This is a genomic window from Nocardia sp. 852002-51101_SCH5132738, assembly GCF_001665695.1.
Classification (GTDB): domain Bacteria; phylum Actinomycetota; class Actinomycetes; order Mycobacteriales; family Mycobacteriaceae; genus Nocardia; species Nocardia nova.
Map to the genome: position 1 here is coordinate 1 of NZ_LZML01000175.1, position 57,201 is coordinate 57,201.

General features: G+C 67.4%; 58 protein-coding genes (1 of these 58 only partly in view). 49 read left to right on the plus strand and 9 right to left on the minus strand.

What is annotated here, in order from left to right:
* Window positions 1-449: 449 nt before the first annotated feature.
* Window positions 450-1,292 carry a helix-turn-helix domain-containing protein gene (locus A5789_RS26120; RefSeq protein ID WP_082940965.1) on the minus strand — a complete coding sequence of 281 codons (843 nt, stop codon included), beginning with the start codon at window positions 1,290-1,292 and terminating at the stop codon, window positions 450-452.
* Between the two features lie 893 nt (window positions 1,293-2,185).
* Here A5789_RS26120 and A5789_RS26125 point away from each other — a divergent pair.
* The 27 genes from A5789_RS26125 to A5789_RS26255 all read left to right on the plus strand — a co-directional run bounded on the left by A5789_RS26125 (window position 2,186) and on the right by A5789_RS26255 (window position 29,084).
* Complete coding sequence (locus A5789_RS26125) at window positions 2,186-2,824, plus strand: hypothetical protein (RefSeq protein WP_082940966.1); 639 nt, start codon at window positions 2,186-2,188, stop codon at window positions 2,822-2,824.
* Entirely contained in the window at window positions 2,821-4,062 is a 1,242-nt protein-coding gene (locus A5789_RS26130; RefSeq protein ID WP_082940967.1) for a cutinase family protein, read from the plus strand. The genes A5789_RS26125 and A5789_RS26130 overlap by 4 nt, the downstream gene beginning before the upstream one ends.
* Window positions 4,059-5,156, plus strand: a complete 1,098-nt coding sequence (locus A5789_RS26135; protein WP_064904244.1) for a lipase family protein — start codon at window positions 4,059-4,061, stop codon at window positions 5,154-5,156. The genes A5789_RS26130 and A5789_RS26135 overlap by 4 nt, the downstream gene beginning before the upstream one ends.
* A 222-nt stretch (window positions 5,157-5,378) precedes the next feature.
* On the plus strand, window positions 5,379-6,692 hold the full coding sequence (locus A5789_RS26140) for a cutinase family protein (RefSeq protein ID WP_193615619.1): 1,314 nt from the start codon (window positions 5,379-5,381) through the stop codon (window positions 6,690-6,692).
* Between the two features lie 321 nt (window positions 6,693-7,013).
* Window positions 7,014-7,499: a hypothetical protein gene (locus A5789_RS26145; RefSeq protein ID WP_064904245.1), complete on the plus strand. Its 486-nt coding sequence runs from the start codon at window positions 7,014-7,016 to the stop codon at window positions 7,497-7,499.
* Between the two features lie 92 nt (window positions 7,500-7,591).
* Window positions 7,592-8,152 (plus strand): hypothetical protein, encoded by a 561-nt coding sequence (locus A5789_RS26150; RefSeq protein WP_064904283.1) that lies wholly within the window; start codon window positions 7,592-7,594, stop codon window positions 8,150-8,152.
* The gene (locus A5789_RS26155; RefSeq protein WP_064904247.1) at window positions 8,149-8,433 is read left to right on the plus strand and encodes a hypothetical protein; all 285 of its coding nucleotides are present in this window, start codon (window positions 8,149-8,151) and stop codon (window positions 8,431-8,433) included. Before A5789_RS26150 ends, A5789_RS26155 begins: the two co-directional genes overlap by 4 nt.
* A 112-nt stretch (window positions 8,434-8,545) precedes the next feature.
* Window positions 8,546-9,481: an alpha/beta fold hydrolase gene (locus A5789_RS26160; RefSeq protein WP_082940970.1), complete on the plus strand. Its 936-nt coding sequence runs from the start codon at window positions 8,546-8,548 to the stop codon at window positions 9,479-9,481.
* Window positions 9,478-9,711, plus strand: a complete 234-nt coding sequence (locus A5789_RS26165) for a hypothetical protein (protein ID WP_064927383.1) — start codon at window positions 9,478-9,480, stop codon at window positions 9,709-9,711. The genes A5789_RS26160 and A5789_RS26165 overlap by 4 nt, the downstream gene beginning before the upstream one ends.
* A gap of 24 nt (window positions 9,712-9,735) precedes the next feature.
* Window positions 9,736-10,386: a hypothetical protein gene (locus A5789_RS26170; protein WP_082940971.1), complete on the plus strand. Its 651-nt coding sequence runs from the start codon at window positions 9,736-9,738 to the stop codon at window positions 10,384-10,386.
* Window positions 10,383-11,183, plus strand: a complete 801-nt coding sequence (locus A5789_RS36935) for a hypothetical protein (RefSeq protein ID WP_155525936.1) — start codon at window positions 10,383-10,385, stop codon at window positions 11,181-11,183. Before A5789_RS26170 ends, A5789_RS36935 begins: the two co-directional genes overlap by 4 nt.
* Window positions 11,180-12,595: a hypothetical protein gene (locus A5789_RS26180; protein WP_155525937.1), complete on the plus strand. Its 1,416-nt coding sequence runs from the start codon at window positions 11,180-11,182 to the stop codon at window positions 12,593-12,595. Before A5789_RS36935 ends, A5789_RS26180 begins: the two co-directional genes overlap by 4 nt.
* A complete protein-coding gene (locus tag A5789_RS26185; protein WP_064904254.1) occupies window positions 12,592-14,070 on the plus strand; it encodes an SCO6880 family protein in 1,479 nt (492 codons plus the stop codon). Before A5789_RS26180 ends, A5789_RS26185 begins: the two co-directional genes overlap by 4 nt.
* Window positions 14,071-14,291: 221 nt before the next feature.
* The gene (locus A5789_RS26190; RefSeq protein WP_369817536.1) at window positions 14,292-15,833 is read left to right on the plus strand and encodes a hypothetical protein; all 1,542 of its coding nucleotides are present in this window, start codon (window positions 14,292-14,294) and stop codon (window positions 15,831-15,833) included.
* Entirely contained in the window at window positions 15,833-16,966 is a 1,134-nt protein-coding gene (locus A5789_RS26195) for a C40 family peptidase (RefSeq protein ID WP_228793174.1), read from the plus strand. The genes A5789_RS26190 and A5789_RS26195 overlap by 1 nt, the downstream gene beginning before the upstream one ends.
* Entirely contained in the window at window positions 16,963-17,514 is a 552-nt protein-coding gene (locus A5789_RS36940) for a hypothetical protein (protein ID WP_155525939.1), read from the plus strand. The genes A5789_RS26195 and A5789_RS36940 overlap by 4 nt, the downstream gene beginning before the upstream one ends.
* Entirely contained in the window at window positions 17,511-18,065 is a 555-nt protein-coding gene (locus tag A5789_RS26205; RefSeq protein WP_064904260.1) for a hypothetical protein, read from the plus strand. Before A5789_RS36940 ends, A5789_RS26205 begins: the two co-directional genes overlap by 4 nt.
* Entirely contained in the window at window positions 18,062-19,114 is a 1,053-nt protein-coding gene (locus tag A5789_RS26210; RefSeq protein ID WP_064904262.1) for a hypothetical protein, read from the plus strand. The genes A5789_RS26205 and A5789_RS26210 overlap by 4 nt, the downstream gene beginning before the upstream one ends.
* A gap of 59 nt (window positions 19,115-19,173) precedes the next feature.
* On the plus strand, window positions 19,174-20,052 hold the full coding sequence (locus A5789_RS26215; protein WP_155525940.1) for a hypothetical protein: 879 nt from the start codon (window positions 19,174-19,176) through the stop codon (window positions 20,050-20,052).
* On the plus strand, window positions 20,049-20,990 hold the full coding sequence (locus tag A5789_RS26220) for a hypothetical protein (RefSeq protein WP_064904265.1): 942 nt from the start codon (window positions 20,049-20,051) through the stop codon (window positions 20,988-20,990). The genes A5789_RS26215 and A5789_RS26220 overlap by 4 nt, the downstream gene beginning before the upstream one ends.
* Before the next feature lie 72 nt (window positions 20,991-21,062).
* Window positions 21,063-22,016 carry a hypothetical protein gene (locus A5789_RS26225; protein ID WP_064904267.1) on the plus strand — a complete coding sequence of 318 codons (954 nt, stop codon included), beginning with the start codon at window positions 21,063-21,065 and terminating at the stop codon, window positions 22,014-22,016.
* Window positions 22,017-22,079: 63 nt separating this feature from the next.
* Window positions 22,080-22,994 (plus strand): hypothetical protein, encoded by a 915-nt coding sequence (locus tag A5789_RS26230; protein WP_064904269.1) that lies wholly within the window; start codon window positions 22,080-22,082, stop codon window positions 22,992-22,994.
* 67 nt (window positions 22,995-23,061) lie between these two features.
* Window positions 23,062-24,015, plus strand: coding sequence for a hypothetical protein (locus A5789_RS26235; protein WP_155525941.1), 954 nt, complete (start codon window positions 23,062-23,064; stop codon window positions 24,013-24,015).
* Window positions 24,016-24,360: 345 nt separating this feature from the next.
* Entirely contained in the window at window positions 24,361-25,032 is a 672-nt protein-coding gene (locus A5789_RS26240) for a hypothetical protein (protein WP_155525942.1), read from the plus strand.
* Window positions 25,029-26,315 (plus strand): hypothetical protein, encoded by a 1,287-nt coding sequence (locus A5789_RS26245; protein ID WP_064904276.1) that lies wholly within the window; start codon window positions 25,029-25,031, stop codon window positions 26,313-26,315. The genes A5789_RS26240 and A5789_RS26245 overlap by 4 nt, the downstream gene beginning before the upstream one ends.
* Window positions 26,316-26,382: 67 nt before the next feature.
* Window positions 26,383-28,233 carry a type IV secretory system conjugative DNA transfer family protein gene (locus tag A5789_RS26250; RefSeq protein WP_064923609.1) on the plus strand — a complete coding sequence of 617 codons (1,851 nt, stop codon included), beginning with the start codon at window positions 26,383-26,385 and terminating at the stop codon, window positions 28,231-28,233.
* Entirely contained in the window at window positions 28,230-29,084 is an 855-nt protein-coding gene (locus A5789_RS26255; protein ID WP_064902544.1) for a DUF4913 domain-containing protein, read from the plus strand. Before A5789_RS26250 ends, A5789_RS26255 begins: the two co-directional genes overlap by 4 nt.
* 172 nt (window positions 29,085-29,256) lie before the next feature.
* Here the strand turns inward: A5789_RS26255 and A5789_RS26260 are convergent, their stop codons facing one another.
* The 3 genes from A5789_RS26260 to A5789_RS26270 form a co-directional block, all read right to left on the minus strand.
* Window positions 29,257-29,664 carry a hypothetical protein gene (locus tag A5789_RS26260; protein ID WP_064902545.1) on the minus strand — a complete coding sequence of 136 codons (408 nt, stop codon included), beginning with the start codon at window positions 29,662-29,664 and terminating at the stop codon, window positions 29,257-29,259.
* 63 nt (window positions 29,665-29,727) lie between these two features.
* On the minus strand, window positions 29,728-30,555 hold the full coding sequence (locus A5789_RS26265) for an SAM-dependent methyltransferase (RefSeq protein WP_064902546.1): 828 nt from the start codon (window positions 30,553-30,555) through the stop codon (window positions 29,728-29,730).
* Window positions 30,556-30,577: 22 nt separating this feature from the next.
* Complete coding sequence (locus A5789_RS26270; RefSeq protein WP_231956661.1) at window positions 30,578-31,411, minus strand: helix-turn-helix transcriptional regulator; 834 nt, start codon at window positions 31,409-31,411, stop codon at window positions 30,578-30,580.
* A 177-nt stretch (window positions 31,412-31,588) separates the two neighbouring features.
* Here A5789_RS26270 and A5789_RS26275 point away from each other — a divergent pair, with 177 nt between their 5' ends.
* Window positions 31,589-32,686, plus strand: coding sequence for a helix-turn-helix transcriptional regulator (locus A5789_RS26275; protein WP_155525943.1), 1,098 nt, complete (start codon window positions 31,589-31,591; stop codon window positions 32,684-32,686).
* On the opposite strand, the gene A5789_RS35990 is transcribed toward A5789_RS26275, so the two are convergent.
* The gene (locus tag A5789_RS35990; protein WP_231953326.1) at window positions 32,618-33,151 is read right to left on the minus strand and encodes an NUDIX hydrolase; all 534 of its coding nucleotides are present in this window, start codon (window positions 33,149-33,151) and stop codon (window positions 32,618-32,620) included. The genes A5789_RS26275 and A5789_RS35990 overlap by 69 nt on opposite strands.
* 180 nt (window positions 33,152-33,331) lie before the next feature.
* On the opposite strand from A5789_RS35990, the gene A5789_RS37470 reads away from it, so the two are divergent.
* Together A5789_RS37470 and A5789_RS26280 are read left to right on the plus strand one after the other, a co-directional pair.
* Entirely contained in the window at window positions 33,332-33,601 is a 270-nt protein-coding gene (locus tag A5789_RS37470; RefSeq protein ID WP_193615621.1) for a hypothetical protein, read from the plus strand.
* Between the two features lie 144 nt (window positions 33,602-33,745).
* Window positions 33,746-34,084: a hypothetical protein gene (locus A5789_RS26280; protein WP_064902549.1), complete on the plus strand. Its 339-nt coding sequence runs from the start codon at window positions 33,746-33,748 to the stop codon at window positions 34,082-34,084.
* 71 nt (window positions 34,085-34,155) lie between these two features.
* On the opposite strand, the gene A5789_RS26285 is transcribed toward A5789_RS26280, so the two are convergent.
* Window positions 34,156-35,073, minus strand: coding sequence for an SUMF1/EgtB/PvdO family nonheme iron enzyme (locus tag A5789_RS26285; protein WP_197516741.1), 918 nt, complete (start codon window positions 35,071-35,073; stop codon window positions 34,156-34,158).
* A 66-nt stretch (window positions 35,074-35,139) separates the two neighbouring features.
* Window positions 35,140-35,925, minus strand: coding sequence for an aminotransferase class IV family protein (locus A5789_RS26290; protein ID WP_193615622.1), 786 nt, complete (start codon window positions 35,923-35,925; stop codon window positions 35,140-35,142).
* A gap of 161 nt (window positions 35,926-36,086) precedes the next feature.
* On the opposite strand from A5789_RS26290, the gene A5789_RS26295 reads away from it, so the two are divergent.
* The 9 genes from A5789_RS26295 to A5789_RS26340 all read left to right on the plus strand — a co-directional run bounded on the left by A5789_RS26295 (window position 36,087) and on the right by A5789_RS26340 (window position 45,223).
* Window positions 36,087-36,515, plus strand: a complete 429-nt coding sequence (locus A5789_RS26295; protein ID WP_064902551.1) for a hypothetical protein — start codon at window positions 36,087-36,089, stop codon at window positions 36,513-36,515.
* 120 nt (window positions 36,516-36,635) lie between these two features.
* On the plus strand, window positions 36,636-37,154 hold the full coding sequence (locus A5789_RS26300; RefSeq protein ID WP_155525944.1) for a hypothetical protein: 519 nt from the start codon (window positions 36,636-36,638) through the stop codon (window positions 37,152-37,154).
* 339 nt (window positions 37,155-37,493) lie between these two features.
* The gene (locus A5789_RS26305; protein WP_082940973.1) at window positions 37,494-38,552 is read left to right on the plus strand and encodes a cytochrome P450; all 1,059 of its coding nucleotides are present in this window, start codon (window positions 37,494-37,496) and stop codon (window positions 38,550-38,552) included.
* A gap of 9 nt (window positions 38,553-38,561) precedes the next feature.
* The gene (locus A5789_RS26310) at window positions 38,562-39,854 is read left to right on the plus strand and encodes a cytochrome P450 (RefSeq protein WP_227463186.1); all 1,293 of its coding nucleotides are present in this window, start codon (window positions 38,562-38,564) and stop codon (window positions 39,852-39,854) included.
* Window positions 39,851-40,231, plus strand: coding sequence for a hypothetical protein (locus tag A5789_RS26315; RefSeq protein ID WP_064902553.1), 381 nt, complete (start codon window positions 39,851-39,853; stop codon window positions 40,229-40,231). Before A5789_RS26310 ends, A5789_RS26315 begins: the two co-directional genes overlap by 4 nt.
* A gap of 158 nt (window positions 40,232-40,389) precedes the next feature.
* The gene (locus A5789_RS26320) at window positions 40,390-42,273 is read left to right on the plus strand and encodes a hypothetical protein (RefSeq protein WP_064902554.1); all 1,884 of its coding nucleotides are present in this window, start codon (window positions 40,390-40,392) and stop codon (window positions 42,271-42,273) included.
* 17 nt (window positions 42,274-42,290) lie between these two features.
* The gene (locus A5789_RS26325; RefSeq protein WP_155525945.1) at window positions 42,291-43,439 is read left to right on the plus strand and encodes an NAD(P)-dependent oxidoreductase; all 1,149 of its coding nucleotides are present in this window, start codon (window positions 42,291-42,293) and stop codon (window positions 43,437-43,439) included.
* Window positions 43,440-43,845: 406 nt separating this feature from the next.
* On the plus strand, window positions 43,846-44,535 hold the full coding sequence (locus tag A5789_RS26335; RefSeq protein WP_064902557.1) for a TetR/AcrR family transcriptional regulator: 690 nt from the start codon (window positions 43,846-43,848) through the stop codon (window positions 44,533-44,535).
* Window positions 44,536-44,653: 118 nt separating this feature from the next.
* Complete coding sequence (locus tag A5789_RS26340) at window positions 44,654-45,223, plus strand: hypothetical protein (protein WP_155525948.1); 570 nt, start codon at window positions 44,654-44,656, stop codon at window positions 45,221-45,223.
* Window positions 45,224-45,301: 78 nt separating this feature from the next.
* Here A5789_RS26340 and A5789_RS26345 read toward each other — a convergent pair whose 3' ends face one another.
* Together A5789_RS26345 and A5789_RS26350 are read right to left on the minus strand one after the other, a co-directional pair.
* Window positions 45,302-45,877: an HD domain-containing protein gene (locus A5789_RS26345; protein ID WP_064902559.1), complete on the minus strand. Its 576-nt coding sequence runs from the start codon at window positions 45,875-45,877 to the stop codon at window positions 45,302-45,304.
* Between the two features lie 15 nt (window positions 45,878-45,892).
* Window positions 45,893-47,002, minus strand: coding sequence for a helix-turn-helix domain-containing protein (locus A5789_RS26350; protein WP_064902560.1), 1,110 nt, complete (start codon window positions 47,000-47,002; stop codon window positions 45,893-45,895).
* 257 nt (window positions 47,003-47,259) lie between these two features.
* Between A5789_RS26350 and A5789_RS26355 the strand changes: the two genes are divergently transcribed.
* The 10 genes in view from A5789_RS26355 to A5789_RS26400 are tightly spaced (at most 23 nt apart) and all read left to right on the plus strand, a layout consistent with a single transcriptional unit that may run on beyond the window.
* Window positions 47,260-48,504: an ATP-grasp domain-containing protein gene (locus A5789_RS26355; RefSeq protein WP_155525949.1), complete on the plus strand. Its 1,245-nt coding sequence runs from the start codon at window positions 47,260-47,262 to the stop codon at window positions 48,502-48,504.
* A complete protein-coding gene (locus tag A5789_RS26360; RefSeq protein ID WP_064902562.1) occupies window positions 48,501-49,142 on the plus strand; it encodes an HAD family hydrolase in 642 nt (213 codons plus the stop codon). The genes A5789_RS26355 and A5789_RS26360 overlap by 4 nt, the downstream gene beginning before the upstream one ends.
* The gene (locus A5789_RS26365; protein WP_064902563.1) at window positions 49,127-49,684 is read left to right on the plus strand and encodes an AAA family ATPase; all 558 of its coding nucleotides are present in this window, start codon (window positions 49,127-49,129) and stop codon (window positions 49,682-49,684) included. The genes A5789_RS26360 and A5789_RS26365 overlap by 16 nt, the downstream gene beginning before the upstream one ends.
* Window positions 49,681-50,517: a TauD/TfdA family dioxygenase gene (locus A5789_RS26370; RefSeq protein WP_064902564.1), complete on the plus strand. Its 837-nt coding sequence runs from the start codon at window positions 49,681-49,683 to the stop codon at window positions 50,515-50,517. Before A5789_RS26365 ends, A5789_RS26370 begins: the two co-directional genes overlap by 4 nt.
* Window positions 50,517-51,746, plus strand: coding sequence for a thymidine phosphorylase (locus A5789_RS26375; protein WP_064902565.1), 1,230 nt, complete (start codon window positions 50,517-50,519; stop codon window positions 51,744-51,746). The genes A5789_RS26370 and A5789_RS26375 overlap by 1 nt, the downstream gene beginning before the upstream one ends.
* 10 nt (window positions 51,747-51,756) lie before the next feature.
* Window positions 51,757-53,046, plus strand: coding sequence for an aminotransferase class I/II-fold pyridoxal phosphate-dependent enzyme (locus A5789_RS26380; protein ID WP_193615623.1), 1,290 nt, complete (start codon window positions 51,757-51,759; stop codon window positions 53,044-53,046).
* Entirely contained in the window at window positions 53,043-53,729 is a 687-nt protein-coding gene (locus A5789_RS26385) for an NTP transferase domain-containing protein (protein WP_064902567.1), read from the plus strand. The genes A5789_RS26380 and A5789_RS26385 overlap by 4 nt, the downstream gene beginning before the upstream one ends.
* On the plus strand, window positions 53,726-54,886 hold the full coding sequence (locus A5789_RS26390; RefSeq protein WP_064902568.1) for a hypothetical protein: 1,161 nt from the start codon (window positions 53,726-53,728) through the stop codon (window positions 54,884-54,886). Before A5789_RS26385 ends, A5789_RS26390 begins: the two co-directional genes overlap by 4 nt.
* A 23-nt stretch (window positions 54,887-54,909) precedes the next feature.
* Window positions 54,910-56,205 (plus strand): aminotransferase class III-fold pyridoxal phosphate-dependent enzyme, encoded by a 1,296-nt coding sequence (locus A5789_RS26395; RefSeq protein WP_064902569.1) that lies wholly within the window; start codon window positions 54,910-54,912, stop codon window positions 56,203-56,205.
* Window positions 56,202-57,201: the 5' portion of a class I SAM-dependent methyltransferase gene (locus tag A5789_RS26400; protein ID WP_064902570.1), read on the plus strand. Its footprint extends 281 nt past the window's final position; 1,000 of the gene's 1,281 nt are visible here — the first part of the coding sequence; it begins with the start codon at window positions 56,202-56,204; the stop codon falls past the right edge of the window. Before A5789_RS26395 ends, A5789_RS26400 begins: the two co-directional genes overlap by 4 nt.

Genomic DNA, 57,201 nt, shown 5'->3' on the forward strand with positions numbered 1-57,201 from the left:
CCCCCCGCCCCCCGCCGCCCCCCCCGCGCCCCCCGCCGCCACCCGCCCCCCCCCCCCCCCCCCGGGGGGGCCGGCCCCCCCGCCACCCCCCCCCCCCCCGCCCGTGACGCGCACCGTCACGGGGGTCCGGGGCGTCGCCGCCGGCGGCGACGGGGCTGCGGTGCCGATGGTGAGGTAGGCCGCGGCGGTGGCGTGGCGGCGGTGGCGGTGTGTTCGATGGCGGCGGCGATGTCGGCGGCGGTGAGAAACCATGTTCGCCCGGCCCGATGTCCCGGCAGCGCGCCGGCTTTCAGCTGCCGCAGATACCACGCTTCGGACTTGTGCAGAGCGCGAGCGCCGACAGAGACCGGGTAGGTCGGCTCGTGCGGGGCCGCCACTGCATCCGCGGCGTCCTCAAAATCTGTGGTGTCTGGATGCTTATCAGTCGACACACCAACACCTCCCTCACACTATGAAGCAGGTTGTGCCCCAACACCGTCCGCGCCCTGATGCCCGGCAGCGCGCGATCGATACGCCAAGAACAAGCGAACCCCGGGTTCCTCGACGAGCTCGGTGACCTGCACGGTGACCAGGTCATCCCGGTCGCCCCAGCGGCGCGGAGACGGACCAATGTCGTAGGCGACCTCGACACCGCTACGCCACAGCCCAGCGAATCGGGCACTGCCGGCGAGGCGTCGAAGAAGCCGCGCTCCCACCGGCGCATCCCGGAAGCGGCCCAACGCCGCACGCAGAGTCGCCACGAAGAACTGGGCCTCCTCGTCGGGATCCTGGCGACACGACTCGTCAGCCGAGGAGAAGCGCCAGATGGCGAGGTTGTTCTCGGCTTGGTCCAGGCCGGGAAACAGGCTCTGGAACTGCTGGTTGGCCGCCACGACATTCCACAGGGGATCGCAGAAGCCACAGGCAATCGCCCGGGCGTCCCATGTCGCCAACTCTCCTCGGCGACCAGCAGTCGCTATACGTTCACGCAGTTCGTCCAGTGGAGCCAGGACTGCGGCGGGTTCCCACAAGTCGATGGTGTGGCGACGCTGGGCGGGTGAGAGTTCGTAACCGGTGATGATCTTGTCGAGTGTGTCCCGGCGCGGAGTCGCCGAACCAACCTCGACCGACTTGAGATAGGCGGCACTGACGTGTGTGTACCGGCCGGCCAGATCGCGGGTCAGGTCGCGGTGTTCGCGCATCACTCGTAGCCAGGGCCCGAGTGCTGGAATTCCAACCGGCACATCACCAGCCAAACGGGCGACATCCGGTGGCTGTCGAGCGTGAGGTGAATCGGGTGTGGTGGTGGTCATGAAACCCCCTCGAACGCCGACACTTTCGTGTCAGCAAATACAGGAATTGGTGAAAAGGATTCTCCCCCGAGCGCTTTCTTCCTACCAGAATCCCGCGATGGCGGCAACGAACAACCAGCGGTCTCACTGGCGAAGAGGCGCGCTCGACCTCGACCCACGGCGGTGTTCACCACATGGTGTCCACCAATCGGCGACGGGCGGAAAAAAATTTCGAGGGATACTGGGAGTATCAATTTTCGCCGCTGTCGCACGTAAACCCATCTCTTTGTGGGGCTAGCGCGGGTATATATAAAAACTCCATCCCTTCAACGCCTGGCGAACCATAATTTTCCGCGTTTTGATGGTAGGGCAACTGCTCCTGCCTCGAAGGGAAATTGATTGTGGATCCGATGGTCGTTCTTTCCTGGATCGATACCGGCTCTGCGGCAGTCTCGAACGGACTGACGATCGCCGCCCAAGTGCTCTCGCTCGTCCTGCCGTTCCTCTGATCTGCTGAAACGGCGGATCAGCGCCCCGGGAGTCGGCGTTGACGACGCCGGGGCGCTGATTCTCCGAAACCGCCACACCATTCATTCTGTCCTTTTTCCTCCCTCCGTTCGAAGGGTTTATTCGGCATGCCGAAAACAGGATTCAGAAACGCCAAGAGAAGAACCGCGACACCCAACAAAAGGGGGGAGCGGTTACAGGCAGGGATGTCCCGACCCGCGTCGCTCGTGGTTGCCGGTGCTGTCCCGCTGTTGATCGCGCTCGCGTGCGCCGGCCCGGCGGGTGCATCGACGGCTTCGATCGCGGACCAGCCGGGCGTTACCAGCCCTTCCCAGCCCGGCACAGTGACACCGCCGCCCCCACCTGCACCGCCGCCTACGCCGGAACCTCAACCGGAACCGGCACCCGTGCCGCAGCCGGTGTATGTCGAGCAGCCACCCGAGATCCGCAACGGGCCCACCCCGCGCCCCGAACCCGCCGACGACCCGGCACCGCCGGTGCAGGTACAAGACCTGCATCTGCCCGAGCCGGTGGCGCCGGTCGCGCCGATTGCGCCGCCGGACAACACGATCCGTGTCGGTCAATGGCAGGCTCCGGCACCGGATTGGCTTCCACCCCAAGCACGTGACTGCATCAATAACACCGCTGCCGGTGCCGAAGCGCAGGTCGCTACCGCTTTGGATTCGATCGGTATCCCGGCAGGGCGCTCGGACCGGGTCAGCGGCGCAACCCTCGCGGGTGCCGGGCTCGGCGGCGCGGCCGGAGCGGTCGCGGCCGGCGCACCGGTGGCCGCCGCGGGCGCGGTCGTGGGTGGGCTGATCGGTGGCACGATCGGCGGAATCGCCGGTGCCGCGGTAGGAACCGTGGTGCCGGTCCCGGTCGTCGGCACCGTTACCTCCGGCGTCGCGGGCACAGCGGTCGGTGCTGCGGCCGGTGCGGTCGCGGGCGCTGCGGTCGCGGGTATTCCCGCAGCGTTGGCGGGCGCGTTGGCTGGTGGAACCGTCGGTGCCGGATTCGGCGCCGGGGTCGGGGTGGGCCAGCCATGACCGCCGTAACGCTCACTCTGAAATCGCTGGCAACGGCCGCTGTGAGCGCGGCGTGTGTCGCGGCGGTGAGTGGTCTGGGTAGCGGCGCAGCCGATGCTGTGCCGATCGGTCCTGGCTGCCCAGCGTTGTACGTGATCGGAATCCAGGGCACCGGCCAATCGAACCCCGATCCCACCGCCGACACCGGAGTCATCGGCGCACTGCTGGCCGAGGTCCAGGCCGCAGCCCCGGACCTGGTGCAACACAGCACCATCCCCTACCCAGCCGGCTTCGGCGGGATCGTTCCTGGCGGAGGATCGGCACCATATGCAGAATCGGCAACCGAGGCGCTCGCCGGCCTCGATGCCGCTGCTACCGACATCACCAACGTCTGCCCCAGCACGTTGCTGGCGGGTGTGGCGTATTCGCAAGGCGCTCAGGCGATGGCGCAATTCGCCCAGCAGGTCGGCGCCGGCAATGGACCGGTCTCTCCGGACAAGATCGCCGGGATCGCGCTCTACGCCAACCCCGACCGGCTCCCGAACTCCCCGGTCATTCCCGGCCGGCCGGGACAGACGGTGCCGGACCCCGCGCCGGGCACATCAGGCGCTGCGGTCGCAGCAGTGCAGATCCTCAACCCGCCCGCGTCCGGTAGCGGTATCGGCACCGACGGCAGTGGCTACGGCGCGCTTGCCGGTCGTGTCGCTGATATTTGCACCGACGGTGACCTGGCGTGCTCGGCGCCCGACCACGCTGCCCTGCTGCGCGTCGGCGCGGAAATCGCCGCCCAAGCCAACCTGCGCGACCCGATCGCTGCCCTGTCGTCGATCAACGAACTGTTCTCGACGGCGATGGGACGGTCGTGGACCACCGTGCTAGCCGAGGATTTCCACACCGATGCCATCAATGCCGATTACGTTCCGGGAAAACCGTTGGCGCAGCGGCTTATCGACGCCGCCGACCCCCGAACGCCCGCACCGGGACCGGATCAGGTGCAGGCAGCCGTCCAGCGATGGGATCAGATCACCGCCGCGGCGACGGCGAACCCGCTCGGCGTGGTCCCGAAGCTGGCCGGCCAGCTCGCCGGGGCCTGGGGACAGTTGGTGGCCGACAACGCCGATCTGATCAACCCGGCGGTGTGGGTGCGCTACGGCGACACCGTCGCCCGTCACAACGGCTACCTGTCCAGCGGCCAACTCGCTTCCGGCGTCGCCTGGATGACCGCACTCGCCCACGACGCCGCAGGACACCAGTCATGAACGACACCGGCACCGCCTTCTACACCCCGCCCACCTTCCACGATTCCAGCGAGCCGGGCCGCATCCTGCGCATACGCCCCACCGACACACCCGGGCTGATCGGGGCAGGCGCGGCGTGGCAGCTGCTCTACACCTCCACCGACAGCCACGGCGAACTCACCGCGGCCTCGGGCATCGTGATCGCGCCCGACACCGATCCCGAACTCGGTCCAGGCCCGATCCTGGTGTACTACCCCGCTTTTCACGGACTCGGCGGCCCCTGCGCGCCGTCTCGACTGCTCGCCATCGGTGCCGAACCCGACACCGAACCGATCACCGCGGCGCTGGAACGCGGCTGGATCGTCGCAGTCCCGGACGGGGAAAACCTCGGCGTCACCGGGCAAGGGCCGGCAACTTTCCTCGCCGGTCGCGCCGCGGCACACCATGCCCTCGACCTCGCCCGCGCCGCCTCCTCGATCCCGGAATTGAATGCGGAGGGATCACCGGTGGTGGCATGGGGGTACGCCGACGGCGCTCGCGCCGTCACAGTCGCGGCGCAGTTGCACCGCTCGTACGCACCGGAGGTGGACCTGCGCGGGATCGCGGCCGGCGCCACCATCACCGTGCCCGGCGCGCTGGTGGCGTCGCTGAACAATGGTCCTTTTTCCGCGCTCGTGCTGGCCGGGCTGATCGGCCTCTCGCGCGCCTACCACCATCTACCCCTGCGCCACGTGCTCTCGACCGACGGCCGACAGATCATCGCCGAAGCCGAACACCGCAGCGCCCCAATGCTGCTTGCGCAGTATCGGCGTCCGATCGAGCACTGGTGCGATCGGGCACAGCCGTGGACCGATCCCATGTGGCATTACGTCCTGACCCGCGAAACCATCCCCGTCGACCATCTACCTGCCGTGCCTGTGCACCTCTACCACGGCGCCCGCGACGCGCTGGTGCCGATCGGACAGAGCACCCGCCTGCTGTCGGCCTACCGCGAAGGCGGGGTCGAGGTGAGCTGGCGCAACTACGACCGCGGCCACCTCGACACCGCCCACGACGCCATCACCGAAACCATCGCCCACCTGGCCGACTACCTCAACCGAGCCAGCAAAGGGTGACAAACGATGCGGTACAGCAAAACCCGGAACATCCGAAAAATCCGCCGCGGCAACCTGGCTCGCCGGGTGTGCGTAACAACGGTGGGGGCTGTGTTGATCGCTGGAGGCGGCGTCCAGGTAGCGACCGCTGACCCGGCGGTCCCGATCGGGGACCGGTGTCCGACGCTGTTTGTGTTCGGGGTTCAGGGACCGGATGAGTCGGCGACCGACACCGCACCGACTGTGGACACCGGTGCCCTCGGTCAACTGTTCACACCCCTGGCGGCGCACGCCGGCGGCCTGGTCCAGCGCGTTTACGTTCCCTACGGAAACAACGCTATCGGTGAGCCTCAACCCTATGACCAAGCCAGCACGAGCGCCGCGCAGCGCCTCGAATCCGAGGCCACTGAGGTCGTCCGTCGTTGTCCGACAACGAAGATCGCGGCGGCCGGATGGGGACAAGGCACGGCAGCAGTCACCGATTTCGCCCACCGGGTCGGTGACAACACCGCCACCGTGGCCGCGGATTCCATCGCCGGGGTCGCGCTGCTGGCCAACCCAGCGCGAGCTGGCAGTGACGTTCTTCCCGGCCGGCCGGGACAGACCACCCCCGGACCGGCTCCCGGCACCACAGGTGCAGCGGTCGCGTCGATCCGGCTCACCAACACACCAGGCAGCGGCATGGGCATCAGCCCGAGCGGCAGCGCGGGATTCGGGTTGTTGGCCGGTCGCGTCGCGGACCTCTGCACACCGGGTGATCTGGCCTGTGACGCCCCTGTCGGTTCGCCGCTGACGCGAACGGTGAAAAACATTGCTGCTCAATCGAACCTCGGTGATCCGGTGGCGGCGATCTCGACCGTCGCGCAAGCCTTGGCGGCCACGACCTGGAAAACCGCGATCGGCGTCGTCACCGACGACATCGCCGGCAACAGCCTGGACGAACTGAGCTACCAACCGACCAAACCCCTGGGGCAACGCCTAGCGGAAGCGTCGGACCCGAACACCCCGATGCCCGGCCCGGACGACGCGTTGGCGGCGCTGTTCCGGATCGGCACGATCGGCCTCAACACTGTGGTGTCGGTGGCGCAGAAGGTGTTCACCCCGGCCACGATCGCTGAGCTGGCCACTGTCGGCATGGCCAACCCCGCCGCCGCCCTCGGGGTCCTCGGCACGAAACTGGCCGGCGCGGTCGCCGACCTCGTCCCGCCGCACACCGCGCTGGGCTGGGTCAACCAGGCATTCGACGCCATCACCTCCACCGTCACCGACGACAACCAGCTCTACCAGCTGGCCACCTACACCCAATACAGCGACACCGCAGGCCACCATGCCGCCTACACCAGCACCCCCGCGACCCCGACAGGAACACCGGCCCTCGCCGCGGTCGCCGACTGGTTCACCGCACTGGCCCACGACCTCGCTGCCACCCACCCCAGCGCGGCCACACCACTACCCCCGACAACCAGCACAACGGAGCCGGCCGCATCGACGACATCCGGTTCCGTCTCTGAGCGGACCGGCACGGCAACCCCTCCCCCCGCCGTGCCGAGTCCTTGAACCCCTTCGGCGGAGACGGTTTCTCTGCGCCAGAGATCAGTTCCGTCCTCGCGGGCCGACTCCGCCGAAGGGCCCATCCACCCCCCATCCGCGTCGAGGAGGTGAACCACCATGCCACACACCACATCCGCGGACACCACTCCAGCGCCAGGTGACGAATGGCGTTGGCTCGAGCCCGACTCTTCAAAAGAACAGCAGCCCGAGCCCACGCAACTGCATCCAGGTCGCGGCGACACCCATCTCGCACCGGAGGTAGGGGGACACGAGCCTCCGCGACTCGGGCTGCCGTCCGCGCGGGTGTGGATCGTCGTGGGTGCGGCAATGACTGTGGCCGCCGTCCTGATGCTCATCGGTGCACTGGTCGTTGTCGATCCGGGCGGACACACCCAGGTGCCGACCCGAACCGCGGCGCCGCCCGCGAGCGGCACCGCAGTCGCCGGCGTGGCGTGCGCAGGACTCACCGGCGCCACGGTCACCGACCGAGACGGTGACATACGGACCGTCGCCGGGGTAGTGGCCTCGTTCGAGAACGCCTACTACCGGCTCCGCAATGCCGACGCCGCCCTGCGTGTTGTGGCACCGGAGGCGGGTCTGGCGGCCGATGCGCTCGCCGCCGGGATCGCCTCCATCCCGGCCGGCAGCACCTATTGCGTGGCGATCACCCCGATCGGCGCTGGCAGCGCGAACGTGCACGTGGTCGAGCAGCATCCCGACCGCACCCGCACCGACTACCTGCAAGTGATCAACACCCGCCCCGACGGTCCCGGCTTGCTGATCACCAACATCCAAAAGCAGGCCGGACCATGAGCGCCCTCGCCGCACACACCACCAACGAGCCGACCGACGGACGCCTCGACCCTACCACCGTCACAGAGCCCGGTCCGGAACATCGTGCGCCGGTGAGGAATTCACCGCTACCCGTCACAGGGGCATATCCGCCGCTGTTCGCGGTACTCGGCGCCCACGGCGGCGCCGGCACCTCGACACTGGCCCGGTGGTGGGCACACGCCGCCGACGCCGGACTGGCGTGGCCCGCTTCGCCGGTGACCACGCAGCGGGTGGTGGTCGTGGCTCGCGACTGCTTGCCCGGGTTGGTCGCGGCCGCGGACCGGCTGCGCGAGTGGCATGCCGGGCTCACACCCTCCGGGGTAACTGTGGTCGGGCTGGTGCTGATCCCGCCGCGGCCCGGCCAGGTCCCGCTGGCGGTGCGCCGCTACCGCAGCACCGTCGCTGCCCTGGTCGAGGGCGCGGTGTGGCCGATCCGCTGGCACGACGAACTGCTCACCCACGAACTCGACGACCTCGCCACCTACACACCCAGCGACCCGCCGCCACCGCGGCGCGCCCACCTGAGCGACGCCGTCCCCACCGACGTCTATCACGCCGGCACAGCGATCACCGCCCGCATCGCCGCCACCCGAGCGCCCGCATTCGACCCCATACCCAGGAGATCCCCATGACGCATTCCGTCATCGCCAACATTGCTGTTCTGGCGCAACAGATTCCGATCACACCGGAGGCACCCCCAGGGTCGGCCGGACTGACCAAGGTCGTGAACTGGCTGGCCTGGGCGGTGATGCTCGCCGGCATCGCCGCACTCATCTACGCCGGCGGCAAATTCGGGTGGGAACGCTGGCACGGCGGCGCCGTGGAAAGCCCCAAGATCGTGCTGGGCGCCCTCGTCGGCGGAATCATCGCCACCAGCGCCGGATCCATCATGACTCAAATCGTCGCCAAATAACCAATGCGCCAACAAATTTCGAATCGACTCACATCCGTGCCGTCCGCCGCCGAACGGCGGAACACGGCATCTCACCAACGTACTCGTTTCTGAGGCAAAGGGATTCACACGTATGCCAATCATCGACACCTCCCCGTTGACCATGTCCAGCAGCGACGGGCTCATGCTGGCCGGAGATCGTTGCGGGCCATCGTTTGCCGCGGCGACCGTTGTCTATGTACACGGGTTGCTGTGCGACGGCAGCTGGTGGCAACCGCTGACCGAGCAGGTGCACGACCGCCTCGACGGCCAGATCGCGCAAATCGTCTGGGATCAACGCGGGCACGGCCGCTCGGGGCGCCCCCACCGCAGCGTCGAGACCACCCTCGACCATCTGGCTGACGACCTCGACACCGTACTCACCCAAGCCACCGGATCGGTCGTACTGGTCACGCACTCGGCCGGATCCATGGTCGCGGCCGCCTACGCGCAGCGCTACCCGGCGCGCGCCGCCGCACTGTCAGGGCTGGTGCTGTTCAACGCCACCGGCGAATTCCCCGAATTCCCCACCCTGCCCCGCCATTTCATGACTGCGGCGACGCGGATCAAGAGCCTTCGTCACGGCAGGCTCGACCATGTCGCGGCTGCGGCCGCGTCGCTGGCCGAACGACGCTTCCGCCGCACCGCACGACGGCTCGGGTCCAAGGCTCCGCTGGCGACCGGCGCCCGTCCCGGCGATCCGCGGGTGCTGACCGACCTCATGCACGCCTACCGCCACTTCTACCTCGACCCTGCCATCGCCGCCGGGTTGCGACCGGTTCCGTCGTTCGTGGTCACCGGCGACCGCGACCGGGTCGTCTCCGCCACTCAATCGACACGGTTCGCGGAGAAGATCTGGGCTGACCAGCAGGTGGTGCCCGGCGCCGGACACTCGCTGCCGAGAAGCGAACCCGACATCGCCGCCGAGGTGATCGTCGCGGCCCTCGACGTCGCCTACCGCGCCGACGTCGACCAGCTCCTGCTCGACCAGGACAGTGAACTGGCCACCGACACCGACGGCACGCCATGACCACCACACGGCTGGACCCGAAAGTCCTCGCCCCGCTGACCCAGATGCTCGCCTGGCTGGCCTGGCTCGTCCTGCTGCTCGCGATCGCCCGCACCATCTGGATCGGCTGGCAGCTGGCGTGGCGACTCCACCGCGACGAAGCGATCGAAGGACTCGCCGGCGCCCTGCTCGCCGCCATCCTCGTCGGCTCCGCCCGCGGTATCGCCGCCGCCCTGTTCCCCACCCACTGAACCCCACACCCCTGGGAGACCGCAGTGAACCCGCACACCACCCACCACGCCACACATCATGCCGGCCTGACCGCACTAATAGGACTGCTCGGCATCGCCACCCTCACCGGCTGCACCACGCCCGGCGAACACAGCAACCCTAGCGCCGCGTCATCAGTGCCCGCGGACATCCACGCCGCACCGACCAACGTGATAACCACGGTCTACCAGGGATTCTCGCTCCCGGTAGCCGACCAAGGCCCGCACACGGTGACCGGCGCGGTCGCTGCAGGGTTCGCACATACCCCCGCCGGGGCGGCGCTGGCGGCGATCCACGCCGTCGTGCGGATGTCCGTGGCACCCGATGATCAATGGGCCAGCGTCGGACAACAGATGCTCGCCTCCGGCGCGGGGCGTGACGACTGGGCCGTGGCGCGGGCCCAGATGTCGATCACCACACCGATCGCCCGCACGCCACCGAAGATCCTGGGCTACCGCATCACCGGCTACACCCCGGACCGGGCCGACACCGCGATCTACACCCAGCAACCCGACACATCGCTGACCTGCAACACCGCCACCGTCATCTGGCAGACCGGCGACTGGAAACTCCTGCTCCCCGACGGGCACCACCCCGCCCTGGTCACCGCCCCCGACACACTGCCCACCGACACGATCCGGCTCCCGATCCGATGAACACGACCGCCGCGACTCTGCCACTGAAACACCACCGCTGGCTCGGGCTCGCAGTAGCGTTGGCCGTCCCGCTGAGCGGATGCGGTACCGACACCCCTGGACCCCCGTCCGCTGGCTTATCCACAACGATCCCCAGGACTGCTGCGCGGCCCCCGCTCACCGCGACACAGGCCCAGCCGCCGACCACAGACCTGTTCGGCAACCGCCTCGACGTCGTCGGCGACGAGGGACGCGCGTTTGCCCAAGATCCGGCCACGCGCCCCAACCCGTCGTCGAGCGACTATCTCACCGCGGCACCAGCGCAAATGTCCTGGCAACGCGGATGGGGCGGCGCCGCGCTACCAGTCTCCGGAAGCGATGGTCCGGCCGTCATCGACCACGGGATCGCCTCCGGGTTCGCCGACACCCCGCAAGGTGCGGCGCTGGCCGCCTGCGACGCGCTCGCCCGCACCCTCGCCGCACCAGAGGGACTGTGGCAGAGCGTCGTTCGGACTCGTTTTGTCGGTGACACCGACGCGTTCATCGCCAGGGTCACGCGCAGCCGCACCCACACACCGGATGCCGGCCGCTACGTCACCGTCCCCGACGGCATTCGCATCCGCCCCGGCTACCGCGCCGACTTCGCGGTCGTCGACATCGCCACCCGAACCCGCGACGGCTACACCTCCGTCTCCTGGCCCATGACCTACGACACCGACTGGCGAGTGCGCCTGCCAGACGACATCGAAACACTCTGGCAGCCAGGCGATCCCATCGAGAACCTTGCCGGCTTCGGGCAATGGAGGACCACCACATGACGACATCCATCGCCGCCGTCAACCATGCGCAGCTGCCGGATATCGTGTGCGACCTGCCCACCGGACCCGGTGCGGTGTGCGCGTTGAAACAACTCGGCGGCAAAGCCGCCAACTCCGCAGCCAACTCCGCGTTCGACAGCGTTGTCGACTCTCTGGTCAATGGCATGACATCCGCAATTCGATTCGTGATGACGTGGTGGGTGAACCTGCCCTCTCCGCACCTGGCGGCGTCTACCGGGGAGCCGGGGCCTGCCTTGGCGTCGATCCGCGGGTACACCAGCGGTCTGCAGGTTCTGCTGATGATCGCGGGGATCTTGTTCGCCGCTGCTCGGTTGGCGATGGCCAAGCGTGGTGGTGTCGCGGGGGAGGCGCAGGAGAGCTTTCTGATGTTCGCGCGGGCGGTGTTCGCCTCGATGATGTTCTCCGCCCTGATCACTACCGGTACGAAAGCTGGTGATGCGTTCAGTAACTGGGTGATCAACGACGCCACTGGCGGCGACCTGCACGGCGCGGTCGAGCGGCTGGTGGACAACAACTTGCGCGATCACAGCAACCTCGGCTCCGGTGTCCTGCTCGTGCTGGGCATCCTCGGCTTGATCAGCATGCTCGTCCAACTTGCCATGCTGGTCATCCGCCAAGCCGTCTTGATCCTGGTCGTCGCGGCGATTCCGCTGGCTGCGGCCGCGGCGGGCACCGGGCCAGGTTCGCAGGCGTACAAGCGGATGCTGTCGTGGTCGCTGGCGTTCGTGCTGTGGAAACCGGTCGGCGCCCTCATCTACGCGATCGCCTTCACCGCAGCGGGCACGAAAACCGCTGGTCAGCAGCAAGATCCGCAACTGGTGTTGCTCGGCATGATCCTGCTGTTGTCAGTGACGATCGTGCTGCCGGCCTTGATGCGGCTGGTCGCCCCCGCGGTGGCGACCCTCGGCGGCGGGGGAGGAGCAGGCGCCGCCCTAGCCGGTGGCGCCCTCGGCATCGCTATGGGCTCTGCCGGAGGTGACCGTTCCGCGGCCCGGAAGATGACCGAAGGCGAAAACGCCACCAGCGGAGGCGGAGGCGGTGGGCCCAATCCATCCCCGAGCGGCCCATCGGGCGGGGCGGGAGGTGGCCGTCCGCTCTCGGGAGGGACCGGTGGCGGCGGAGCTTCGCCCGGCCGCGGCGCCTCACCTGGCGGGGCCGCATCCGGAGGGTCCGGCTCCGCGGGAACCGGGGGCCGATCTGCGGGCGCCTCGGAACAAGCCGGTGGCAGCTCGGGCGCGGCTGGCGGCGCGGGAGCGGGCATCGCCGGTGCGGCTGTCATGGGTGCGCAGTTGGCCGGTCAGGGTGTGCAGTCGGCGAGTTCGGCGGTCGAATCCCAGGCCGGTGACGGCTGGGATGTCGATGCGCCTGGCCCGTTGGAGGTGCGGCGATGACCAGTCCTCGCATGTACGGCAGATGGGAGAAACCGCGCTCGGCCGGGTTCTTCGGCATGACGTGGGGGGTGAGCATGCTCGCGATTGCACTGCTGATCACCGTGATGGCTACCTTCATGCTCACCCGATCCATCGCCACAACGCTGATCGTGCTCGGCTGCGCCGCAATCGTTTTCACGCCCTTGGTGATCACGATCGACGGTAGGACAGGGTGGGAGACGGCGGTGTTGCGGGTCCAGTTCGCGGCGGCGAGGGCGCGTGGTGAGCTGGTGTATCGGTCCGGCCGGTTTTCCCGGATCCCGGGTGTGGCGAGATTGCCTGGGTTGCTGGCTGATTCGCGGCTGGGGGAGTGGGAGACTCCTGGTGGGAAGCGGTTCGCGGTCGTCCATGTTCGCCGTACCGATCACTGCTCGGTGGTGCTACGGGTGCTGCCGCGCGGCAAGGAACTGGTTGACCAAGCACAAATCGATGCCTGGGTGGCCGAGTACGGGCATTTCCTGGCCTCGCAGTCACGTGGCGGTGAGGTCGTCGCGGTCACCGCGGTCCTGGAGACCGTCGCCGAAACCCATCTCAAGCAACGCCGCGAAGTCGCACGTCTGGTCCGGGCCGAGGCGCCGGAGTTCGCGCGGGCGGTGATGCGTGAGGCCGCCGCCGATATCGGCGGGGTCGGGGTGCGGATCGAGGCCCGCCTAGCCGTCACCTACCGCGCCATCGGCACCTCCCGCAAAACGCGGCGGGACCTGCCCGAGCAGGCCCGCGAGATCGGGCAACGCCTGCAAGGGGTGCTGTCGCAACTGGCCCGCGCGGGGCTGCCGGCGACGCCGTTGCAGGCGTGGGAGGTGCTGGGGCTGGTGCGGTCTCGCTACGACTTGGCAGCCCAGCGCGACATCGAAGCCGCAGGTCCCGCGATCACCGATACGCAGTCGTGGGATTCGGTGGGCCCGATCGCGCACGAGGACCGCTGGGACCATCTGGTGCACGACGGCGCGCGGTCGATCACCTGGGAAATGGACGCCCCACCGCGGGGCGCGGTGCTGGAAACCGGTCTGGAGGAGTTGCTGCGCCCGCGCTCCGATGTGCCGCGCAAGCGGGTCGCGGTCGTGTACCGCCTGCATTCGGCGGCCGAGGCCACCGACATCGTCGACTCCGACTTCCGCGACGCGCTGGCCGCCGAGCAGACCGAACGCGGCATCGCCTCAGCCGCCGCGTCCATCCGCGTCGACAACACCCGCGCCGCCCGCCAGGAACAAGCCCGCGGCGCCGGCCTCACCCGATTCGGTGTCCTGGTCACCGTCACCGACGTCCTCGACGCCGACCTGCCCGGCATCGAGGCCTCGGTACGCACGATGACCGCGGCGTCGCGGCTGCGGGTGCGCCGCTGCTACGGCTCCCAAGCCGCCGCTTTCGCCGCCTCCCTCGGCATCGGCCTGATCCTGCCCGAGCACACCTCGATCTCGAAGCGGTTCAGCGCATGAATATCCGAGACCGCAAAAGCACGATCCGTCCGGCGCGGACGGCGACGATGGCAGGGATTCGTGTGCTGACTCCACAGGCGCGTGCGAAGGAGGAAACGGCTGCTGCGGGTCGCGGCCTGGCCGCCGTTCGCGCTCGCTGGGCGCTGTCGAGTGACGATCATCGCCGCGCCACTGCCGCGCGGAGAGCAGAAGATTCGGTCCGTGACGGATTCGCGGTGTCCATGGCGAGCTTCACCGACCGCGGGTACCGCGGTGTCGGTGGAGGCCGCGCAACGGTGGTCCCGGCGACACCGGAATGGCGGGCGACGACGGTGCAGGTGGCCGGATTGTGGCCCTTCGCGGTCGGAGCGACCGCCCCGGTGGTGGGCTGTCCGGTCGGTTCTCATTTCGTGACCGGCGCGCCGGTGCATTTCGATCCGATGTCGTGGTTCGCCCGCGGATTCATCACCGCACCGATCGCATTCGTGTTGGCGCTCAACGGCTTCGGCAAATCCTCGCTCATCCGCCGCCTCGCGACTGGGGCGGTCGCGGCCGGGGAAACGGTGCTGTGCATGGGCGACACGAAACCCGACTACCGCGACCTCGTCGAAGCATTGGGCGGGCAAGTCGTCGACCTGGGTTACGGGCACGGCAGCATCAACCCGCTCGCCGTCGGAGCTCTCGGCACCATCATCGACCGACTCCCGGATCCGGATCAGCGCCGCCAGGTCGCCGCGCGAGTGGAAGCCGGGCAGGTCAACATCGTCGCCGGGCTGATCGAGTTGGTCCGCGGCTCCCGCGTCGCCGACTACGAAGAAACACTCATCGCCGCGGGACTGCGCGAACTCTACAGTCCCGCCGGAGGATTCACCCCGCAGCGGCCGCCGCGGCTGTCGGATCTGCTGGCCACGATCTCCGGCGGCGCGCAGCGGCTGCGGCAGTTCGCCGAGGAAGACGACGACGTCGCGTTCCGGGCCGCGACCAAGGTGTTGCGCCGTTCGCTGCGCGCGGTGATCGAAGGCCCTTGGGGGCAGATCTTCGACCGCCAAACCAGCACCCCGCTGGACCTGAACAGCCCGGCTGTCTGCATCGATGTATCCCGCATCCCTGAAGGCGACACGAAGCTGCTGGCGGCGGTGTTGATGGTGTGCTGGAGCGAGGGCTTCGGCGCGGTCGCCGCCGCCCATGCGCTGGCCGACGCCGGTCTCGCGGCCCCGCGCACGTTCGAGGTCGTCATGGACGAGATCTGGCGCGTGCTGGGTGCGGGGGAGTTCATGGTCGACCGCGTCGATGCCCTTACCCGGTTGAACCGGCCACTGGGCACCGGGCTGATCATGTGCAGCCACACCATCAAAGACCTCGCCGCTTTCGACTCGCCGGCTGCGCAAGCCAAAGCCCTCGGGTTCTTCGAACGCGCCCGCGCCAAAATCATCGGCCCCGTCGGGCCTGAAGAGATCGAACGCCTCCGCGCCGCGGTGTCGATCACCGACACCGAAAAGTTGCTGGTCACCTCCTGGGCCGCGCCCCGGCCACCGACCGACGATCACCTCGACAAAACCGGCGTGCGCGAAACCCCGCCCGGCACAGGATGTTTCCTGCTCAAAACCGGCGAAGCCGACGCCCCGGGCATCCCCTTCCGCATGACCTTCACCCCGACCGAGCGCGCCCGCGACATCCACAACACCAACCGGCGCTTCTCCCACCTAACTGGCGGAAACAACGACCGTCCTCGGCCTCCATTCGAGGCCGAGGCCTTCGAGGTCGGGGAGGACGGCGATGAGTGATGTCCTCCAGAACCCTCCTCGCAGGCATCGTGTGCCTGCCCATCGCGTTGATCCTGTTCCTGGCAGTGCTCGTCGGAATACAGCCCGCGGACTCGTGTGCGACCGACGTGCTCGCTGGGGGAGTGGCGGGCCCGACCGGTCAGTCGCTGGCGGGATTGAACGAGCGCCAGTTGGCGCTGGCACGCAACGGTGTCGCGATCGGCAAACAACGCCGGGCGCCGGAGTCGGTGATCATCGCCGAACTGGCGGCGATGATCACCGAGTCGACGCTGCGCAACCTCGCGAACTCCAACGTCCCGGAATCGCTGAGCTTCCCCAACGACGGCGTCAGCGCCGACCACGATTCGGTGGGCCCGCACCAGATGCGGGCCAGCGTCTGGGGACGCGTCGGGATCGCCACGTTGATGAATGCGATCTATCAGATCAACTGGTTCTACGACCAAGCCGCCACCATCACCGGCGCCGCCTCGATGACCTCAGCAGAACTCGCTCAGGCGGTCGAGGTGTCCGCACCGAACGCGTATGCGGGACAACTGGATCTGGCCAGGCGTCTCTACGCGATGTTCTCCGGCATCGACCCCGCGTTTCTGCCCGCCGCCGAGCCGGGGCAGTCAACCAGCGGATGCGGGCCCGGGACGGCGCCACCGGGAGTACCGGTGCCGGCCAGTGGGTTCGGGCAGGCGGTCGTGGCCGCAGCGCAGCGGTGGATCGGCACCCCGTACGTGTGGGGTGGAGGAGACGCGAACGGTCCGACGGGTGGTGGGTTCGACTGCTCCGGGTTGACGTTGTATGCGATCTACCAGGCGTCGGGTGGCCGAATCCGGTTGCCGCACTACACCCAGGCCCAACAAGACTCACCGGCCGGGCAGGTCGTGCCGTTCGATCAGCGCCAACCCGGGGATCTGATCTTCTTCACCACCCCTGGCGAGAGCGATTCCCACCATGTCGCCGTGTACGCGGGCCGCGACGCCGACGGCACCGACCTGGCCATACACGCCCCCCAAACCGGCCAAACCGTCACCGCCGCCCCCCTCGCCCGAGTCGCCGGATCCGACCACCTCGACATCCGCCGCTACAGCACACCACCACCACAACCCCGAACCCCCACAGCGGAGGAGGGAAAACAACTGTGACACCGAATAATTCGCGTCGACGACGTAAGAATCGCTCCGTCCGTGGACGTCCTACACCTCCGTCATCGAAGCGCCGCAACACCACTGCGACCAGCACGGCCGGTAACGGTCGCTACACCCACGAGCAACGGCTCGCCGCGCGGGCGTCAGCGGGGCCGCATCTTCTGGCCTGGGTCGCCGCGACGCGGCAGACCTTCACCATCTGCCGGCCCGACGGGCGCACCGTGGCCCACGATCGCTTCCACCGCGACCTCATCATCGACAGCGACGATACCGCCACCGAAACGGCAGCGCTGCAAGCGATCTGGCTCGCCGCGCACGGGAAGGACCTCTGGGGCGCGGACGTGGCGACTCTGCGCATCGTCACATCCCGCTTCGTCGCCGACCCCGGTGCCCTGCACCGTGCGGCGTTCACCAGCGGCCTGGTGCTCGACCTGGTCGTCGACGCCGCCACCAATCCCGCGACCGGCCATCAGCTCGGCGTCTGGGTCGACTGGCGGCGCGCCGATCTCACCTGCCTGATCCAACACTCGAGGAACCAGCAATGACCTCACGCCCCATCGCAACCTTGCTCACCGTCTTGGCCGGAATGTACCTGCTGACCGCGTGCACCGAACACCCGTCACGCGGCCGACCGCCCGACGAACCCACTTGTGCAGGTGCAGGATTCGATCCACCCTTCACCGCTGTCGACCCGTGCTCGGCCGAATCGGTCACGTCGACGGCGCTGGAGACGATGTTCACCTACCGGCCTGCGGAGGGGCTCGATCCCCGGCGCGCGTTCGAGGCCGCGACGCCGCTGCTGGAACCCGAATTCGCGCGCAGCGGTGCACCCGCGGCGATCGCACTGGCTCCCGTAACAGCCGACATGTGGGAGCGGTGGCGCGACCAGCACGTCACGGTCACCGCGACTGCCCGCCCCACGGCCGATGATCACCCCGCCGACACCGCGTCGCGGGCGGCGCGTGTGGTGACCGTGAGCATGCACCCCAGCGACAGCACACCCGCTCTGCGGCTGGTCGTGTTCGCTGTAGCGCACCGCACACAGACCAGCAATGGCCCGCGGTGGCTGCTGTCGAATGTGCAGGTGGCGTCGTGACCAGCGGCAACGGCGATCCGGTCGATGAGGGTGGGCAAGCGGTCAAAGCCGGTTTCGTGCAGGCGATGCAAACCGCGGCGATGACGATGAACCTGCTGCAGCGCCGCGGCAGCGAATCGCGCTCGCGACAAGAATTCGCCCAACGCCAAGACGACCGGATCGCCGAACAGCAACGCAAGAACCACGTCCACGGCGCACAGATCCAGGGCTACATCGATAGGGCGCAACATGGTCGCCTCGAGCACTGGGCCGATATGGCGGTCAAGGCCGGCCGCTACCGCGAGCACCTGCTCGAGATGCAAGTCAAAAACGCACGCCTGCAACACGATAAGGACAGAGCAGACCGAGCCAAGGACAGCGACAAAGCCAGCGAGGAACGCCGGGACCAGGTTCACGGGCTGCAGGTGCGGGCGCTGCGCGGTGAGTACAACCGCAAAGACGCAATCCATACCCAGCAGCTGCGCCGCTACGACAAACAGATCGCTCAGGACCGGCGCTTGCACGATCTGAAGGTCGAATACCAGCAGTTGCTGATCGAGGCCCGCAAACGCGCGCTCGGACTCACCGAAACACTCACCGACACCGACCCAGGCACCGCCCGCGCCCACGCCGCCAGCGCAGGATGGGCGGCGGCCGAGGCAACCGCCGATCTGTCCGACGACCAGCGCGCCCACGTCGACGCGTGGGCCGAACGCTACGGCGAGGACACCGGCAACGACCCCCGCACCACCCTGGCCGATGCCCGTGCCGAGGCCGCGGCCCTCGACGACGCCGTCGATGAACTCCACAACCACATGAACACGCTAGCCGCCGAGTACACCCTGCTGAGCTACGGCGAAGCTCAGATGCGCATCTTCGATGCCGAATCCGGCCGAGACTATGCCACTTCGGACGAAGCGCTCGAAGTGCTCGACGGAGAGGTCATCGACGTCGCGGTCGAGGTCACCGGCGTCACCGGTGACCTCGATACCGGCGTCGACTTCGCGTCTCCGGTCCTTCCACCAGTGAAGGCTCTCGGGCCCGCGCCGTCTGCGGAGATCGAACCGTGATGGCGCGCAACCGCTTTCGTGCTTCGGTTCCGTTCGCTGCGGCGCCTGACCGGTGGCAGATGAAGGTGCTCGCGGGTGTGTATGCGCATGCGTCGGCTGCGCGGGAGATGGCCGCTGCGGCGCGGGCCGGTCGGGAGGCGACCGGTGAGCTTCCGCCGCCGTCGTGGTCGAGGGCTTTCCGCACCGAGGTCCTGCTCGGCCAAGAGCTCGAGAAAGCGGGGCTGGCCGCGGGGGTGCCGCGGGAGTGGCTGAACCAGGCCCGCACCCGCGCCCATCTGGGGCAGCCGTGGCGCCGCGACCTGCACTGGCGCATCCCGAGACCGGTGGACCGGACTCGGTTGCTGGTCGGGCTGGCGGCCGAGGCGCACCGGATTCAGGATCTGGCCGCGGTGGCGGTCGCCTATGAGAATCGTGGCGCGCATGCCGAGCCCGGCACCGCGACCTGGGTCATGCGCAACCTGCGCCGATCCCGCACCCGCCTGGTCCAACTCGCACGCCTGCTCGCCGTCACCGACGACGAAGCACAGCACATGTGGAACTCGCCGCAGCACTGGACCGCCGCCGCCGAGAGCGCCGGCGCCGCGAGTGTCGACGAACTCGACACCCGCTGGCGCGCCCACGCCCGCAGCGACCAAACCAGCATCGTGCTGCAGGCCCGCGCACTCACCAAATCCGGCATCACCGCACCGACCGGCGCCGCACTCCCACCACCCGACCAAATCCTCGACGTCCTTCGAAAAGAACTCGTACACAACAGTATTCCCGCCGCCGAGGGCACCGACCGGCATCTGGAAGCCGACGTGGTCGCGTCGGCCGGGGAAGGCATCGAATTAGCGGTGGCCGCGACCGGAATAGGCAGCAGCGGCCATCACGACCTGGCATCGGATCTCGCCCCGGCGCCGCGCCAGCCCAGCCTCGGAGTCGAGGTCGAGCCATGACCGGGACACAACACGTCGTCGGTGCGGGCGGTCGGCGTCCGGTGGCGCCGAACGCGGCGCAGAAAGCACTGCTGCGGCGGTTGAGTGCGGTGGTAGCCGACACGCGAGCGCTGCTCGATGCCGCCCGCAACCACTGGGAGGCAGGAGTTTTGGCGGAACCCTCTTGGTTCGCTCGCCTGGATGCGCTGATGGCGCGCGGCGCCGCGCTGGCGGAGCTGGGCCACGCCGGTGGAATCCCGCAGCGGTGGATCGATCTCGCCCGCCTCCAGGGCGAGCGGGGCACGGGATGGCGCACTCCGCAACGATGGCCCGTCCCGCAACCCGTGCAGCGGGCCCGCCTCATCGATGACCTCGCCGCCGAAGCCCGCGACCTCAGCGACGTCATGGCCGTCCATGCCGCCTACCGCGCTCGCGCCCGCAGCGTCGAACCCGACTCGCAGCGCACACGCATCGAAGCCACCGCGGCGGTGCGCCACGAGCGCCTGACCTCGATCGCGGCGCTGTTGGATCTGATCGGACCCGAACGCGACCGGATCAGGCCGGCCACGGATCCGATCTGGGCCCGCGCGCTGGCGGCCACGGTGCGAGAGCGCGATCCCGATCTGCTGGCACAGCAATGGCGCGTCCACGCCGAACATGAACCCACATCGGTGGCTGCCTACCGGTTGCTGACCGACTACGGCGACATCGACTTCCTCCCTGATTCCGCCATCGCGCCGATCCCCGCGGTGATGGTGGAACACATCGCCGCAGCCCTGCGACTGCCACTCGGCCTGGCTGCTCACGACCTGCAACTGGGCGCAGCCACCGACAGCGCGGTGATCGCCGCGTTAGGCGAGCCCCGGTGCTTCGAGTTCCCCGCCCCAACACCCGGTGACGAGCAGCACGCCGGCGCCGGCCCGGCACTCATACATCGCGACAGCGGCCCCAGCCCGTAACGGAGGCACCCACGCCCTCGAGCCGCTGATTATCCGGCGGCAGGGCACCGAACCCGAGACCAGGAGAAAAGGATGACGACTACCGAACCGACACCCGACCCAGCCCGCATCGCGGAGCAGACGTCGACCAGCTCGCCGGGCAGCGACCGTGTCCCGGGTCCGAACGCCGCCCAGGCTGCGCTGCTGCGGCGGTTGCGGGACATCGCCGACGGGCTGGCCCGGATGCAGGAAACGGGTCGTCTCGGCGGCGAATTCGGCCACTTTCCCTCCGAACTGTGGCACGACTACCTCGATGACTTGCACGACCGTGCCGACGCACTCACCGAGCTCGGGCGCGCCGGCGGCATCCCGTCACCGTGGCTCGACTACGCCCGGGGGCACACCGCCAGCGCGCAGGTGCCCGAGCGTTGGCCGGGCACAGATGTGCGTGCGCGCGCCGAACTGATCGCCGCGGTGGGCGAGCAGACGCGGGAGCTGGGGCACATCGCGGCCGTGCATGCCGCCTACCGGTCGCGAGTCGCCACCGGACCCGAACGAGAGCAGGACGCCTTCGCCGAAATGTTGGGACAGCGATGGGACCGCATCGCCACGGTGGTGGCTCTGCTGAAACCGGTCGGCGCGGAACGCGAACAGATATGGCCCGACGTCGAAAGTCCCACACGGCTGGCCGCTTTCGCACAGCCAATACGTGACATCGGTCCTGCCGAGTTGGCGCGGCGATGGCATTCCTTCCGGACGACACCAGACGCCGCGGTGTCCGCGCATGCGGCGCTGGCCGACTACGGCGACTTGACCTGGGACCCGGATCGCGAACTGGTGCCGACACCGCAATCACTGATCGCACAAATCAGCGCCGTGCTGCATCCCGGCCGCAGCGTCGACAAGTCGGTCGGTGCTGGCGCCGCGATCGATGCCGATATCGCCGCTGCACTTCCTGATGTGCCCCGCGAATTTCTGCCGGAGATCCCGACACCGGACCCGAACCAGGCTGTTGCCCCCGCGCTCGACACCGGACCCGAACCGTGACGTGACGCCTCGACTGTCGAGAACAACGGTAGCGCAAAACAATTCGAATCCAGGAGCCCGCAGATGACTGAACCGCAATCACCGCATGTGCAGCGAAGACCGGTGTGGCAGCAGAGGCTGCTCGACCGGATCCAGGACTTGTCCGACGACCGCGCCCGGCTGCTGCGCGCAGGCTACGAGACTCCACCGGGGGCCGGGGAATCGTCCATGCTGGCCTGGCGCACACAACTGCTGCAGCTGGCAGCCGACCGCGCCGAAGTCGAAACCCACGCTCACGCGATCGGCATCCCCGACACCGCGATCGCCGCCGCCCGAGCCGCGGGCAGCAGTGGGCGGCGAGCAGACATCAGCCCCAAGCCCGGCACCGACGCGGTCCGTGAGCATGTCATGACCTGGGTGGCCAGCGATGTCTGGCAGATGCAGCACATGGCCGCCCTCGACGTCGCGCGCCGAATGCGCCGGGTGACTGATACACCCTCGTTCGAGCCCGAACCGTGGATGGTGGCCCAGTTCGAGCGCAACCTGAGCGCATTGTGGATCCGGGCCGGCAATATCGCCGACGCGATCGGCCTCACCGTCGATGAATCCGCCGGAATGTGGGCCCGCACCAGCAGCGAGTGGCAGCGACTCCTCGACGCCACCGCACACACCTACGACGCCGACGCAGTCGAGGAACGCTGGCGCGTCTACGCCCGTCCCGGCATCGAGACCAGCGTCGTGCGCGATGCCACCGCCATCACCCTGCGCGTGGATGTCGCCCTGTCCGAGCAGCCGGTGCGCATCCCCGCGCCGCACGCCATGAAGACCGCCGCCGCAGCAGCGTTCCTAACCCATTCCTCCGCCGGCGCTGACGCCGACCCCATCACCGACGCGATCGACCGCGCGCTGCCCGCCGAGGCCGACCACACCCGCTGGGACACACCCACACCCACCGGCCCACCACAGCATCCCGGGCCCGATCACGGGGCCCAGCTATGAGCCACGCCTGCCCACACCCAGATCCACGGACTCCCAGCGGGTTCACCCGCCAGAAGAGGTAACAACCATGACCAACCCCGACCCGGGAGTATCGATGGAGCAGTGGCAGGCGAAGTTGCTGGCCCGCATCGACCGACTGGCACGCACCTACGCGTTGGTGCAGATGCGTGGTTTCGGCGGCTACGACGGTAGTGACGGCACCCCGGAGCAGGAGTGGCGGTCGCATCTGGATGCGTTGGAAGCTGAACGCGAAGCGATCGAACAGCTGGCTATCGAACTCGGCATCCCACACCAATGGGTCGAACGCGCCCGCACCAACGGTGCCGAAGCAGCCCAACTCTCCTCCCCCACAACGGACACCGCGCCCGCGAACCCGAGCCCGGAGGCCGGGATGCCCGAGGTCGCGTCGGCGTCGAAGCAGTTGTTCATCGATATGGCTGTCGTCGATGTGTGGCATGTGCATCGGATGGCGTTGCTGTCGGCGGCGCGCGATGCCCGTCTCAGCGCCGGCCGTTTGGGTTTGGGCGCCGACCCGGTCGCCGATATGCAGTTTCACCGCAACATGAACCTGCACCATCAGCGCGCGGCCGGCCTGTCCGATGCCGCGCAACTGTCGGCGCCCGAGGTCGAAGCCCTGTGGAACAGCCCGCAAGTTCATACCGCGCGTCGGCAGGCTGCCGAGCAGATCAACCGGTGGGATGACCTGCACCTGGAATTCGAATGGCGCCGCTATACCCAGCCCGCCACCGACCCGGTGCTGCCGCCCTACATTCCCGTCGACCCGGACACCGGAACCCCGACCACCCACGCCCAGGCACGCCCACCCGACGCCATCGAATTGATCGCGCGCGCCGCGGCCGCGCTCGGTATCGACCCCGAACGCACCGACCGGCTCCCGATCCACCACGCAACCGCCATCGACATCGCTCTACCCGAAACCACCGCCCGCGACTGGGAGCCGGATCCCGCCACAACACCACCGCCGCCCCCAATGCGACCCGACCTCGGGCCCGAGCCCTGACCACCGCACCCTCATCCCTCGGTGATGGCGCTGGCGCCGACCATCACTCCAGACCGATTCGAACCACCGCGAGGACATCCCGTCACGCCCGGCCCACCGGCTGCGGCCCGCTTCTCGACAAGGCGGAACATGATGTCCGACAACACATTCCCCCCAATGCACGCGCGCGATGTCAGCGCCCCAGACCCGACAGCGAGCCCAACTCGTTTCGATGCCGCGGCCCCTCCTGCGGTGCCGCCGACAGCGTTTCAATCCCGCACCGTTGCTTCCGCGCTGGCAATCCGGTTCGGCCCCGACGATCCCGACGCTGTGCGCGCGACCGCACTACGCGCAGTGCAGGACTCGGTGAAGCGTTACATCGACTGGCAACACCACCCAGCCCCCGGCACCTCGGCTGCCGGTCCCGGCGAGTGGCGGTTGACCGCGATCAACGGCATCGAAGACGACCTGCGTCGCGCCTACCTCGACGCCGTCCGCAGCGGGGTGCCGATCAGCGAGATCGACACCGCCCACGACCTCGGGCTCGCCGGAGTGGGCTGGGACCAGCAACCCGCCCACCGGCTGCTGGGACGGCTCGAACATCTCGCCCACGCACTCACCCTCGCCGAGGCCCGCGCCGGCACCGACCGCGCCCGCATCCGCGAACTCGAAAACGAGCTCGACCACGCCCACACGCGGATCGAAACCCTGTCCGAAGACCTCGCCCACGCCCGCAACACCATCGCCCGCCAGACCGAAGAACTCGTCGACGCCGACTGGCTCACCGGACACCGCCACCACAACACCGAACCCGGCCCACAACCCGCCCGCGCGCTAGCTCAAACCAACGCCGAGTTGGCACTGGCCAACGACATCGACGCCCTCGAACGCACCACCTCGCTCGACACCAGCGGCGGGATAAGCACCGCGATCGACACCGCACTGCCCGGCCAACCCGACTACTGGCCCGACAGCACCGACCCCGACACCGGGCCACCGCCAGGCACGTCGGATCACGGCCCGGAGGTGGCGCCGTGACCGCGCTGGACGAGCCGCTGGGTTTCACCAACCCCGACTACTACCGCGACGCCGCCTCGCATACCGAGCGGCAGCTGCGCGCCGACTTCGCCCGCTACTACCAGCTACGCGAGATCGCACCCTCCGCCGCCACTGCCGAGGCGCGCGCCGAATTCAACTCCCGCGCTGACGAGTTGGCGATCCGCTGGGCGCGTCACGAGTCCGAACACTGGCGCGGCACCTGGGCGGGGCTACAGCGAGTCGTGGCCGGATGGCGCACCCAACCGGAGATCGCGCGCCGCAACTACGACCACATCGCGCGCGCCCGCGCCACCGGCGAGGTAGCGATCGACGACGACATCTGGCGCACCCTGCAACAAGCCCGCCTCATCACCGGGCACGGCACCGGCACGATCACCGGCTCCAACCAAGACGCCGCCCGCCGCTACCCCTACCTGCAACCCAACATGGGCGCCACCCTGGCGCCGACGACGCGAGCGGACACCGAGATCGATCGCCGCACTGCGGTCGAACGCACCCTCGGCGCACCCAGAGACCCGGCAGTTGCGTTGCCTAGCCTCGCGCAGGTCGACGCGGTCATCGCCGACACCGACGCCCTGCTTGAAACCGAGGAAACAGCAGCCGACCTCGACGACGGGCGCGAGGCACGGAAGATGCTGCTGCCCCGCGCAGTTCGCGAGGCGCCGATCTCGGCCGACTACAGCGACACCGAAACATGGCAACGCCGCCACGCCGAGGCCCTGCGAGAAGTACAGGATCTCGCCGCCGAGCACAGCACCATCGCCGACGGGCTCAACGGAGTAGACGACCAAGCCCGTATTGCCCGGCTCGACCGCCTGAGCGCCGCACGCCGCGACGCCCTTGCCATCGGACTCACCGACGCACAGGTACACACCGCCTACACCACTGGCCGCGACGGAACCTACTGGGCCACACAACCGTCCGACCCACAGCTCGGACGCATCGCCCAACTCCTCGAACACCGTGACGCCGCCCGCGCCGCCGCGGACACCTACCGCACCCAGCTCACTCGAACAACAGCCGCGCAGGCCCATGCCAGCGTCACCGCGACTGATACCGCCATGTCGGTCACTCACAGCACGTCGGTCGAGGCTGGCGGTGCCGTGCAGCTTTCGCATTCGGACGTGGGTGCCGGTGCTGCGATCAGCCGCGCGGTCGATACCGCGCTTCCCGACCCGCAGTCCGGCGAATGGTCACCGGCCGTTCTCGAGTCCGCCGCGAAAGAGATTGTCGCTGAGACCGATCGCGAGGTGAGCCTATGAATCGCGTCGGCCGCGGTTATGCACAAGCATTCACAGCGTTGTCCCCAGTCTGGGTGGGGGCGGTGTGATGGCGCGGCAGACGCGGCGCCGCACCACCGGAGGGCTCGGCGAGGAAACCTGGCTGCTGCTGCTAGCTCTCGGTCTCATTGCGTTGGCGCTGCTCGCATGGGCGGCACTGTCGGCCGGAAGCTGGTGCGCCGGACTGCCTATCACCGCCCACCCGGTCGCGGCGCTACTCCAAGTGATGGCTGGCCGGCATCGCTGGCCGTGGCAATCCAGCGCGATCTTCGCGGTAACGCTGGCAGCCATCGGCGCGTTCGCGATCATGTCGCGCGGGCGGTGGGCCGCGATGCGGCGCAACGACATCGACCAGGCGGCACGCACAATGGTCTCCCCGCGACAGATCTCGGCTGCGCGACAGCAAGACAACGCCACCGCCGCCGAGCGGCTTCTCAAAGACGCCCCAGCCGATGTGCGGGCTTTACCGGGGCCGCCGTTGGGTCGCACGGTCGTCGGGGGTGTGGAGTTGTTCGTGCCGGCAGAGATGGGTGTGTTCATCGCGGCCGGGCAGCGTACCGGCAAAACAATGGCATGGGCGATCCCCGCGGTGCTGAGTGCGTGGGGACCGGTGCTGGCGACCTCCAACAAACCGGACCTATACCGGCACACCACTTTCGGGCGCGAACAACGCGGCCGAGTCTGGCTGTGCGATCTCCAGGCGGTGACAGGGCAGGCCGAGTGCGGGTTCTGGGTCGACCTGCTTGCCCGCATCCACACCCTCGCCGCCGCACGCAAGCTGGCCTCGTTCTTCGTATCCGGGGCGTCGGGATCAGCGTCGGAGCGCGCCAACGCCCGCGTCGACTCGTACTTCGATGGCGGCGCTCAAGAACTGCTGGCCCTGTACCTTCTGGCGGCCGCGTGTGTCGACGGCGACCTGCTCCACGTTGCCGAATGGCTGTCCAGCGATCAAGACCAGACACCCATCCTGATCCTGCGCCACCACCATCACGTCCGTGCGGCGCAACGGGTCTCGGACGCGCAAGGCCTGTACGCGCGCCAGAGGGACGGTTTGTACGACATGGCGCGCAGGTTCTTGAACGTGCTCTCCGACGAGGCCTACGCCACCATGATCACTCCGCCCGCCCGCAAACGCATCAGCGTCTACGAAACCAGCGACGCGATCGTCATCGACACCGCGCTGGCACCGACGACACACGACCTGCCCGAATTCAAACCCGCGGACTTCGTCACCAGCAACGACACCCTGTTCGCGTTGTCGATGACCGGACCGGACTCCGCCGCCGCCCTCACCGCCGCACTCGTCGGCCAAATCCTGGAATCCGCGCTGACATTCGCCCGCGCACGCCCCGACGGCCGCCTAGCGGTGCCTCTGCTGGCGGTCCTCGACGAAGCGGCAAACTGCGCGCTCATCGACGCGCTGCCCAGCTACTACACCTACGCCGCCGGGTGCGGGGTCATCCTGCTGACCATCGTGCAAGTCCTCGAACAAGCCGAAGATCTCTGGGGCGCAAACGGTCTCACTGTCATCCGCGCCCAATCGATCGAAATCTACGGCGGCAACATAGCCACCCCCACCTACCTGGAACAGTGGGCGCGACTCGTCGACGACCACGACGTCGCCGATCATTCACGCTCGACCGGCCCGGGAGGCACCAACCGCAGCACCAGCTGGCGCGCCGAACCCATCCTCAGCGTCGCCAAACTCGCACGCCTACCCAAGGACCGCGCACTGGTCCGCCTCCCCGGCCACGAACCGGTCCTGATCGAAAAACAATTCTGGTGGAACAACCCCACCCTCGCCCCACTCGTCACCCGCTCCCTGGCCCGCTACAGCAACCCACCCACACCACCCGCGAGGCCGGACAACGCCGGTGGCGCAGCAGGAGTCGAACTATGACCACACCAGCGACACCGGGCACTTCACGGCAGCCGCGCAAAGCATCGGTTCCCGCCTACCCGGACTTCGTCACCTTCGCCGAGCAATGGCTGTTTCCATTCATCACCGTCCGCCTCGCCGAAGCCAACCGCGAACACACCTGGACCTGGTGCAGCCAGTGGTGGCGCCACCGCGCAGTCTCCGTCCGCATCGCCTGCATGCACCGCGCCTTCGAAGCCATGCGCACAGACAAGAACGCCGCCGGCCTGTCGACCCTCCTGCTGCACCACCTCGATCACCACTTCCACGTAATCCTCGACGCGGCCAACGGCCCACTGCACCGCTGCACCCGCACCAAACACATCGGGCTGCCGTCACTGTCCTACGACCCAGTGCCTCCGGGATGGTTCACCCCCACAAGCAAATCCGACACCGAGTCCAGTGCCAGAAAGCCGTTCCGGTTCGGCCACTACGCCGACTTCGTGGAGCAATGGCTGCTGCCGGTCACCGCCGTCCGCATCGCCGCCAACCACCGCGAAGACCAATACACTTGGTGCCGACGATGGTGGGACCACCGCAGCATCGCCGTACGCTTCGCCGCCCTGCACGTCGTGTTCGAAGCCGCTCGCATCGCTGAGGACGGCTCGGCTATGTCGACGCTGTTCGTCTCACACATCGACCCACACTTCCGATACATCCTCGACGCCGCGAACGGACCCCTGCACCGCTGCACGCCCGACCACCACACACCCGAAACCGGACTACCCACAGCCGACGTTGCGACCAACTGGTTCACCCCACCCGGAAACTCCACCCCTGTAGAAGAACTCGGATTCGGTCCAGACTTTCGGCACCGCGGACAACAGCAGTGAATGCGTGGTTGGCCACAGCTCTGGTTCCTGGTGTAACGCTGGTGCTCGAGTTCGGCCTCGACGGGTGGGAGCCGTAACCGCGGCGACGGAAAGCGAAACGGCTCCGTCGGATCCAAGCCGCGATAGGGCCGGGCGGGGCGTTCCAGTTGCAACAGGATGAGTCTCGTCGTTGTCACGCTGCCGTTGGGAACTGTGCGAGATCGAACTCGCCATTTCGGACACCGCTCATAAACGCATCGAACTCGTCGCAATCGAAGTGGAGAGCGACACCGGTGTTCCGCGAATGAGCAGCATGGTGGGCAGTGAACGTGTACTGCCCCGCCGGTGACTGCTGGATGCGTATGCATTGCCCATCGGTGCGTCCAGCGCGGAGCGCTTCCTGAAATGCATCGAACTGCTCGTCCGAGACGACCAGGGTCTGACCCGGGGGAAGCGGTGCGCCTCGATCGGTCTCGGGCGTTGCGAGTTTGTCGTCCCAGATTACGGTCCAGCCATTCTTCCGGCCTATCCGCACGCATGAGTTCCCACCCGCGCTGCGCGCTGCTTTGACGCAGTCGCGGGCGGTGAAGATGGGGAGCATTTCGGTTCCTCTCGTTATAACTCTGTTCAGCCTGTATAGCCTCAATCCTCGCGATTCGGGCGATTACGGTCGTCGTCCGACTGCGGCGAAATTGCATGGGCGCGCGGGATCGTCCCGGTCTACAGGGCCGTCTGGCTGCCAGTCCGTGGCGTAGGTGACACCTGGAGGGGATATCACGGTGAAGCCGTCGAAGAATCTGGTGAAGGTGGCACGGTCTCGCAGGTGGACCGGATCCGATGTGGCTTGGTAGAGAGCCGCCGCGGCGGCGACTTGTTTCTTGGTGTGTTCGTCGGCGTCTTCGAGGGAGACGTGGGTGGCGGCGAAGTAGCTTCCGCGTGGGAGTCGGTCTCGGATGTCGGCGACCAGCCGGTGAGGGTCGCTGGCGTCGGGAACGAAGGGGAGGACGGAGACGATGAGCAGGCCAACGGGCTCGTCGGTGTTGAGTAGCCGGCGTGAGTCTGGGTGGTCGATGATGCTGGCGGGGTCGCTCAAATCGCCTTCGACGATCGCCGTCTTTTCCAGGGAGTTCTCTCGCCGCAGAAGTTGATGTGCGCGCACGACTGCATCAAGGTCTTTGTCGACGTAGACGACGCGAGCGTCTGGCGCGATGTCTCGTGCGACTTCGTGTGTGTTGCCGCCGGTCGGTAAGCCTGAGCCGATATCGAGGAATTGGCGTATGCCTTTTGCGGCCATGAACCTGACGGCTCGGGCGAGAAAGGCACGGTTGTGCAGTGCCCAGGTGTGCAGGAACGGCAGTTCGTCGTACACCTTGTCGGCGAAGATCTGGTCGTTGCGGTAGACCGGCTCACCGGTGAGGTAGTAGTGGTACAGACGCGCCGATGTCGGTGTGCCTGTGTCGACTTCCCTGGCCCGAAAGTCATACTCGGCCATGGGTTCCCCTTCGTAGATGGTGTTATGAAGTCCGGAGTTGGACGGTTCGTGCGATGTGGTCGATGAACTCTCGCGAGTCCTCGCTGCTGAGTGCCGCGGCACTGAGTCGGACGAACAAGGCTTCGCGGGCGCCGACCGGCGGTTTGTCGAGGATGTAGCGGATTTCCCCGAGAGCTTCTACGACCGCGAGTTCGAGGTCGCCGGCCGCGCCGGGTGAAGGGACGCGGATGAGCGTGAAGCGATCCTCCATCCCGCCGCCCTCGACGGGGGTGTTGAACGGCATGATCTGGATCAGGATGTTGGGGCGCTGGGACAGATCGATCAGGTGATGGAGCTGGTCGATCATTACGTGGCCCTTGGGGTCACCGTGGCGGCGCCGCAAGCAGGATTCGGAGAGCACGGCGTGGAACTCCGGGGCCTCGGCCTTCACGAGGTTTCGCTGGCGCTCGAGCCGTGCCTGCACCCAGTCTTCAACGGTGACGCCGGTGTGGGCGTCCGACATGTTCGCATGTAGTGCTCGGACGTAGGACTCGCTTTGTAGCAGGCCCGGGATGATCTCGGATTCTGTGATCCGGAGCCGGTTTGCCTGTTCTTCGAGGTCCACGAGGAGTCGAAGCTCCTCCCAGTAGACCCGGCGATGTCCGGTCGTCCAGAAGCCGCGTCGATATTTGTCTCGCCGCAGCTCGAGCAGGCTCTGGATGTAGTGCTCGTCGGAGAATCCCAGCTGCTTCGCCAGCAGCTGGAGGTCACCGGCCGAGATGCGACCTGTACCGGCGATCAGGCTGTTGATACGGGATTGGCCGACCTCGATGATCTGTCCCGCCTCGGCTTGGCTCTTGCCGGAGGCGCGAATCATGTAGTTGATCTCGCGTCCGAGTAGAAGTCCCCGGGCGGTCCGCGTTGCCATGGGTACTACCGTAGCCGCCGTTTCGATATCCCCGATTCGGTTCCTGAATTCTGATTATCAGCTTATGGTTATCGGAACAGCGACACCGCCGCTCGCGCGGCAACGAGGGCGGACTCGAGGGAGGTGGTGACGATCGACGGCAAGGAGATCAGGACAGCACGCGCCCGCCGTGGCTGGTCTCAAGCTCAGTTGATCGCCGCCCTGCGCGCCCACGCGAGCCAGCAGGGAATCGCTCTCATGTCCCCCCACAGCCTCCGAATCGCGTTGTCGCGCTGGGAAAATGGCCGGCACACGCCGGATACTCTGTATGCCCGATTGCTGCGGCAAGTGCTCGGCATGCCAACCGCTACCGTCGACCCCGCCCGTGGTGACACTCTGTTCGAGGTGCTGCTGAACCACACCAACAGCCTGCGCATGCTCGATCGACGCTTCGGCGCTCCCGCGGCCCGTCTCCAAACGGCTGCGCACGTCACCGCACTGGATGCGATGTGGCACAGCAGCAAAGGAGCGGATCGATTGGTGATCGCTCGTGCACAGGCAGATGCTGCGGCACTGGCTGCGTGGCAGGATTTCGACGTGGGCGACACAGTTGCGGCCGCCGCGCACTACAAAGAAGCTCGAACCGCTGCATTGCGCGCAGAGGATCCAATCCTGTTGGCCCACACGATCGGTGAGGAAGCGGTGATGCTCGCCGAAACAGGACACGCCGAAAAAGGGCAGGCCGCCGCGGCGCTGGCACAGGTTTCTCAGGCGGAACGCATACCTGGACTGCCTCCGCTGCTCCGCTCGTGGCTGTCGGCCACCGGTGCCCAGGTGGCGACCTATTGCCCCGGTCATGCTTCGACAGCGCGTGAGGCACTGGCGGCTGCGGAAGCCCTGCTGCCGTCCGACGACTCTTGTGACGACGACGAAATGCCGTTCATAGCCCACAACGAAACACATCTATCTCGCTGGGCTGGTCATATTCTTGCTCGGCTCGGTGATCCTGCCGCTGCAACGCTCACTCGCGACTCCATGCAGGTGATCCCCGAGGACTTCGTCAGGGCACGATGTGCCCAGCAGCTCGATCTTGCCCAGGCAGCAATCAACGCCGGCCGACGAGAAGAGGCGGTGTCGCTGCTCTCGGCCACAGCCGACCATATCGGTGACCTGGGGTCAGGACGTCTCCGTCGCCGGCACGACTCGCTCCAGCTCCGAACCCGAAAGCTCCTGGCCGCCAGCTGAATTCGTTGCTGCTGCCAGCATCCCGACCGCCGTGCCCGTTCCGAGAAGTTGCCCTGTCGCCAATAACTCGGCGGTTCTACGCAGCGGTACCCATACGAGCTGTCCCGCCTCCTCTGCGTCTGCTGGCGCTGCAACTTGTTGTGGCCCGTATCCGAGGAAGATGTAATGCGGTGTCTGTACCAGGCCGGGCATCGGCTCGAGTTCCGCGACGAGGGTCAGTCGCTCGACGGTGAACCCAGTCTCTTCCAATAGCTCTCGACGCGCGCACGATTCGTGTTCCTCACCTGAATCCACGATGCCGCCCGGCGACTCGTAGCCGATCGTGTCGACGATCCACCGGTGGCGTTGTAGCAGCAGAGCTCGGCCGTGATCGTCGATGGCGGTGACGATCGCGACGGGATTCAGGCGCACCGCGTGGTGATGCCGATCGACTCCATCAGGCGTCGTGATGTGGTGGCGTTCCACCGACAACCATGGTCGGCCGTCATATACCAGCTTTCCGGAGTGAACCGTGGTGCGCGGGGGGCGATCAGTCATTGCCTCACGGTACCGGCGGGTCGATTGTTTGCTGAACGGCGAATTCGTTTGCTGGTTGCTACGGGTTGCTACGTTCCCAACGCACAGCATTACCGCCACGCTGGACTTATGTCCTGGTTGAGAGGCAAGCCGGTAGCACGAGGCGCCGCGCTTCGACGGCGCGATCAACGCAACAGGATTGTCAACGGCCGCGTCATCGTCTCCGAAATCAACCACGGCGCACCCAGCCATTCAGCAGCATCGGGCGGCGCGGTTCGTGATGAACCTGCACTGAGCCCATCAGCCGCGCGGGAAGCCGTGAACCAACAGGGGGATGTGCCGCCGGAGCTGTGGACACAAGCTGCTGCCCTTTTGTCGGCGGATGTCGACGATGTCTAGTCAGTGTGCCGCTGGAGGCCAGCGGATCCGGGGCCTGAACGGCGTCAAGCAGACGGAGGCCCCCGACGGGCGCGCGGTCACTCGCTACTGGGTGGCGTTGACCGATGCTGCTGGTTTCGAGTCGGCGGTGATCCGGAGGCCGGTATGACCATCGTGCGGGCGTACGGGATCGTGCGCAGCGACTTGTCCGGGGATGACACCGAGCTGGATGCCGCGCGGGTTCGAGACCTATCGGGGCGGCATGGATTCGATCTGTGCGCAGTGCGGATTGAGCATGGTGATGCCGACTTCGGGTTGTTGCTGGCGACGTTGGCGCCTTCGCACATCACCGCGCTGATCGTGCCGACGGTCGCGCATTTGACTGGGTGGCTGGATGCGGTGCGGCAGGACGCGGCCGTGTGGACTTTGCGGCCCGCGGGCTGCTGGCCGCGGTTGGATGCGCCTGGCGCGGTCGCGGAGTTCGTTCCGTCGGGGTCAGCGTGAGTGCCAGGGTGCGGCTGAGATGGCCGCTGGGCGGTGCGCCGACGGGTGGCGAGGAATACCGGGGAACCGGCTCACGATTTGAGACCGATTGCAGCACAGCGGAATCCTGTGTCGTCATCGCACATGAGGTGATTGGCGTCGTTGAACGCCGCTGGTCGGGCGGCTTCGAGCAGGCTGCTGAAGGACGAGCCTTTGAGTTCGAACCGCCCGGGGCTGGATTCGGTCGACAGCCATTCCCAGACGTTGCCGCAGAGATCGAACACGCCGTAGGGGCTGACCGAGGACTTGAAACAGTCGACTGGTGTGGTGGCGCCAGGTTGGTCGAAGACTTTGCAGTTGCACTTGGCCGGGGTGACCTGATTGCCCCACGGCCAGGTGGCGCCGGAGGTACCGCGGGCGGCTTTCTCCCACTGCTGCGCTGTGGGCAACAGTTTGTGGGCCCAGCGGGCGTAGGCGGTGGCGTCGTCGTGGGTCACCCACACGACGGGGTGATCGGCGAGGTCGGCGGGCGGCCGGCCGTTGCCCCAGTGCCGTGGCGCCGTGTGTCCGGTGGCTGTGACGAACACCGCGTAGTCGGCGTTGGTGACCGGGTAGGTGTCGATGTGGAATCCGGCAAGCCAGACCGGCTGGTCCATGGGGCCGGACAGGTAGACGCCTTCGGGGATCCAGGTCATGGAGCGGCCGTCGACGGGGTGGCGGATGCGGTCGGGCTGGATCAGCTGGTCGGTGTCGGGGGAGTCGCCTATCGCGTCGGCGGGCACTTGGGCAAGGAATCGCGTCAGCTCGTCGGGTTTGAGCCGGGACAGCGAGGTGTCGAGAGCAGCCTGATTGGCCGGCCGCGGCGTGATGGCGGCTCGCTTGGCCTCCCAATAGGAGACCTGACGTTCGGTGACGCCGAGGTGGGCGGCGAATTCGTTCAACGACATTCGCCGGGCGTCGCGCAGCGCGGCTACTTCAGCTCCCGTCCACGGCCGAACCAGGCTTTTCATCGACAGCGTCGCCCCTTCTCGTTCTGGTGGCGTCCGAGCCTACTGGGAGCCGGGGGCGGCGTTGTGTTAGATCCGTTGCGGCGGAATGGATTTGTAAGCTTCCTGGAGGACCGTCACTGCTTCGTGCTCGGGCCATTTCGTGTCGTCGATGCAGGACACGGCGCGTACGCCGGTCGCGGCGTTGGTGGCGACGACGGCGGCGTAGTCGCCGAGCTGGGCGAGGGTGACGCGCTCGTTCACCACGTCTTCGTCGAGAACCTGGTTGAGCAGCCGCATGGTGGTGCCGGGGAGGACTTCGGCGCGCGGCCAGATGAGACGTCCTTCGCCGGTGATGAATCCAATATTGCTGGTGGCGATTTCGCTGATCGAGCCGTCACCGGAGGTGAACACGACGTCATCGAAGCCCTGGCGCTGCGCGGCTGCGCGTTGGTGCAGGGCACCGAACAGACCAATGTGCTTGACCCGCGGCAGATCTCGCGCGTACACGACCGATTGCAGCCGCAGCGGGGCCGCCGGCCCGGCCGGTGCGTGCCGAGTCGAGACCAGCACGTGCGGCTCCGCGGGGGCGCCGGGCTTGGACAGCTCAATGCCCGGATCGTAGATGGTCACTCGGACGACTACCGGCCCGTCGGCGTCGCGGATGGCGTGCCGCACGTGGGCACGGACACGATCGGGATCGAGTTCGGCGTTGAAAACGGTACGGCTGTCGCGGATCAGCCGATCGAGATGCATTTCAAGTCCACGAACCGCGCCGCCTTCCTCGACCCGCATCGAGGTGAAGTGGCCGAGTCCGACCAGCGCCAGCGGCGCCAGAGCCTCGACGGTGACCGGCACGCCGTTGAGTTCCATCATGGGCCCAGTGTCCCACCGGCTAACCGGTGCGCAGCAAGCGCCCAGGCGCGAAATTCGGTGAAAATTCAGTGCAGTTCAGTGGTAATGCAGTTCCGGCTCACACCGGTTGCGCCAATGCTGAAGTGCATGGAAATCGCGGAGCGTGACGCCCGGGAGGCGATATGACCACCCGCGCGCTCGTCAGTGATGACGTCCTCCCGGACTGGCACCAGCTGTGGGCAGCGGTGCGCGGCGATCGCGGGCCGGGTACACATCCGGTGACCGCCCTCGCTTCCGACTTGGCGCGAACGCCCCGGAACGCGCTCGGGAGGGACAGCTCGCTTGTCGCTCGCCGCCGTCTGGAGCTGATCTGGGCGATCGATGCGTGGGCGGCGCAGCACCTTCGCGACACTGACCAGCGGGTCTCTATCGGCGCCTACACCGACAAGTTCGCCGCGGCCGCGGTCGCCGCCGATGACGCGGTTCGACGCGAAGGCGCGACGGGCGATGCGCGGCATGAGGTCTTCACCGAGGCGGCCCGGTGGGCGGCCGGCTGGACCGAGATCGTCGATAGAGCGGCGCCACGTACCTACCGGGCGGGTGCTGGATGACCAACGACACCCGCGCGAGCCCTGCGACAGGCCATGGTGGTCGTCGGCTTTCGGATCGCCCGTGCTTCTTCACATCGATTGTTCTTCTTGCCATTCCATGAATTCGTTGATGGAGGTTTCGTGACAACAGCAACTGTGCCGCCGCAGCTCGATGTCGGCGAGGAATCTCACCCACAGCCGGGTGCGGGTAGGACGCTGGAGACCGGTGAGTCCTTCGCGGAGTGCAAGCGCCGATACGAACAGCTGTACGGCCCGGCCCATCTCGACACCACCTATAAAGCGATCACGGTTCGTGCGCACCGCTTCACGGCGCTGATGGTGAGCGGCGAGATCGCAGACGCTGTCGCGGAAGCCTTGCCGCGGCGGCCGTTGCCGGTCTTCGAGCTACGCGAGGGTGTTCGGGTCGTGATGACTGCGCCTCCGGCGCCGGATGACGACCTGCGCAGGTGTAAGGCCATCCTGTACGACGCTCACGTAGCGATTGCCGGGCACGGGGCGGAGTTGGCGTTGCCGACGCCGGGCAACGAGTCCCGCACCTGGCTGGCCGGCCTGCCGGTGGATTCCTGGTTGCCGTCCTACCGCGAGGTCGTCGAGACGATCGCCGCGAAGACTGGCCGCATTCGATTACCGGCGGCCTAGCAATGAGCCGCCGCGTTTTGGGCGGCGGCGGTATCGACTTGAGCATTTTGACCAGGGTGCGGCGGTAGCCGTCTCCTCCGGTTGCCGCGTCACTGTGCGCCGAACGATCTCATCAACACATCGGCTGTTGCGCGCAGATTTCTTTTCCCTCAACACGTTTGGAGTATTTCTGTGTCCACGCCATCCACCGGCCCCGGCCGGTGCCCGATCGAGCACGGCCCGCCACTGGGGAGCGCTCCGCCTTTTCCGATCGCTGGGCAGCAGTTCGCCGCGGATCCACACGCCGCGTTCCGGGACATGCGGTCGTGGCACTCGCATCTGGTCCCAGTCGATGTAGGTGTGTCGGCAACGCTGGTGATCAACTACCGGCTCGGGCTGGAAGTCCTCAACGATGAAGATCGCTATCCCACCGAGCCGGTAGCGGGATCGCCGGCGCTGACCCTCCCCGGGTCTCGCCGCGACGCCCTGCATACCCGTGGTGATGATCGTCGGCGGCTTCGCCGCGCGATCGTGGACAGTCTTGCCCGGGTCGACATGCTGGCGTTGGAGACGAGGGCTGCCCGCAGTGCGGTGGGGCTCGTCAACAGTTTCTGCGAGGCCGGTGAGACGGATGTGGTGGGCTGTTTCGCCATTCCTCTGGTGGCCGAGGCACTGCATGGTGTTTTCGGCTTTGCGCCAGAGGTCGGCGGAAAGATCATCGACGCGCTGCTGATGGTGCAGTCCGCCGATCCCGCTTCCGCTGTCCGGGGCCGGACGATGCTGCGCGAAGTGGTGATCAACACGGTGCAGGGCAAACGTGCGTACCGGGACGCCGATGTCACCTCGTGGCTGATGGAGCACCCTGCCGGCCTGGCGGACGAAGAGATCGTCGAGCAGCTGCTGTTGTTGTGTGAGTTCATCGCGCCGACCTGGGCGTTGATCAGCAACGCGGTGCTGCTGGTGATGACCGACGAACGATTCGGCGGCGATGTGCTCGGGGGAGCGTTGTCGGGGCAGGACGCCATCGATGAAGTGCTGCACAAGAATCCGCCGGTAGCTGTCGCGGCGCCACGGTTCCCGCGGCAGATGCAGGTCCTCGACAACATCGGCACGCTGCCGGAAAACTGGCCGCTTCTGGTCGGGCTGGCGGCCTGCAACGCCGATCCCGCGGTGATGGGCGAGGACCGCAGAGGTAACCGCGCGCATTTGGCGTTCGGCGCCGGGGTGCACATGTGCCCGGCCGAGCCGATCGCGACGTTGATCGCACGCTCGGCGTTAGACCAGCTGCTGGATGCACTACCGGATCTCGAGCTCGCCGTGCCCGCCAACCACCTTGTATGGGTGCGTGACCCGTTCAGCCGGTCTCTGGTCTCGCTTCCCGTGCGGTTCCCGCCCTCGAAGACCTTCCCGCTTCCATAGAAGGCGTTGATGATGCAGCAACAGCCCGCGGTAGTCAGTGCCGCGTCCATCCCGATCGAAAAGGTCGGGCCCAGAATCAATTTGCACACGCCGGAATTCGCCGCCAACCCGCACGAAACCTACCGCTACATGCGAGACAACTACGGGCCGCTAGTGCCGGTGCTGCTCGCACCAGAGGTGCCGGCGACCCTGGTGATCAGCTGGCACACAGCCAGATACATCCTCGGCGACGACGTTCGTTTCCCCGCAGACCCGCGCGCGTGGCAGGACGGAGTGGCCGACGACTGCCCGATCAAACCGATGATGCTGTGGCGGCCCAACGTGCTGCACGCCGTGGGCGCCACCCATTCTCGTCTGCGCAAGGCGATCAACGACGCCCTGGCCGGTGTCGATCCGCACGCGGTGCGCCAAGAAGTGATCTGGAGATCGGAAGACCTGATCGACAGGTTCTGCCAACGCGGGCGCGCAGACGTCCTCAGCGACTTCGCGTATCCGATGGTGTTCGGGGTCCTCAACAATTTGATTGGTTGCTCGGACGACACCGGTGCTCAGGTGGCCGATGCGATGGCGCGAATGTTCAACGCCACCGACGACACCGAGACCGTCGAACAGGACCTGGCACGGGCACTCGGCCAGGTCGTCCGGCGCAAGAGGATCCACCCCGGCAACGACATCACCACGCGCCTGCTGGCATTCCCCACCGTCCCGAGCGAGCACATGCCGCTGTCGGACGAAGAGACCATCCACCAACTGGTCCTGCTCTATGGAGCAGCTATCGAACCGACGGTCAACCTGATCGCCAACACGGTGCTGCACATGATCACCGATCCCCGATTCACCTCCAGCACAACGAACGTCAGCTCGACGATCGCCGATGCGATAGACGACGTGCTGTTCTTCGACCCGCCGATGGCGAACTTCTGCCTTACCTTTCCACCCGGCCCCACCGTCGTCGAAACCCAGCCGGACGGGCAGCGCATCTGGTTGCCAGCGAACGAGCCCGTCATCATCAGCCTCGCTGCCTGCAACAACGATCCACGCATACAGAAGAACCGGACGGTCAACGACTCGCACCTGGGCTGGAGCACCGGGCGACATGCGTGTCCCAAGGATGCGCGAGACCTCACGAAACTCATCGCCCACACAGGCACAGAGTGGCTGCTCGACGCCGTTCCTGACCTCGTCCCGGTCAATCGTGAACCGGTCTGGCGCCCGGGTCCCTTCCACCGCGCAATGGCCGGATTCCCGGTCGAGTTCCTGCCTGTACCCCCGATGCACCCCACTACCCGGAGGCCATCATGACCGCTGAAGAATCCCTGACGGCCCGCCTCGACCCCGCCGGCGTCGGCATGACGCGCGAGACCGTCGACTCTTTCGTCGACACTCTCACGTTGACCTCCTCGCAGGCGTGGACTTTGTGTGACATCCTTCCGCCCGCCGAACAGCTGGACCACCAGTGGTGGGACAACGCGCCCGCACAGCTGGCGGCCGTAGTTCGTGCCAGAGCCCGCGAGCCGCATCACGGTGAGCGGTGGGGAGTCGATCACGCCGATCTCGCCGAGGTCTGCGAAAACCTCCCTGCCCCACACGCAGTGGCGCTTGTAGACGCCATCGTGCGGGCCAGGTCCGTGCCCGGGGATTACGTCGAGGCGCTGCGCGCGGTCGGGCTGCTGCGCTGACCTCCGGGGGGCGGACTGGATCGCACCGATCCGGCACCCCGGCTTGCCCACCTTTCACATCCCGCACCGAGAGCCATGGGGCTCAAAGCAATTCGGCGACACACCTACCGGCCATCCATACCGGACGTGGCGCCAGCAGCACCGCGAAGGGAATCGAAATGACCACCACCGATCCCACCACAACCACTGACAAAGCCGGCATTAACGGCGACCCCGTCGACCGACACGTACCCGCCACCGGCGCGCTGGGTGCAGCCCTGTTCGGCACAGACCTCGCACAGCGGTCGCTGGTGCGGGAGGCCGCGGCTGCGATCGGCTACCGGCCACAGCCTGGCCTGACCTATCTCAAGAAGTCGGTACTCGGGCCTGGGCAGCTGCGAGCGGCGATTGCCGATATCGGCGGATCTGCGATCGCAGTCGCCGCTGATGACGAGCTGCGGGGACTGATGGCCGAGGAGCTTGCCGTGCTCGCCCCACCAGGACTCACACCATTGACCGGTCACCTGGATCTGGCGATCGGCGCGATCGCCGCACTCGGCAACGGATCCGACTATCAGCAGCGAATCCTGCACGACCTCGACAGCGGTAAGGCACTCGGCCTGGCCGGCATCACCGAGGTCGGCGGCACCAACGGCGCCGATTGCCGCACCCTCGCGATCTGGGATTCGGGCACCGAGGGCCTGTGGCTGCGCACCCCGGATCTGCGGGCGTCAAAGTTCAAGCCCAACGGCAAATATCCCAGCCTCGGGCTGCCGACGGTCATGGTGGTCACCGCCCGCGTGATCGTCGACGGACGCGATGAAGGGGTGCTGCCGATCCTGCTCCGTCTGCACGATGGCACCGACTTCGCGCCCGGCGTCGAGGCGGTTTTGCTTCCGGAAGGTATCTCGACACTGCCCCACTACATGTTCCGGTTCCTCGACTGCTGGGTGCCGAAAGACGCTGTGTTGGGCGGTGATTGGGCACGAATCACCGACGACGGGCGGTTCGAATCCGACGTGCCGGTGCCCGAGCGGTTCCACCGTGCGAGCATCCCGCTGGGAGCTGGGCGACTCGACCTGGCTCGCGCCAAACTCGCCGCAGCCCGCGCCGCGGTCTGGGGGCTGCACAGTTTCGCGTCGCAACGTGGCGGTCATCAGTTCGATCCACCCCAGCCGGGGCGGCGGATGATAGACCGCGATCCAGTCCAAGCCGATCTGGTCACTGCCGTCACCGCCCTGTACCCGGCGACGATCCTCGTCCGCAAGCTGAGCACCATGCGATCGGCTGCCGGCGCCGGTGCCGTCGAGACGATGGTGTGGGCGATGATCGCGAAAGCCTCATGCACCATCACCGCCTACGAGCAGTTGCTGATGGTCCGGCTCAACACCGCCGCCCACGGCGCCACCATCAACAGCAGGCTCGGCGAATGGCACGCCAACGCACTCGGCGCCATGATCGCCGAAGGCGTCACCCAAGCCATGCAGGTCAAAGCCGGGCGCCAGCTCACGAAGACCGGGCCACTCCACCTGCCGGGAACTCCCGAACAGCTACCGACCCTCACCCAGGCGCTTACCGAGCGAGAGCGAGTGATCGCGGCGGCGATCCGCGACGGCGATCTCACCGTCGCCGGGCCCGTGCTCGGACCGGACTCGGCCGCCATCGCTCTGACCAACGCGGCCGCCGAACGCGCTCTTGCTACCGCACCCCTGATCGCAGCCACCGAAACCAGCGATCCCGACACCCGGCACATGCTGACCACCATCGCTGCCGCCTACGCCGCCGACCGCATCTCCACCCACTACGGCTGGTTCAGCGCCCAGCGGCAGCGGCTACAAACAGCTGTCCCGGACCCCGGCGACCTGGCGAGCGAGTTGGTCGAGCATCGTCGCAGTCTCGCCCGACGGCTCCCGGACCTGGTGGGCGCCTTCGACGTCCCCGATCTTCCCGGGTCACCGCTGTCGGGCCCCGACTACACGGCCCCCTGGCGTGAACTCAGCGGCTGGACCGAGGACAGCTTCATTCGCGCGGACGCGCCCCTACCCAGCAGTCGAACCAATTGAGGCTCAGGAGTTTTCCGTTGATAGACATCCGTTCCGTGCCGCCGCCGATGACGCGGCTACCCGTCTGCATCTGTCCGGACGTTCTGGTGGTCGACACCAGTCACTTGAAGGCCAGGTGGCCGTTCCTGGGTGACCGACTGCGTGAGGGCCTGGTCAGCCGGGATCTCACGGTGATGTGGGAAAGCCTGCCCGCTGGCAAGTCTTTGCGTGAGATCGAGGGGATTGCGGAAGTCCCCGCGCTGGTGCTGCTCGACGTCGAGCTCCGTGCAGAGGACATCGCGGCGATGCCGCGGCTGGAGGTCGTCGCCGGGATTACCGGGACTGGCCCTGTGGTGGCGCCACAGCTGGCTGCGCGGGGCATTCCCTATATCGACGGGTCGCGCGGTCACACCTATTCGCGGGCGGAGATGGCACTGGCGTTGACGCTGGCGGCGTTGCGGCAGCTGCCGAGCTGGCATGTCAAGATGGCGGTCGAAGGCCCTGCGGCGTGGCCGCTTCCCAGCTGGCAGGTCAGCGATCACCTCGACTATGTCAACGGCACACTGCGCGGCAAGAGAGTCGTTGTCGCAGGTCTGGATCCGGTCGGAATGCACGCCGCGGACCTGTGCTCGGCGTTCGGCGCGGTGGTCTCGGTGGTCGATCCGGATGCCGAGGACACCGATTTCCTCGTGTGCGGTGTCGAGCGCGTGGGCATAGAGCAGGTGGCCCAGGCCGCTGACATCCTCATCGTTGCCTCTGGATCGTCGCGCTTGCGGATGCAATCCGACGTGGTTAATCGGCTGGCGCAGGGCTCATTGGTGGTCACCATCGACAGCGCTGGAATCGATCTCGCCGCGCTGCGCGCACGCGTCCTGCGCGACGAGCTGGCGTGGGCCACCGATGTGTATGAGACCACACCGGTCGCTCTGGATGATCCGATCCTCGGCCGCGACAACGTGATCCACACACCAGACGTGGCCGGCCGCACCCGCGACGCGAACCATGGCGTCGCTGATGTTGTGACAGAGAACGTGATTCGGGTTCTGCGGGGCGGGCAGCCGTGGCCATGGGATTGCGTTCCTGCCGTCCGGTCTTCCACAGAACCGACAGCCTCGGCTGGTTTGCCGGAGGTTGAGGCTGGCCCGTTGGCGAATATCGTCCCCGGGATCGAGGCAGGCCGATGGTAGGGGCGGCGGTTCTGGAGCGGTCTTCTCAGCGCGGTGCTGTGCGCCGCCGAGCTGCTGATGTGCCGTCCGGCGGCGACGCTGGCTCCCCGGGCTTCATGCTCAGCGGGGTTCAAGCGCTGGTTCTGTGCGCGTTGGCCGGTGCCGAGGGCGGCATGACCGCAGCGGAGCTGGCGGCCGTGACCGCTGGTGCCCGCACGACGCCGGTCGCGCCGGCGGTTGCAGCGTTGGAGGCTCGGAGCCTGGCCTGGGGGCACGAAAGGCTCGGTGCCGGGCAGCGCGCGGCGTGGGCATGGTCGTTGACGACTCTCGGGCGCCGCATTGCGGAGGCGATGACGGCAACTTGGGCTGCGGTGCAAGTCGTCGAGGTGGAAGCCGTGCGGGTGAATGCCGCTGAAGCGAGGCAACGGTGAGCGCCGACACCGCGGCTCTGCCGCGCTTGCGGCCGGAGAAGCGGAACACTCGGGACCGCGTTCTCCGCTCGGCGAGTGAGTTGTTCATGACAGAGGGCTTTGATACGACCTCGGTCGACCGGATCGCCGCCCACGCCGGGTACAGCCGCAGTGCGGTCTTCGGGAGCTTCAGCGGCAAAGCCCAAATCGGCGCGGCCGTGCTCGATGAGATGTACCGCTACGTCACCGACCGCATGCGTCTTGTCCGGGTCACGACCGTGGAGCAGCTGATATCCACCCTGACGACGTGGGGATATCTCGCGGTGAGCAGACCCGGCTGGATCCGGCTGGAACTGTCACTGGCCGGGCCTTCCGCTCCTAACCGATCGGTGCCGCTGGCACGACTGATGTCGGCACTCGGTGGCTGGATCACCCGCGCTGCCGAAGACATCGGCGTGCAGGCGGCCGACGGCGAAGAAACCGCCTACGTGCTGATGAGCACGCTGGCGGGCCTCCTCACCGGCCACCCGGACCCAACCGACATCACGACCGGCTTGGTTCGCCAACGCGTCGAGATCGTGTTGAACACCTTCATTCCGCATCAGCTCAACGGCGCGACGGCCGCCACAGGGGAGGTCGCCGTGGTGACGCCGTGCGGCGCGTTGCGAGATGTCGAGCGCGGCAGTAGCCGGACGACTCGGCGCTGACGTACATCGATTGAACGGAGACCAAATCATGGATACCGCAACGAATCTTGCGACACCGCGAAAGCCTTTCGGCGATCCCGGCCAATCCAGCGGTCCTGAAACACCGACGGTAGCCGCAGTGGCAGTGACTGCGCTGGGGACCGGGTTGGTGTACGTGCGGTTCGACGCACAGCACCCGCGCGATCTGGGGACGGACCATCGCGGTTTCACCTTCGGTTACGAATTGCTCGCCAACAGAACCGCTGAGCAGTTCGGCTCTACCGTCGCGCTCGACGAGCGAATGGCCGAGTGCGACCTGTACGCGGAAGTGATTAGCGGCCACGATCTCGCAGCCGCACTCACACCCCTGTGTACGGCGGCGGTCGCGGAGCAGATCGAGTTGGTGAGTGTGGACAACTATGCGATGTTGTGGCCACATCGGCGGGAGCTGCCGGGCACCGACAACGTCTCAGCGTTGATGGTGGACACGGCATTCGATCTGGATATATCGACGCCGGACCTGCGCAGCACCTGTGCAGCGGCGAAGGTGTCGAGCCAGTATCTGGATCCGACCTGCGACAGTTGGCGGGGACCGATCACCTCGGCTTTGGGATCGGCGCTGCTGACCGCGCGATCGCTGGGCTGGTGCTCCTGGCGGAGCCTGGATCTGGACCCGTTGGTTACCGAGTCGGCTCGCGAGACACGGTAACCGGTCGTGGCAGCAGCAGCGCAACAGCAACAACCTGAAGGGCGCGGACAGGTGCCGTGCCATGATTCAGGTGGCGGTTTAGTGCCTCCATTCCAGCGGCGAGGTAGTCAGAGCTGCGTCGGCAATGCTGATCGCGCTGGTGGTTTTGAGTTTCGAGCGGGAGTCGTCGATCCACTCCTGCACGAGGGTGTTGCCCGCGGCCTGGTATTCCAGGGCCTGGAACAGGCATTCGAGGCGGTCGGCGTCACGGGCGCAGACTGCTTCGAGGGTGGCTTGGGCTTCGAACTCGGCGACGGTGTCTTGCAACAGCTTTCGCACCGTATCGGGCATGCGGGCGACCTGTGCGGCGGTGACGGCGTTGTGGTCGACGCTGGGCAGGAACGGTTTGCTGGTCTTGTTCAGGTCGCGGATGCGGGTCTCCTGAGAGTCGTGCCAGACCGCCATGTGCGCGGCTTTGGCGGCGTCGCCGCCTTCGAGAGCGGCGATCAGTGCCGCGAGCTGCGCGGTGCGGCAGGTGTGGTCGGCGACCGATTCCGGGTTGGTGATCTGCGCGTCGAGCCAGCCCTTGCGCGATTCGCGTTTGAGTACCCCCATTTCGAAGGCGAACGCGGCGATCTCGGCTGCGGCGTCGGGGCGCAGCTGGTGTTCATCCATGGGTGTTCCTCCGCGTTATCGGCTGGACAGGCGTACTGCGTAGGCCACGTTAGCCAGGTCTTGGCGGGCTTGGGCCATCAGATCGGGGTCGGCGTTCATTCGGTCGACCGCGGTGCGGGTCGCTTCCCGCAGGGCGGGGTCGGCGGTGAGCAAGTGCGGATGGCTGGCGATCAGGTCGGCGAGGGTGTGGACGTAGAGGTCTGCTTGGTCGGTGCTCGGCTGAAGCCGGTCGAGCAAGTGCCGCAGCAGTCGCTGTCCGGACCAGCCGGCAGGGTCAGCGCGGATCATGGCATGGTCATCGAGGACCCCGCCAGGCAGCTCACCGACCCAGTACGCATAGTAGGTCAGGTTCGCTTGGGCCTGCGCGTCGTCCAGCCGAGACAGGTAGGCGCGCAACGGATCTCGATCGCCGGTGGCGGCGAGCGCGATCGCCGACGAGCGGAGGCGCAGCGAGCCCGGAGTGTCGTTATCGCCGGTCGACTGCTGGGCGCGGCTGAGTTCGCCGGTGAGCCAGTCAGCGGATTCGGCGCGGTCGTCGAACCCGAGCAGGTAGATGGCCTGGCGGCGAAGCAACGCGTCGTCGGGCCATCGGCAGCGGTCGGCAACGTCGAGCAGGTGATCGAAGAACAGTCTGCGATCGGCGTCGGATATCACGGGGGACGAGGGTCGGGGCCCGTGGCCGCGATGGTCGGCCAGGTCTGCGAGTTGGGTTGGCGGGCGGCCGGTGAGTGGCCAGGTGATCAAGTTGGCGAGGGTGCGTTGGTGCACACTTACCGCGAGTGGGTGCGACTCGGCGCCGATCTCCGCAGGATGGGTGCTGACGGTGTCGCCTATGACCAGGTCGGCTTCCAGTGCGTCGCTGATCAATGCGAGCGCGTGTGGTGGTGCGCCGTGGCGGGTCAGCAGCATCCGCAGCCGGGTCAGATCCCCGGCGCGCAGGTGGGCCAGTGGCCGGCGGCCGCTTTCCCATCCGTAGACGGTGGTCTGGTCGACGCCGAGCAGTTCAGCGAATTCGGTCTGTGTGAGGCCGGTGGCCTCGCGCAGCAGTTTGAGCAGGAACCCGGACACAGCGCCGTGCAGACGCGAACCCTGACTGCGGGTCGGTGTATCGCGGGGCGGGCCCATGAGCGGTCCTGTGTCGATGATGGGCGCCGAGATTCTACTCGTACTCCCGGTCAGTTCAGCGTCCGGCCTGGTCAGCATACCGTCGAGACGGCGGTCCGACAGCGTTGCGATCGAACTCGGCTTCCACCGCACACGCAGCCAATGACGTTGGCGCGGACAGTTTCTCACTCGTGGCATCGACGAAGGAGTGTGCCTGGAATGAAAGACCGAACACTGCCACCGCATATGCGGTGCACCGCCGCGGGCGGTGGTCGGCGATGACGCGGCGGGTGCTGGTGCTCGGGCACAGTACGGGTCTTATAGACGCGCTTGCGCGCATCGACTCCGATGTACCGCAAGTGTTTCTGCTGGTAGAGCCATCGGTGCTGGAGGCTCATCCCGGCGAGTTCGACCATCCGATCGTCATCGAGATCCGCACGGCACGTTTCGTTTTCAGCGATGAAGCGGTCGAGGCCGGGGCCGCCTGGCACGCCGAGGTCGGATTTGACGCGGTGCTGCCAGGCAAGGAGCATGCGGTGCGGGCGGCCGCCGCCATCGCCGACAAGCTCGGCATGGGCTACCCGGGTGCGAACGCCGTCCGAGCGTGCACAGACAAGCTGATCTTCCGGCAGCTGGTCGATGGTGCGGGATTCCCGACACCCCGGTTCCGCGCGGTCGACACTGTCGCCGAGGTGGGCGAATTCTTCGACGCCGTCGAGGGCCGTCCCATCGTGCTCAAGCCACGCAACCGCAACGGCTCGCTGGGCGTGCGCTACATCGACGACCGCGATGACATCACCGTGGCGTGGGATCAGTCGATGCAGACCGATGAGGGCACCCACAAACCGCTGGATCGGCCGTTGAAATGGACGTATCTCGTTGAGGAGTACCGGATCGGTCCGGAGTTCTCGGTCGAGGTTCTGGTGCAGGCTGGGCAGATCGTCTTCGTCAATGTCACTGGCAAGACGGTCGGCGACCTTCCCTGGTTCCCGGAGATGGCCCACCAGGTACCAGCTGTCGTGCCAAGTCCACTGCACGCTCTGCTGTCCGGCAGCGCACGGCGCTTGGTGCGGGCCCTCGAAGTACGCGACGGGCTGCTCCATTCGGAATGGCGAGTTCAAGGTGAGCGGGCCTATCCGATCGAGTGCGCGGTTCGGTTTCCCGGTGATCGGATCCCGTGGCTGATCGAACTCGCCTACGGAGTCAACCTCGCCGACGCCTGGCTGCGCTGTCTCGTACACGCGCAGCTGCCGATCGATCCGGTTGCCAAGCGGTTCGCGGCGATCCGGTTCCTGCGTGCCGCGCCGGGCGTGGTCACGGGTGTACTGGGGCTCGAGGAGTTCCGGAGGGCGCATCACGTGCTGGAGACGTCGGCGCCACAGCTGGGTGACCTGCTCCTGGAGGCACGGGACTCACATTCGCGGCCGGGATTCGTGGTGTTCGACGCTGAGACCCTTGAGGAGTTGAAGGCGGCGACCGCGGACTTCGACGCGATGGTGCGAGTGCAGACGAGGCGGCCATGACCAGGCCCGAGGACACTGAAGCCGTCCTGCTGGACTGGGACGGCGTTCTGCACTACTGGCAGGGTGAGGGCGAACGCGCGGGTGAGCAGGCCGAGGGTCTGCCTGCGGGGGCGATCGCGGCGGCCGCGTATGGCACCGATGCCTACGAATACGCCAAGCTCGGCATCTACACAGACGCCCAGTGGCGTGAGTCGGTGGCCGAGAACCTGGCACAGCGGTTCGACGGCCGTGGCCGTGAGGCGGTGCGGATGTGGAGCGCCGACCGCGGGCGTCTGGCCAATGGGGCGATCGAATTCTTGGCGCAGCTGCGAAAGCGGTTTGTGGTGGCCTTGCTGAGTGACAGCACCGACATCCTGGTCGCGGACCTGGAGCGGTTCGGTGTCGACGCCGGCTTCGACCACATCTTCGTGTCTGCGCACGTCGGGATGACCAAGCCCGCGCCAGCGCTCTATCGGCACGCCGCCACCGCGATGGGCGTGCCCCCCGCCAAGATTTTCGTCGTCGACGACCTATCGGTGAACCTGCCCGGCGCGCGCAGTGTCGGCATGCAGGTCGCACATTTCAGCGCGGGGTCGTCGTTGTCGTCCATCGTCTGTGAACACCCAATCCAGGAGGAAAGATCTTGTTTGTTTGGCTGAACGGCAGTTTCGGGGCCGGCAAGACGTCGATCGCGAGGGAGCTGGTCGCGGCCGACCCGCAGCACTGGCGGCTGTTCGATCCCGAGTTCGTCGGGTTCATGCTGCGCGCACAGTTCCCCGATTCGGAAGCCACCGACTTCCAGGACCTTCCGTCGTGGCGGCGGCTGGTCCCGTTCGTCGCTGACGATATCGCCACGGAAACCGGGCAGCATTTGGTGATCGTGCAGACGGTACTGGACCAGAAGTACTGGACCGAGATCGCCAACGGCATCGCGGAACTGGAGCATTCGCTGCGTCACATACTGATCGACGCCAGCCCCGAAACGCTGCGGCAGCGCATCAGCGAAGACGAGGTGCTGCACCGCGCGGCCGGTTGGCGGCTGCAACATGTGCCCACCTACATCAACGCCCGCAACGAGTGGCTCGCGGATGCGGCCGATCTCGTAATCGACACCACCTCCCTGAGCCCACTGCGCGCCGCCGCCGAGATCACCGAGGCCATCGAGCGGTGGACCAAAGACGACGCCCCGGAGGGCTCATGACCATCCGCAGTGACACCCACACCGATACCGCAGCTGCCGCCAGGCCCGCGATCGACACGACCCCGGCCGCGGCGGTCGCCCGGATTCGAGACAATCACCAGCGCAATGGTTTTGCTCTGTTCACCGTCGCCGACCCCGCAGTGGCGGGGCGGGCAGTCCTCGCCGAGACGGCTCGGCTGCTCGGACTCGGCAGCACCTATGTGCCAGCGGTCTACGCCACCGAGCCTGATCGATTCGGCTACGACAGCGACGGGTTCAACACAATCTCGCCCACGCCGACCGCGAATAGTCACGGGTCGTTCGGCACCTGCACGGCCCAGGGTTTCCACACCGACGGAACCCTGGAACCGATCGGACACGTGGGAACATCGCTGCTGTGGTTTGACCGCGCCGCCCGAAAAGGCGGGCACACCACGATCTTCCAGGCGATCGAGGCTTTCGAAGACCTGCGGCGCATCGACCCGGCCGGGGCGGCGGCACTGATGACCGACGACGCGCTCACCCGAGTAGCAAGGTCGTTTCAGCCGCCCCCCAGAACGTCTGGTCCGGCGTTTGCCGAGCTGGACGGTCGCGGCCTGCGTACCCGGTGGGCTGACGACGGCACCGAGATCTGGCAGCTGGCCGACAGCCTCGGCGCCCAGCGCGCGGCCGCGGTCGAACGACTGCGGGCGATGTCGCGACCCGGCGGCCGATACCGGCGGGACATCGCGATTCCGTCGCGTACCGGGCTGGTGCTGTGTAACGGGCGGATCGCGCACGGCCGCACCGCATTTACCGCCGGGATCGGCGAGCGAGTACTGATCCGCGGCCTGTACACCCAGGAGATAGCGTAATGAATTCTGCGGCAACACTTCTCGAACAGCGCCGCGTCACCGGCATCGAGTTCACGCAGGAGCAGTTCGCAGCACTGCTCGCCCCCGGCACCCCGGATGCGGTGGTGGCTTCGTTGCTGACGACGCTGGCGATGAGCGGCCACAGCGACGCCGAAGCATCGGCGCTGACCCAGGCGTATGTGGCTTCCGGAAAGCGGGTGAGCTGGCCCGACGCCACACAGGTGGTCGACAAGCACAGCACTGGCTGTGTCGGTGACGATGTGAGTATCGTGCTCGCGCCGCTGCTGGCCGCTACCGGCCTGCGCGTCGCGAAGATCACCGGATCGGCGTTGCGGCACTGCGGCGGCACGCTCGACAAACTGCACTGCATCCCCGGTCTACGGCTGGATCTGACGGTGGCCGAGTTCGTCGGCTGCGTCGAGACGGTCGGGTTCTGCATCGCCGGCCAATCAACGGAGCTGGTGCCTGCCGACGGCCGCACCTATGCGCTGCGTGAACGCACCGGCACCGTCGACGTCGCGGCGTTGATCGCGGCCAGCATCATGAGCAAGAAGCTCGCCACCGGCGCCGCGACGATCGCGCTGGAGGTCAAGTACGGGCCGGGCGCGGTGGTTGCCACCGAAGCCGACGCCGACGAGTTGGTGCGGCTGATGCGCGCGATCGGCGAGGCCGCGGGCCGGCGGATGCTGATGTCGACCTGCGACGCCTCACAGCCGCTTGCCCCCGCGGCCGGACCACTGCTCGAGCTGCGCGAAGCCGTCGCGGTGTTGCGCGGGGGCGGGGCGCCGGTGTTGCGCGAGCATGTGACCGGGTTGGCCGAGCAGATTCTGCACGCGGTCCCGGCTCCGGATTCCGGGACACCGATTCGGTCGCGAATCGACGACGCTCTGGATTCCGGCCTCGCCTACGAGATGTTCTGCCACTACGTCAACCATCTCGGGGGAGACCCGGACTGGCTGGACAAGGGCCTCGAAACCGCCCACGCTCCCGCCGTCGTCACCTACCACGCACCTCGGCCAGCGATCTACACGGGAATCGATGCGCGTCCCGTCGGGGAAGCCGCCCAGATGCTTGCTGCCGTCGACGCGGCGTGTGGTGTGCGGATTGTGGCCGAGCCGGGGAAGCCGGTCTCGGCCGGACAATCTGTCCTCGAGGTCCACGCTCCCGACCCGGTCTCCGGGCACGCGCATGCCGATGCCCTCGGCCGTCATTGCCACTTCCACGACTGAGCAGGCCACCGTGCAAACGACCAACCTCCCCCCGGCCGGCGGTGTCACCGCGGATCCGCGGGCACACCTGGCGGAGATCACCGCCCGCATCGCCGCCACCGAGCCGCTGAACCGGACGGCGATCAACCTGGTCCCCAGCGAGAATCGGATGAGCCCGACCGCGCACGCGCTCCTGGGCACCGACTACAGCAACCGATACCACTTCAACGAACGCCTGGCCGCGCGGCAGTGGGAGTTCCGCGGCGGCGAGCCGATCGCGGAGCTGGAAAACGCTGGCCGCGAAGCATTTTCACGACTCCTGCACACCGACGCTGAATATGTGAACCTGCGTCCGATTTCTGGGCTCAACGCCATGATGATCGCGCTGGCCGCGCTCGGCGGCGCACCGGGTTCAACGGTGGTGTCGATCTCCCAGGCCAGCGGCGGCCATTACGCCACCGGCGAGCTGATCGGCCGGTTCGGTCACCGGTGGCGGCCGATCGACTGCGCCGACGGACACATCGATCTGGCCCAGCTGGAGCAGGTACTGGCTGCCGGATCGGTATCGCTGGTGTACGCCGACTTGCAGAATTCCCGGCACGTGCTGGACGTCGCGGCGGTGGCAGAGCTGGTGCACCGTTATCCCCCTGCTCGTCTGCACGTCGACTGTAGCCACCCGCTCGGACTGGTACTCGGCGGCGCGCACCCCAACCCGTTGGACTGTGGCGCGGGATCGATCAGCAGTTCCCTGCACAAGACGTTTCCCGGCCCGCACCGGGGACTGCTGGCCACCCGCGACGAGACTACCCATGCACTGCTGCGCGAGGCGCAGTTCACAATGGTCAGCAGCCACCACTTCGCCACGGCCCTGGCCGCCGCACGCACCGCACTCGAGTTCGAAACCTACGGCAACGGCTACGCGAGCGCGGTGATCACCAACGCTCAGGTGCTGGCCGCCGCGCTCGCCGACCACGGCTTCGACGTCGCCGGCGTCGAGTCCGGCTACACCGACACCCATCAAGTCTGGGTACGACTGCAAGACCCATGCGGCGTGTCGGATAGATTGGCGCGCTGGGGAATCCGGGTGAACATCCAACACCATCTGCCCGGATGCCCAGGGCCGATGTTCCGGCTCGGGACCGCCGAACCCACCGTGCTCGGCGCCACCGCCACCGACATGCGGGACCTGGCCGCCGTGATCGCTATGGCCCGCGACGGGCATGCCAACCGAGCCACGGCCCTCGTGAGCGAGCTGCGCACCCGTATCGGGCAGCAGCCGTGGTGGTCTCGCACCGCTGAGCCGGAAGGGGTGTGGCTGTGACGACGGTGGTCGTGCTCGCAGCCGGCTCCGGGCGCCGGTTCGGGGCGGTGTATCCGAAGGAACTGCATGCGCTGCGCCCCGGGGTGGCGGTGATCGATCCTCTCTTCGACGCGATCGACATGCTCCCGCTGCCGGAAGTGAAAGTGGTGCTCGTCGTATCGGCCGAAAAGCTCGCGCTGGTGCGCCATCTCGCAGGCTCGCGCCGCGACACGGCATTCGTGCTGCTGTCGCACACGCAGGTGGAACGCGGATTGGGGTCGGGGCTGCTGGCCGCCGCACCGTGGTGCGACGAGACCGTGCTGATCTGCCTGGGCGACCAGGTATTCGTATCCGATCCGGTGCCGGCGTTCAGCGACGCGGTCGACCGCCTGCACGATGCCGACCCGATCGCCGTGGTCGCGGCCAGCACGGGCGACCCGGAGCGGTTGCGCCGTGAGGGAGCCCTGACCGTCACCGACGGCATCGTGACCGCGGCGGCCGAAAAGCCAGCGCAGCCAGCAGGATTCAATGCGTGCTGGTCGGCGCTGGCCGTGCGGAGGCCGATGCTCGCGCCGTTGGCGCACGGCCTGTGCGCCGGTGACACCGAACGCCTGATCGACGCACCGGTGGTGTGGGGACCGGATTTCGTCAATCTCAACGAGCCCGCCGATCTAGCGGCGGCGGCGAAAGCAGTCCTGCCATGACCACGCTGCTGTTCGACGCCGGACCGTACTCGCTGGGCCAGACCACCACCAGCGGAATCGGATTGCGGGTCGCCGAACTCGCCGCCGCCCTGGCCCACGATTTCCCGGTCTACATCTACAGTCCCGCCACCGGAGGGCACGAACCGATCGACGTCGGCGACGCCGAACTGGTCACCGACGAAGCCGACTGGCCGGGCCTGCTCACCGACGCGGATGCGGTGTTCTTCTTCGACATGCCCGACCCAAGCCGCATCGAACAGGCACGCCGGGAAGGCATCCTGATCGTGTCGGAGAACGCGCCGCCGATCGAGCAGCTGGAATATCCCCGATTCCGACCCGGCGGCATCTTCGACACCGACACCTATCGCCAGCTCGTGGACACCTACCGATTCCAGCTGACCCACAGCGACCTGTTCATCGCCCGCTCCCATGTCGAGCGGACGACCCTGATCGCAAACCTGGCCGGCTACGGTCTCCTGAGCCCGCAGGACCTGGCCCGATCACGACAGCTCGACCACCGCATCACCACGATCCCGATCGGCTACAGCACCACGACCTCGCCCCGCGCCGCGGCCCGCATTCCCGGCGCGCCCGGGCAGGGCCGCGGCGAGGTGCTGTGGACCGGTGGGCTGTGGACGTTCATGGATCCGGTCGCGGCGGTGCGCGCAGTCGCGACGGCCCGCGCCGACGGTGTCGATGTCGGATTGCGGTTCCTGCATGCCGCGCCCCACCCCGACACCGACGCGGTCCACGCCGAAGTCACCAGCGCTGCCCACGACCTCGGAATCGACGACAACGTGGTGCTGCACACCGATCCAGTGCGCCACGATGACCGCGACCGCTACCTGCGTCATGCCGCTGGGCTGATCTGCCTGGCACATCCCGGGATCGAGAACCAGACCTGCGTGCGGCTGCGGGCCCGCGATTCCCGCCTGTATGGGCTGACGCTGCTGGTCGATCCATTCGGCGCCACCGCCACCGAACTGGCTGCCGATGGTCTGGCCGTCGCCGTCGACCCGGCCGACACCGACACGATCGCAAGCTACCTCGCGGTGCTGGTATCGGACCGGCCACCGCGCCCGGCCACGCCGCAGGAGTGGGCCTACGAGCACACAGCCGAACCGCTCGTCGCGCAACTGCGGCAACGACTGAACTAACTTCAGAGACAGGGGATTTCGTCATGCCAGCACGCTGGAACGGCTGGACTACCGCCAGCACCGCGGCCAACCCGCGCGGCGACTTGCAACACCAACAATTCGTGCGTGGCTCCGGCTGCGAGGTCTGGGACCTTCACGGCCGCCGTCACCTCGACGGTGTCGCCGGCGCCGCCAATACCCCGTTCGGTCACGCGCACCCGCGCATTACCGAGGCGGTCACCGCGCATCTGCGGCAGCTGGCACACGTCGATGAAACTCTCGCCGCGCAGCAGCCAGCCGAAGAACTCATCGACGCCCTGGCCGACCTCACCGGCCTGGACGATTTCGTGTTCGTCAATTCCGGATCCGAAGCGATCGAGGCCGCAATCCGCATCGCCATGGACTACTGGTGCCACCGCGACCAACCGCGCCGCGACACCATCATCGCCTTCGCCCGCGGCTACCACGGCTGCACCGCGCTGGCGGCCGCGCTGTCCGGCCTACCGGTCCTGCACACCGAGTGGGCGGCCGCACCGCGAATACAGCACGTGGAACTCACCACCGAACACCACCCCGACCAACCCGGCGCAGCCGCGGCCCTCGCCGACGCATTCGCAGCGGAGATCACCGCCGCCGGCCCGCAGCGGGTGGCGGCGGTGATCGTGGAGCCGTTCCTCAACGTGGGTGGCGGTATCGTCCTACCCGACGGATTCCTCACCGAATTGCGCACAGTCACAAGTAGTTTCGACACTCTGATGATCGTGGACGAAGTGTTCACCGGATTCGGTCGCAGCGGCTCGGCGGCGTTCGCCGTCAATGCGATGCCCACCCCGCCCGACATTCTGGCCATCAGCAAGGGCATGACCAACGGCGTCGTCCCGATGGGCGCCACGTGCCTGCGCCGCAGCATCCGTGACCAATTCGGCGACGCCCTACTGCGCTACGGGCACACCACCTCCGGCCACGGCCTCGCCTGCGCGGCTGCGCTGGCCACCATCGATCTGCTGCGCACCGACGGCCGCGCACATGCCGCCGCCACCGCCAACTGGTTCGCCACCAACTTCCGACAGTGCCTGCGCGCGTCAGGAATCGTCGACCTGCGCACATACGGGGCCGTGGGGGTCGCCGAATGCGACAGCGTCGAGCGAGCCGTGGCGATCGCCGCGGCCGCACGCCAAGGCGGTATGTCCAGCGGCGGCTTGATCGTCGGCTGCAAACAGAACGCACTCATGCTCACCCCCGCACTCAACGCCACACCCCAGCAGCTCGCCACGATGGCCGCGCAACTGAAACTCGCGATCACGAACGTCGAAATCTACGGCAGGAGCGTGTACGCATGACGACCCTGGCCACCGGCCTACCAGCACTACAGCCCGCACCGGCACGCGCGGCCGACGACTTCGAGTACATCCCGTGGTGGACCACCGCCACAATGGCCAGCGTCCTGAACGACATCGACACCGACACATGGTGCCTGCTGTGCGATCTTGCCTCCGGCACCGCCGACTTCGCTGCGCGCGGGCCGCGCACCTCCGCAGCCACGATAGCGGCGGTCATGGAAGCACTCTGGACACGACAACCGATCCGCCACACCACCGCTCCGAGCCACCGACACATCCCCGAGCGCTTCACCACCCTGACCGCTGCGGACCCCGACCTCGGCACGTGTGGTCGGGTGGCTGCCGCCTGGTGCGTCGCGCGGCTGGCCGTCTACGCCCGCCACCTTCCCCACACCGGTGGCGGGTGCCGCCACCACCAGCTCGCCGATGCCGCCGCCACCGCGCGGCAGATCCTCGCCTCCGACGAGGGCAGCTGGCTCTACACTGCGCCGTTGGCTGCACGCTACGACCACGACCGGCCTTTCGCCGCACCGGAATTCACCGCCGCGATCACCACGATCGCCCGCAGTCGGCTGGCCGGGCGCGACACCATCGAGTACGGAGCGGGGACCGGCGCCATCACCCGCATCGCCGCGCCGCATACTCGCAGCCTCGTCGCCATCGAACCCGCCATCGGCATGCGAGCAGTCCTACAACAGCACACCAGCAAACTCGATCAGGTGCGGGTCCGCGAGGAGGACTGCATGAGCGTGGGCCTGCCGGATGCCTGCGCCGATGTGGTATTCGAACATGCCGCACTCTGTTTCGTCGACGAACCGCTGTTCGCCGTCGCCGAGGCCGCGCGGCTGCTTCGCCCCGGCGGCGCGCTTATCCGGATCATCTCCACCACCGAGCAACCCGAACCCGTCACCGCGTTCAACGCGGCCTTTCATGCGCAGTTGCGCCTGCTCGGCCATCGGCCGGGCCGCATCGTCAGCTCTGGCAACGATCCCCGCA

What these genes read in the sequence shown, in the direction of transcription:
- A5789_RS26120 (WP_082940965.1), bottom strand. Translation starts at nt 1,292, where the DNA reads ATGACCACCACCACACCCGATTCACCTCACGCTCGACAGCCACCGGAT.
- A5789_RS26130 (WP_082940967.1), top strand. Translation starts at nt 2,821, where the DNA reads ATGACCGCCGTAACGCTCACTCTGAAATCGCTGGCAACGGCCGCTGTG.
- A5789_RS26135 (WP_064904244.1), top strand. Translation starts at nt 4,059, where the DNA reads ATGAACGACACCGGCACCGCCTTCTACACCCCGCCCACCTTCCACGAT.
- A5789_RS26145 (WP_064904245.1), top strand. Translation starts at nt 7,014, where the DNA reads ATGACTGTGGCCGCCGTCCTGATGCTCATCGGTGCACTGGTCGTTGTC.
- A5789_RS26155 (WP_064904247.1), top strand. Translation starts at nt 8,149, where the DNA reads ATGACGCATTCCGTCATCGCCAACATTGCTGTTCTGGCGCAACAGATT.
- A5789_RS26160 (WP_082940970.1), top strand. Translation starts at nt 8,546, where the DNA reads ATGCCAATCATCGACACCTCCCCGTTGACCATGTCCAGCAGCGACGGG.
- A5789_RS26165 (WP_064927383.1), top strand. Translation starts at nt 9,478, where the DNA reads ATGACCACCACACGGCTGGACCCGAAAGTCCTCGCCCCGCTGACCCAG.
- A5789_RS36935 (WP_155525936.1), top strand. Translation starts at nt 10,383, where the DNA reads ATGAACACGACCGCCGCGACTCTGCCACTGAAACACCACCGCTGGCTC.
- A5789_RS26180 (WP_155525937.1), top strand. Translation starts at nt 11,180, where the DNA reads ATGACGACATCCATCGCCGCCGTCAACCATGCGCAGCTGCCGGATATC.
- A5789_RS26185 (WP_064904254.1), top strand. Translation starts at nt 12,592, where the DNA reads ATGACCAGTCCTCGCATGTACGGCAGATGGGAGAAACCGCGCTCGGCC.
- A5789_RS26190 (WP_369817536.1), top strand. Translation starts at nt 14,292, where the DNA reads ATGGCGAGCTTCACCGACCGCGGGTACCGCGGTGTCGGTGGAGGCCGC.
- A5789_RS26195 (WP_228793174.1), top strand. Translation starts at nt 15,833, where the DNA reads ATGTCCTCCAGAACCCTCCTCGCAGGCATCGTGTGCCTGCCCATCGCG.
- A5789_RS26205 (WP_064904260.1), top strand. Translation starts at nt 17,511, where the DNA reads ATGACCTCACGCCCCATCGCAACCTTGCTCACCGTCTTGGCCGGAATG.
- A5789_RS26215 (WP_155525940.1), top strand. Translation starts at nt 19,174, where the DNA reads ATGAAGGTGCTCGCGGGTGTGTATGCGCATGCGTCGGCTGCGCGGGAG.
- A5789_RS26220 (WP_064904265.1), top strand. Translation starts at nt 20,049, where the DNA reads ATGACCGGGACACAACACGTCGTCGGTGCGGGCGGTCGGCGTCCGGTG.
- A5789_RS26225 (WP_064904267.1), top strand. Translation starts at nt 21,063, where the DNA reads ATGACGACTACCGAACCGACACCCGACCCAGCCCGCATCGCGGAGCAG.
- A5789_RS26230 (WP_064904269.1), top strand. Translation starts at nt 22,080, where the DNA reads ATGACTGAACCGCAATCACCGCATGTGCAGCGAAGACCGGTGTGGCAG.
- A5789_RS26235 (WP_155525941.1), top strand. Translation starts at nt 23,062, where the DNA reads ATGACCAACCCCGACCCGGGAGTATCGATGGAGCAGTGGCAGGCGAAG.
- A5789_RS26250 (WP_064923609.1), top strand. Translation starts at nt 26,383, where the DNA reads ATGGCGCGGCAGACGCGGCGCCGCACCACCGGAGGGCTCGGCGAGGAA.
- A5789_RS26255 (WP_064902544.1), top strand. Translation starts at nt 28,230, where the DNA reads ATGACCACACCAGCGACACCGGGCACTTCACGGCAGCCGCGCAAAGCA.
- A5789_RS26260 (WP_064902545.1), bottom strand. Translation starts at nt 29,664, where the DNA reads ATGCTCCCCATCTTCACCGCCCGCGACTGCGTCAAAGCAGCGCGCAGC.
- A5789_RS26265 (WP_064902546.1), bottom strand. Translation starts at nt 30,555, where the DNA reads ATGGCCGAGTATGACTTTCGGGCCAGGGAAGTCGACACAGGCACACCG.
- A5789_RS26270 (WP_231956661.1), bottom strand. Translation starts at nt 31,411, where the DNA reads ATGATTCGCGCCTCCGGCAAGAGCCAAGCCGAGGCGGGACAGATCATC.
- A5789_RS37470 (WP_193615621.1), top strand. Translation starts at nt 33,332, where the DNA reads ATGTCCTGGTTGAGAGGCAAGCCGGTAGCACGAGGCGCCGCGCTTCGA.
- A5789_RS26280 (WP_064902549.1), top strand. Translation starts at nt 33,746, where the DNA reads ATGACCATCGTGCGGGCGTACGGGATCGTGCGCAGCGACTTGTCCGGG.
- A5789_RS26285 (WP_197516741.1), bottom strand. Translation starts at nt 35,073, where the DNA reads ATGAAAAGCCTGGTTCGGCCGTGGACGGGAGCTGAAGTAGCCGCGCTG.
- A5789_RS26290 (WP_193615622.1), bottom strand. Translation starts at nt 35,925, where the DNA reads ATGATGGAACTCAACGGCGTGCCGGTCACCGTCGAGGCTCTGGCGCCG.
- A5789_RS26295 (WP_064902551.1), top strand. Translation starts at nt 36,087, where the DNA reads ATGACCACCCGCGCGCTCGTCAGTGATGACGTCCTCCCGGACTGGCAC.
- A5789_RS26310 (WP_227463186.1), top strand. Translation starts at nt 38,562, where the DNA reads ATGATGCAGCAACAGCCCGCGGTAGTCAGTGCCGCGTCCATCCCGATC.
- A5789_RS26315 (WP_064902553.1), top strand. Translation starts at nt 39,851, where the DNA reads ATGACCGCTGAAGAATCCCTGACGGCCCGCCTCGACCCCGCCGGCGTC.
- A5789_RS26320 (WP_064902554.1), top strand. Translation starts at nt 40,390, where the DNA reads ATGACCACCACCGATCCCACCACAACCACTGACAAAGCCGGCATTAAC.
- A5789_RS26345 (WP_064902559.1), bottom strand. Translation starts at nt 45,877, where the DNA reads ATGGATGAACACCAGCTGCGCCCCGACGCCGCAGCCGAGATCGCCGCG.
- A5789_RS26350 (WP_064902560.1), bottom strand. Translation starts at nt 47,002, where the DNA reads ATGGGCCCGCCCCGCGATACACCGACCCGCAGTCAGGGTTCGCGTCTG.
- A5789_RS26355 (WP_155525949.1), top strand. Translation starts at nt 47,260, where the DNA reads ATGACGCGGCGGGTGCTGGTGCTCGGGCACAGTACGGGTCTTATAGAC.
- A5789_RS26360 (WP_064902562.1), top strand. Translation starts at nt 48,501, where the DNA reads ATGACCAGGCCCGAGGACACTGAAGCCGTCCTGCTGGACTGGGACGGC.
- A5789_RS26370 (WP_064902564.1), top strand. Translation starts at nt 49,681, where the DNA reads ATGACCATCCGCAGTGACACCCACACCGATACCGCAGCTGCCGCCAGG.
- A5789_RS26375 (WP_064902565.1), top strand. Translation starts at nt 50,517, where the DNA reads ATGAATTCTGCGGCAACACTTCTCGAACAGCGCCGCGTCACCGGCATC.
- A5789_RS26390 (WP_064902568.1), top strand. Translation starts at nt 53,726, where the DNA reads ATGACCACGCTGCTGTTCGACGCCGGACCGTACTCGCTGGGCCAGACC.
- A5789_RS26395 (WP_064902569.1), top strand. Translation starts at nt 54,910, where the DNA reads ATGCCAGCACGCTGGAACGGCTGGACTACCGCCAGCACCGCGGCCAAC.